Here is a 55,842-nt window from a genome sequence, read left to right on the forward strand (position 1 = left end):
CAATCGGGGGCAAGCCCCCTCCCACAGTAAGGCTGTTCGATGTTGTTGCTGACAGCGGTGATCGAGCCCATGAAACAGCGATGAGCCCTGGTCATGTGAAATCAAAAGCTGGGAGGGGGATCGATGCTGGTGCTGGCAGCGGTGATCGAGCCCATGAAACAACGCTGAGCCTTGGTCATGTGAAATCAAAAGGTGGGAGGGGGCTTGCCCCCGATAGCGGTGTGTCAGACCCGGATGTTCAAACTGACCCACAGCCATCGGGCAAAGCCCCCTACATAGATATCCGCACTGTGTTGCCCTCGGGTATTTGCCATAATGGCGCCCGTTTTCGTACTTCCCAATAGGCCCGATATGCAGGAAAACGCCCACACCCCCGTCAAAGACGCCGCCCCCACCGGCACCCAGACCCTGTTGCGTGGCCTGGGGGTGGTGCAGGCGGTGGCGGCGGGTGCGCGGGATCTGAAAGAGATCGCCAAGCGCATCGGCACCACTCGCAGCACCACCCACCGCCTGGCCAGTTGCCTGGTGGACGAGCGTTACCTGCGTGTGGTGCCGCAAGTCGGTTACCTGCTGGGGCCGAAGTTGATCGAGTTGGGGTTCCAGGCGCGCGAAGAGTTGCCGCTGGTCACCCTGGCGGTGCCGTACCTGGACGAACTATCGGCGCTGACCGGCGACACCATCCACTTGGCCATCCGCGAACACGACGATGTGCTTTACCTACACAAGAACCCTGGCCGCTACGGCCCGGAAATGCGCTCGCGGGTCGGCCATCGCATGCCGTTGGCGCGTACCGGGGTGGGCAAGGCGATGTTGCTGGATGATTCGGTACAGGAATGGCAACGCTTGTACGACGCCAGCCTGCCAGCAGGCGGGAAGAATCTGCAGTGGCCCCACCATCCTGAGCAATCCTGGGCGCAGTTCGAGCAACGCATGCACGAGTACGTGGCGGGCGGTTATGCGTTCGATCTGGAAGACAACGAACCGTCGATCCGTTGCGTGGCCGCACCGGTGCGCGATGCCAGCCGGCGGATCGTCGCCGGCATCAGCATCGCCAGTACCGTGCCCTACATGCCGCTGGAAAAAATGGCCGAGCTGATCCCTGTGATCAAACAGGTTGCAGCACGGCTGTCGGCGGAGTTGGGCGCGAAGGCCTGATCAGACCTTGAGGGTCGCCATGTCGATGACAAAGCGGTACTTCACATCGCCGGCGATCATGCGGGTGTAAGCCTCGTTGATTTGGCGGATGTCGAGCATTTCGATATCGCAGGTGATGCCATGCTCGGCACAGAAATCCAGGACTTCCTGGGTTTCAGCAATACCGCCGATCAACGAACCGGCCAGCACTTTGCGCCCCAGCACCAGTTTGGCGGCATTGACGGGCGGGTCCACCGGCTCGATCAGGCCCACCAGAATATGCACGCCGTCAAAACGCAGGGTATCGAGGTAGGGGTTCAGGTCGTGCTGCACCGGGATGGTGTCCAGCAGGAAGTCGAAGTGCCCGGCGGCGGCTTTCATTTGCTCGGCATCGGTGGACACGATCACATGATCGGCGCCCTGGCGGCGACCTTCTTCGGCCTTGCTCGCGGAACGGGTAAACAGCGTCACTTCCGCGCCCATGGCCTTGGCGAACTTGATGCCCATGTGGCCCAGGCCACCCATGCCGAGAATCCCGACTTTGTCGCCAGCCTTGACCCCGTAGTGTTTGAGCGGTGAGTAGGTGGTGATGCCCGCGCACAGGATCGGCGCAGCGCTGGCCAGGTCGAGCTTGGCCGGGATCTTCACCACAAAATGTTCGCTGACCACGATGCTGTCGGAGTAGCCGCCCATGGTGTTGCTACCGTCCACGCGGTCGGGGGTGGCGTAGGTCATGGTCGGGCCTTCAAGGCAGTATTGCTCCAGGTCCGACTGGCAAGCCTGGCACTGGCGGCACGAATCGACCATGCAGCCCACGCCCACCAGGTCGCCGACTTTGTGCGCGGTGACGCTGGCGCCCACGGCGGTGACTTTGCCGACGATCTCGTGGCCGGGCATCAGCGGGTAGACGGCGATGCCCCACTCGTTGCGCGCCTGGTGAATGTCAGAGTGGCACACGCCGCAGTACAGAATCTCGATGGCCACGTCGTCGGCCCGTGGGCTGCGACGTTGGAAACTCATGGGGGCGAGGGGAGTGGTGGCCGACTGGGCGGCGTAACCGATGGCGGTGTACATGCAGAGAACCTCGCAAAAACAATGACAAGTGAGGCGGGCCATTGTCCCCATCGACTTGGTTGGCGGCCATGGCGATTGCTCCGAGTCTTATGCCTAAAGCTCCGGGGGAGCAGCTAAAAGCAGCAAGCTACAAGCCGCAAGCTATAAACTGCGCGCTCTCTTGCAGCTTGAGGCTTGAAGCTTGCTGATGCTCAGATCTGAAAACTCCCGAGAACTGCTTTTATGCTATTGACCCGCCATCTCGACGCCAACGCCACGTTGGTTTCCTTGATCGAGGGCCTCACGACCCGTGACGGTTTCTCCCCGACCCACTTGCCTGGCGTACAGGTTTTGCGTGCCAGTTGTGATGTGGCACGCGGCCCGCAGATCTACGAGCCGAGCCTGATGTTCGTGGCCCAGGGCAGCAAAGTCGCGTACCTGGGCCCGCGTACGCTGGAGTACGGCGCCGGGCATTACTTGATCCAGGCGATGCCGGTGCCGTTCGAGTGCGAGACCTTTGCCATGGCGCCCGGCGCGCCGTTGCTGGGGGTGACGGTGGGGATCGACCGCGTGGTGCTTGGCGAGCTGGTCATGGCCATGGGTATTCAGGCCGGACCACCGCCCACTGCGCAGACATTGGCGTCGATGAGTTCGGTGGTGCTCGACGACGCGATGCGAGGTTGCGTCGAGCGACTGTTGCAGTGCCTGCACGATCCGCTGGAAAGCCGGATCATCGGCCCGTCGCGGGTGCGCGAATTGCTGTTCACCGCCTTGCGCGGGCCTCAGGCCGATGTGCTGCGCGCATTGGTGGAGCAACAGGGGCAATTCTCGCGCATCGCCACTTCGTTAAATCATCTGCATGCCCATTACGCCGAGCCGCTGAATATCGAGACGTTGGCCGGCTTTGCGCACATGAGCGCGTCGACCTTTCACGAGCACTTCAAGCGCTGCACGTTGTTGTCGCCCGTGCAGTACCTCAAGCGTTTGCGGTTGTTGAAGGCGCAGCAGTTGCTGCTGGTGGACGGCATGGGCGTGGCGCAGGCGGCGCACAGCGTGGGGTATCAGAGTACGTCGCAGTTCAGCCGGGAATATAAGCGCTACTTTTTGCGCAATCCGGGTGAAGAGCGTGCGGCGTAGTGAGTTCAGGCGAAGACACAATCCAAAGGTGGTAGGCGGGCTTGCTCCCTTCCACACAGGACTGATGTTGACTATAAAAAAGGCTCCCATGTGGGAGCCTTCGCTGGCTTACATATTCGGGTAAGTCGGCCCGCCAGCGCCTTCCGGCGTGACCCAGGTGATGTTCTGCGAAGGGTCCTTGATGTCGCAGGTCTTGCAGTGCACGCAGTTCTGGGCGTTGATCTGGAAGCGCTTCTCGCCGTCTTCCTGGGTGATCACTTCATACACGCCGGCCGGGCAGTAGCGTTGCGCCGGTTCATCGTAGAGCGGCAGGTTGGTGCCGATCGGGATGCTTGGGTCTTTGAGCTTCAAGTGGCACGGCTGTTCTTCTTCGTGGTTGGTACCGGAGATGAACACCGAGCTGAGTTTATCGAAGCTCAGTTTGCCGTCGAGCTTGGGGTAGTCGATCTTCTGGCAGTCCTTGGCCAGCTTAAGGCAGGCGTAGTCCGGCTTGGTGTCGTGCAGGGTGAACGGCATTTTGCCGCCCAGGATGTTCTGGTCGAACCAGTTGAAGCCGGCACCGATGATCGGGCCGAACTTGTGCATCGCCGGGCCGAAGTTGCGGCTGGCGAACAGTTCTTCGTACAGCCAGCTGGCTTTGAAACTGTCGACGTAGTTGGTCAACTCGTCACCGCCTTCGGACTCGGCGAACAGACGCTCGGCCACGGCGTCAGCGGCGAGCATGCCGGACTTCATGGCGGTGTGGCTGCCTTTGATCTTGGCCACGTTCATGGTGCCCAGGTCGCAGCCGATCAGCGCGCCACCCTTGAAGACCATTTTCGGCAGCGAATTAATGCCGCCCTTGGCCAGTGCACGAGCACCGTAGCTGATGCGCTTGCCGCCTTCCAGGTACTGGGCCAGCACCGGGTGATGCTTGAGGCGCTGGAACTCATCGAACGGCGACAGGAAGGTGTTGCTGTAGGACAGGTCAACGATCAGGCCGACGACCACCTGGTTGTTTTCCAAGTGATAAAGGAACGAGCCACCGGTGTTCTCGTTGCTCATGATATCCAGCGGCCAACCGGCGGTGTGCACCACAAGGCCTGGCTGATGCTTGGCCGGGTCGATTTCCCAGATTTCCTTGAGACCGATACCGTAGTGCTGGGCGTCGGCATCGCTGTCCAGCTTGAAACGCTGGATCAGTTGCTTGCCGATGTGGCCACGGCAGCCCTCGGCGAACAGCGTGTACTTGCCGCGCAGTTCCATGCCGGGGGTATAGACGCCGTCTTTCGGCTTGCCTTCGCGGTCGACGCCGAGGTCGCCGGTGATGATCCCGCGCACCACGCCGTTTTCGTCGAACAGCGCTTCCTGGGCGGCGAAGCCTGGGTAGACTTCCACGCCGAGGTTCTCGGCCTGCTGGGCCAGCCAGCGGCATAGATTGCCCAGGGAAATAATGTAGTTGCCTTCGTTGTGCATGGTCTTGGGCACAAAGAAGTCAGGCACCTTGGTCGAGGTATCGCTGCTGCGCAGTACATAGATGTCGTCGCGCACCACGGGGGTGTTGAGTGGGGCGCCGAGTTCTTTCCAGTCCGGGAACAGTTCGTTCAGGGCGCGTGGTTCGAACACGGCACCGGAGAGGATATGGGCGCCGACTTCAGAGCCTTTCTCGACCACGCAGACGCTGATTTCCTTACCGGCTTCGGCGGCCTTCTGCTTCAGTCGGCAGGCGGCGGACAGGCCAGCCGGGCCAGCGCCGACGATGACCACGTCGAATTCCATGTATTCGCGTTCCACAGGCTATCTCCTACTCAAGGCTCAACAGGCTTTTTTTCTAATGGATGGAGGTTCGGCATCGTCTTACAGCAACGGTAAGACCCACCGTTCTCTCTAGGTGGCGCATTATATATAGACCACTGTCAGCGTCCAATACAAACGTTTGTTTGAATTGCCCGCAGGCTAGGTAAATCAAAGCAACGCGGCTTATGACTGACCATTTTGCCGTATTGACCAGAATAGGCGTTCCGGTCAAGATACGGTCGGTTTTGCGCTTACCGTAGGCAGACAGCGGGTTTCAAGAGCACGTCCAAAAGCAACGCAACGGTAGAAACGGCAGGTACGCGTGCAAAGAATGGCACGCAGTCTACACGCCGCGATTAAGAATGACCTCCCAGTCACCCCTGACGAACGGTCGTCACTTGCGTCGGTTTGCCGCTGCTGAGGTTTTTGGAGGTGCCCTTGTGTGCCGATGAGCATCAACCGCCAGGTTCGCCTAGGCGACTTTCTTTTCACCGGAGAGTAACGAGGAATCCATGAAGGTTCTTGTAGCTGTCAAACGCGTTGTCGATTACAACGTGAAAGTTCGCGTCAAGGCGGACAATTCCGGCGTCGATCTTGCTAACGTCAAAATGTCGATGAACCCTTTCTGCGAGATCGCTGTTGAAGAAGCAGTGCGTCTGAAAGAGAAAGGCGTTGCGACTGAAATCGTCGTGGTGTCCATCGGCCCAACCACCGCTCAAGAGCAGTTGCGCACTGCCCTGGCCCTGGGCGCGGACCGCGCCATCCTGGTCGAGTCTGCCGAGGACCTTACCTCCCTGGCCGTGGCCAAGTTGCTCAAAGCCGTTGTCGATAAGGAACAGCCTCAGCTGGTGATCCTCGGCAAACAAGCTATCGACAGCGACAACAACCAGACCGGCCAGATGCTGGCTGCACTGACCGGTTACGGCCAGGGCACCTTCGCTTCCAAGGTCGAAGTAAGCGGCGACAGCGTTGCTGTGACCCGCGAAATCGACGGCGGCGCCCAGACGGTTTCCCTGAAACTGCCGGCCATCGTCACCACCGACCTGCGTTTGAACGAGCCGCGCTACGCGTCCCTGCCAAACATTATGAAAGCCAAGAAAAAGCCGCTTGAGTCGCTGACTCCGGATGCCTTGGGCGTTTCCACCGCCTCCACCAACAAGACCGTTAAAGTCGAAGCGCCGGCTGCACGCAGCGCGGGCATCAAGGTCAAGTCGGTGGCCGAACTGGTCGAGAAACTGAAAAACGAAGCGAAGGTAATCTGAACATGACTATCTTGGTAATCGCCGAACACGACAACAAGGTGCTGGCTCCGGCCACCCTGAACACCGTGGCTGCCGCCGCTAAGATCGGTGGCGACATTCACGTACTGGTCGCCGGCCAGGGCGCGGGCGCCGTGGCTGAAGCCGCTGCAAAAATCGCCGGTGTGAGCAAGGTTCTGAACGCTGACAACGCCGCCTACGCGCACCAGCTGCCAGAAAACGTTGCGCCGCTGGTCGCCGAGTTGGGCAAGGGCTACAGCCACATCCTGGCCGCCGCCACCTCCAACGGCAAAAACATCCTGCCACGGGTTGCCGCGCAGCTGGACGTTGACCAGATTTCCGAGATCATCTCGGTCGAAAGCGCTGACACCTTCAAGCGCCCAATCTATGCCGGTAACGCCATTGCCACCGTGCAATCGAGCGCTGCGATCAAAGTGATCACCGTGCGTGCCACCGGTTTCGACCCGGTCGCCGCCGAAGGTGGTTCGGCCGCTGTTGAAGCGGTTGCGGCTGCCCACGACGCCGGCACGTCCAGCTTCGTCAACGAAGAACTGGCCAAGTCCGACCGTCCTGAACTGACCGCTGCCAAGATCGTCGTTTCTGGCGGGCGTGGCATGCAGAATGGGGACAACTTCAAGCACCTGTACGCCCTGGCCGACAAGCTGGGTGCTGCGGTTGGCGCTTCCCGCGCGGCCGTCGACGCAGGTTTCGTACCCAACGATATGCAGGTCGGCCAGACCGGCAAGATCGTTGCGCCACAGCTGTACATCGCCGTCGGTATCTCCGGCGCGATCCAGCATTTGGCCGGTATGAAGGACTCCAAAGTGATCGTCGCGATCAACAAGGACGAAGAAGCACCGATCTTCCAGGTAGCCGATTACGGTCTGGTAGCGGACTTGTTCGAAGCCGTACCTGAGTTGGAGAAGCTGGTCTAATCCAGTCGCTTCACTTATAAAGGGCCCGGTCGTATGACCGGGCTTTTTTATGCCCGGCTTTTTTGAAAATTGGAGAACCGTGCCATGGACCTGCGCCCTTGGACCGCACTGCTGGGTATCACACTGTTGCTGCCGACCCTGTCGCTGGCTGCCGGTAAATGTGATCGTCTGGTGATTACCGGCAGCCCGGATGCACCGCCGCTCTTATGGCGCGACCCGCAGGACCCCACGCACCTGATCGGTGCCACTGCCGATGTGTTGCAGCAAGTCGCCAGTGACCTGGGGCTGAAAATCGACCTGCTCTACGGCGGCAAGCGCACCCTGGCTTCGGATGAAGCACGCAGCGGACGCATGGATATGCTGGCCGATGCACCGCTTAATCTGGCGGAGCTGGACCACTTCGACTATATCCATCCGGCCCTGATGCAGACCGATTATCTGGTCTGGACGCGCAAGGATTCGGCGCTGGCCTATGCCACGGCCGCCGATCTTCACGGTCATAAAGGCGCCATTTCCGAGCGTGCGCGCCTAAGCCGTGAATTTGAAACCTTCGCCAATCAGCAACTGACCCTGCAACGCTTTCCCACGTTGACGCCTGCGTTTCAAAAGTTGTTGCTGGGGGAGGTGGAATATGTGCTGGCCGGTCGCTATTCCGGCACCGCCATGGCGCAGTCGCTGGGTATGAGCAGCGACCTGGTCGCCCGTGATGTGCCCGTCGATCAACCTGGCCTGTACCTGGCGATTTCCCACAACTCGGCCTGCAATGATCCATGGCTGCGCGGACAGCTGGCCAAAAAGATGACAGAATTGGCCGGGTCCGATGGGGTACAAGCCGCTCTGCAGCGCAATATCGAGCGCTGGAAGGCGCAACTGCAACAATCTGTCGGCACCCCAACAAAGTAGGGATTTTCAGTGACTCTTCGACCTCTTTTCGCGGCCCTCGCCGTTGTCGCTCTGGCGGGATGTGCAGCCGATCCTGCGCCGAATGAACAAATACGCCTCACCCAGCAAGCCCTGGAACAGGCCAGTGCCGTCGGCGCCAATGCCGATGAATCCCCCGAGTTGAAGCTGGCCGAGGACAAATTCGCCCAGGCCAAGGCCGATATGGCCGAGCAATCCTTCAAGGATGCGCGCATGCAAGCCGAACAGGCCGAGCTGGATGCGCGGCTGGCCGAAGCCAAAGTGCTGACTCGCAAGAGCCAGGAACAACTGAACGTGCTCAATACCCGTATCACGCGCCTGCGCAAGCAATTGCAATTGGGAGACGCCCAATGAGCCCGATGATCCGAGGTGTGAGCTGCGCAGTGCTGCTAGGCAGCGCGTTGCTGGGCGGATGTGCCAGCCACCCGAGTGGCGAGCAGGCCTTGCAACAGGCGGGGAGCGACTTTCAGAAGGTCAAGGAAGACGCCAATGTGTTGCGCATCGCGCCCAAGGACGTGATTCGCGCGGGTGAATCCCTGGCCCGCGCCGATCGCTTGTCCAGCTACTGGGGCAGCGGCGCCGACGTCGTGCACTACGCCTACTTGAGCCAGCGCTACAGCGCCATCGCCCGCGAACACACCGAACAGGCACTCAATGAAGAACGCGGCGCCAAGCTCGAACTGGAACGTCAGCGCCTGCAACTAGCCCTACGCGAAAGCAAACTGAGCAGCGTGCAGCAACAGGGCAAATGGCTCGAAGAGCAGATCGCCAGCCTGGCTACCACCCAGACCGATCGGGGCCTGGTGATGACCCTGGGCGATGTGCTGTTCGACACCGGCGAGGCGGAACTGAAAAACTCGGCCAACCGCACCGTGCTCAAGATCGTGCAATTTCTGCAACTGAACCCCAAGCGCGTGGTGCGCATCGAGGGTTACACCGACAGTACCGGTGGCGAGCAGGAAAACCTCAAACTGTCCCGTGACCGCGCGCAATCGGTAGCTGATGTGCTGGTAGACCTGGGCATCGACGAAAAGCGCATTCAGGTCGAAGGCTATGGCGACCAGTACCCGGTGGAAGCTAACGCTTCCGAGCGCGGCCGCGCGCAGAACCGTCGCGTAGAAATCGTGTTTTCCGATGCCAAGGGCCAACTGGGCGCCGCCCGCTAAAGCCTTACGCTGGTTAAAAATGTGGGATGGGGGCAAACCCCTACCCACATTTTTTTTGCACGAGCCTGAATATCCTCAGCGCCACCCTTACAGTTTTTGCTATCACTGCCCGTCGTGCTCGACTATTGTGGCAACTGTCCCCGTACACTTCTAAACTGTGCCGGTATGTTTCACACAAAAATAAAATGCCCGTGAAATCGAGTGCTGCGACATGACCAATCTCTTGCTGTACCAACGTATCGCTCAGCAACTGGCTGAGGATATCCGGCGTGGTGTCTATCAACCGGGCGAACGCGTGCCTTCGGTACGTAAGATGAGTTCCCAGCTCAATGTGAGCCACGCCACGGTATTGCAAGCCTATGCCAACCTGGAGGACCAGGGGCTGATCAGGGCGCGACCGCAGTCCGGTTACTACGTGCATCAAACCCCCGCGCTCACCGCGCCCACGCCGGATATCGCACGGGTGGAGCGCCCGGGGCTGGTCACGCGCAGCAGCATTATCCAGCAGGTTTTGGGCGAGTCGCGCCGCGAAGGTGTGTTCCCGTTGGGCGCTGCGGTGCCGAGCGTCGACTACCTGCCGGTGCGCGCCCTGCATCAGCAATTGGCCAAGGTCACGCGTTTCCAGAGCCCGCGGGCATTCAGCTATATGTTCAGCCCCGGCTTCGAGCCGTTGCGCCGCCAGGTGGCGATCCGCATGCGCGATGCCGGCGTGGTGGTAGACCCTTCCGAAGTGGTGATCACCCACGGGTGCGTCGATGCGTTGCAGATGTCACTGCGTGTGCTGACCCGCCCCGGCGACCTGATCGCGGCGGAATCCCCCACTTATTACGGCCTGCTGCAACTGGCGGACCTGCTGGGCCTGAAGGTCATTGAGATCCCCAGCGACCCGGCCACCGGCATGAGCCTGGAAGCCCTGCAACTGGCGGCCAACCAATGGTCGATCAAGGCGCTGGTGCTCACCACGCGGCTGAGTAATCCCTTGGGTGGCACCATGCCTGAGGAGCGGCAGAAACACCTGCTGCGGTTGGCTTCGGATTTCGATATCCAGATCGTCGAGGACGATATCTACGGCGAGCTGATGTTCGAGCTGGGCCGCACCAAGGCCCTCAAAGCCTATGACCGCCTGGACCGGGTGATCTATTGCTCCAGCTTCTCCAAAACCTTATCCCCCGGCGTGCGTATCGGTTGGATGATTGCCGGCAAGTACCAGCAGGAAATCCAACGTTTGCAGATGTTCAGCACCCACTCGGCCTGTAGCGTGACCCAAATGGGCGTGGCGGCATACCTGGAGAACGGCGGTTATGACAGGCATTTGCGCTACATCCGCCAGGAATACCGCAAGAACCTCAGTGCCTTCCAACTGGCGGTGCAGCAGTATTTTCCGGAAGGCACACAGATGACCCGTCCCACTGGCGGTTTTATCCTGTGGGTCAGTTTGCCCGGACGGGTCAATACCCAGGAACTGCATGTGCGTGCCTTGCAGCAGGGCATCAGCATCGCGCCCGGGTTGATCTTCAGTAACACCGAGCAGTTCAACCACTGCATCCGGCTTAACTGCGGTACGCCGTGGAACCGCGAGGCAGAGCGGGCGTTGATGACCTTGGGGATGCTGGCCAGTCAGTTGTGCCAGGAGACCGCCGCCGGATTTTAAGGCACGGCCGACATACACAATGGGCACATTGCCGATAGCTGGCTAATCACCGAGCTTGTCATGTTGCCCTCAACAGGCGAGCATGTGGCCTTCTGCCGTTAATGCTGTAGGCGATATGACCTCGATGTTCCGAGCTGTTTTGGTGATTGGCCTGTTAAGCCTGTGTAACGTCCCCACGCTGCTGGCGGCGACTCCCGTGAGCGAAAGCAAGCCCGCGGCGAGCGCACAGAACACTAAGCCGGCGCCGGCTAAGACGGCCGCTTCTGTGAAGAAAAACGCCGCCAAGAAACGCGCGGCGGCCAAAAAGGCCAAGTCTGCCCACGAAGTGGCCGAGACCAAACTGCCGCCGGCCCAGTTGGACCTGTCATTGCCTTCGGACATGGTCAGGCACTTGCAGCCGCTGGGCACCATGCCCCAGCCCAAGAGCGTGCCGTTGCTGCCGCCGATGTTCGCTGAGAAGCCCACCGACAATAGCGCTTTCCAGATTAACGGTCGCCTGCTCAGCAACGAAATGCGCCTGCAATTGCGCAACGAAGAGCGGCGTGATGTTGAGGGCGCGGCGCTGGATTTCGAATTCAAGCAGTAAACTTTTCCTACCAAGTGACTCGACGTTTCGACCATCTGTCGCAGACTGGTCAGTCACTTTCTTTTTGTGTGAAAAACCGCTGTTGGACCATTTTAAAACGGCTGTTTAAGGGCGTACTCTAGCCCGGCCATCCTATTGAGTCGTCGAGGACCTGCTGGTCATGAAATGCCGTGAAGGCTGTGGCGCTTGCTGCATCGCCCCCTCCATCAGTTCGCCGTTGCCCGGCATGCCCAATGGCAAGCCGGCGGGTGAACGCTGTATGCACCTGTCTGTCGAATTGCTGTGTCAACTGTTCGGCCAGCCGGAACGGCCGGCGGTGTGCAGTGATTTCAAGGCTGATATCGAGGTGTGCGGCACCGACCAGGCCGATGCGATCCGTTTGATCGGCTGGTGGGAACAGATGACGGCGGCTTGATGGGCTTTACTCTCGGAACTTGAACAATAAGGAATACAACAATGGGTTCGCTGAAACGAATGGCTGTGGTGTGCGGCTTTACCGTGTTATTTGCGGCCACCGCCCAGGCTGAAGAATGGGTGACCGCCAAAGACGACGACGGCATCAAGGTATCCCTGAGCGAAGTTGCCGGCTCCAAATACAAGGCGTATCGCGGTGTAACGGTGATCAAGGCGCCCGTGGCCAAGATCGTCGCTATCCAAGAGGACGTGGTTGGCGCATGTGCCTGGATTCATGAGTGCAAGTCGCAAAAGCTGATCGACAGCAAAGGCGACGAGGCCTGGACCTACACCCAGTTCAACACGCCATGGCCTGTGACGCCGCGTGACTCTTATACCCACGTCACCTCCACCAAAGCGGCTGACGGTAGCGTGACCCGCAAGCTGGAAGGCGTGCCGACTTACAAGCCTGAGGAAAAAGGCTTCGTACGTGTGGCCCAGGTCGAAGGTTTCTGGAAACTGGTGCCAAAGGGCGCTAACGAAACCGAAGTGACCTACCAGGTGCACACCGAGCCAGGCGGCAGCGTGCCTTCGTGGCTGGCCAACAAGTTCGTGGTCGACGCGCCGTTCAACACCCTCAAGGCGCTCAAAGCCCGCGCGGAAAAATAAGCGCGATTGATCGGGTGCTTCCTGCCTTGGGTGGAACGTTTGGCGAACCCCCAAGGTCCAGATAAAGGTGAGCCCACACACGGGTTTTATCGAGGAGGCACCGATGCAAACGTGGCAAATTACCTTCGTTGATGATCACGGCGAAAAATCCGTAGAGCAGTTCACCTGCGAACAAAAGCCCAGCCTCGAAGACGCTGCGCATATGATTCGCAGCAAACTGGTGCCGGTCGCCGCCGAACTCGACCTCAATGACCTTGAGGGGCGCAAGCCAGAGCCGACGGTCAAGATCCTCAAAGACCAGAACAGTATCCAGATTCTCGACATTTCTCCCGCCGCCTGAATATTCCCTGTCCTCCACCCAAGCGCCTCTGGTGGAGGCGATTGCTTCGCGCTACTCTGCAAACGAGATCAGCGAATGAATCGCTAAGGTCTGGTCTTGTCAGCTACATGCTTGTTTTCCAGCGGTGAAACCATTGCCGTAGTTCCCGTGCCAGTAAGGCGCGGGCTTCGGGAAGCACGGAAAGTCTATCCATCGTATTGAGGAGCACTTTTCATGAGCACAGCCTATCAAGAAGACATCAGCACCCACGTTCTGCGCCGCATGAAAGAAGGCGGTTTCGATTTTTCACGGTTTCATCCCATTGAGTTCTACGCGATTTTCCCGGACGAAGAACGGGCGCGCAGAGCAGCGGGCGAATTTCGTGGCGAATCCCTGAACGCTCAGGTCAGCGCGCGCGATGATGGCGCCTGGTACTTGGAACTGAGCAAGATCATGTCTGCAACCTACGACGGCATAGGAGACTTCGAGCAAGACTTTGAAGCAGTGGTCGAGCCCTTGGGCGGCATTATCGAGGGCTGGGGCGTCAAGCAGGAGGTGCGGGGCCGGCCGATGTAATTGTGCGTCTTCCACATCGTTAGCAACGCAGCGTATCGGCTGACCTTCGGGTCGGCCGATTTTGTTTGCGCCGGCGCGAACCCCGGCGGAACTTGCGGGCTCTTTTCATGCACCAAAAAAAAGCCACCCAAGTAGGGTGGCCGAAGGGAAGAGCGGAGCGCTGAAGGTCTGTTCAGCAGATGGTGGCGATTATCCGCAGCTATGGCGGGCCAGTGAAATCAACTCTGACTATGCTCTTGATAGTCAAAGCCCGCATTACGATGAAGCGCGCCACGACACACCAGGCATTCGACGCACCAGGAAGGTGCGATTAACTGCCTGGGTCTATTCAACTCACTGATTTTTAAGTGTTTATGCCGATGGCACGGGCCTTGCGATGGTTCTTGCGTCCGGGTGACAAGGAGTACGGCATGATCCGCACTTATTACGACGAAATGTACGACGGGGCAGGGCAGGTCCGCCCCCATTACCGCGAGTTCGCCCGCTGGTTGGCCCAAACCCCTGATGAACTGCTGGCCCAGCGCCGGCGCGAAGCCGATTTGCTGTTTCACCGCGCCGGGATCACCTTCACCCTGTACGGGGACGAACAGGGCACCGAGCGCCTGATCCCTTTCGACACCATCCCCCGCAGCATACCGGCCAGTGAATGGCGGACTATCGAGCGTGGCTGTATTCAGCGGGTCAAGGCGTTGAATATGTTTCTCGCTGACCTTTACCACGAGCAACGCATCATCAAAGCGGGGATCATTCCCGCCGAACAGGTGCTGGCCAACGAGCAATACCAATTGGCAATGCAGGGCCTGAACTTGCACGGCAATCTGTATGCCCACATCGCCGGGGTCGATCTCGTACGCGATGGCGACGGCACTTACTACGTGCTGGAAGACAACCTGCGTACACCCAGCGGTGTCAGCTACATGCTTGAAGACCGCAAGATGATGATGCGCCTGTTCCCCGAACTGTTCGCCGCCCAGCGCATTGCGCCGATCGATCATTACCCCAACCTGCTGCTCGATACCCTAAAAAGCGCCAGCCCCCTGGATAACCCCAGCGTGGTGGTGCTGACCCCGGGCCGATTCAACAGCGCGTTTTTCGAACATGCGTTTCTCGCCCGGGAAATGGGCGTGGAACTGGTTGAAGGCGCCGACCTGTTCGTGCGCGATGACCGTGTATTTATGCGCACCACCGACGGCCCCAAAGCGGTGGATGTGATTTATCGCCGTCTCGACGACGCGTTCCTCGACCCCTTGGCCTTCAACCCGGAGTCCATGCTCGGAGTGCCCGGCCTGTTGGCTGCCTATCGTTCGGGCAATGTGGTGCTGGCCAATGCCATCGGTACAGGCGTCGCGGATGACAAGTCGGTGTACCCCTTCGTCACCGAGATGATCCGCTTTTACCTGGATGAAGAGCCGATCCTGCAGAACGTTCCGACCTTTCAATGCCGTAAGCCTGACGAGTTATCCCACGTACTGGCTAACCTGCCGCAGTTGGTGGTCAAGGAGACCCAAGGCTCCGGCGGCTACGGCATGCTGGTCGGCCCGGCCTCCACGGCGGCGCAGATCGAGGCCTTTCGCGCGCGCATCATGGCCAAGCCCCATGCCTATATCGCCCAGCCCACGCTGTGTCTATCCACGTGCCCGACCTTTGTGGAAAACGGTATTGCCCCGCGCCATATCGACCTGCGCCCGTTTGTGCTGTCCGGCAAGGAGACGCGTGTGGTCCCCGGCGGCCTGACTCGTGTGGCCCTGCGCGAAGGCTCGCTGGTGGTCAACTCGTCCCAGGGCGGCGGCACCAAAGACACCTGGGTGGTGGAGGACTGATGCCATGTTGAGTCGAACTGCTTCGGATCTGTATTGGATGTCGCGCTACCTGGAGCGTGCGGAAAACCTCGCGCGCATGCTCGACGTGAGTTATTCGCTGTCGCTGATGCCCCAGGACGGACGCGGCGATGGCCTGCATGAACTGGCGATGCCGTTGTTGATCACCGGCACCCTGGAGGATTACCACGAGCGCCACGGCCAGTTGCACGCCGAGCGCCTGCTGCACTTCTTTGCCCTGGACGCAGCAAACCCCGCCAGTATCTACAGTTGCCTGGGCGCAGCGCGGGCCAGCGCCCATGCGGTGCGTGGGCGAATCACCGCAGACATGTGGGAAAACATCAATGCCACTTGGCTGGACATTCGCGATATCGCCCAGCAAGGCCTGAGCCGTTATGGCATGAGCCGTTTCTGCGAGTGGGTCAAGGAGCGCTCCCACCTGTTCCGTGGCGCGACCTACGGCACCATCATGCGTAATGACGCATTTCGTTTCATTCGCTTGGGGACCTTTATCGAGCGCGCCGACAACACGCTTCGTCTATTGGATGCGCGCTATGAAATGGCCGGCGACCACGCCGACGCGGTCACCGATGGTACGGCTCACGCCTACTACCAGTGGAGCGCGTTGCTGCGTGCTTTGTCCTCGTTCGAGGCTTACACCGAAATCTATCGCGACGCCCCCGGTGCCCGGCAAGTGGCGCAGTTGCTGCTGTTGCGCGCCGATGTACCGCGCTCGCTGCGTGCGTGCAGCGAAGAGATCGACCAGATCCTCGCCAGCCTACCGGGCCTCAATGGCCGCCCGGCGCAGCGCCTGGCCGCCGAGATGGATGCGCGCCTGCGCTTCACCGCCATCGATGAAATCCTTGAAGAAGGCCTGCATGCCTGGCTGACCGACTTTATCCCCCTGGTCCGCCAATTGGGCGATGCCATCTACCATTCCTACTTGGAGGCGGCATGAGACTTTCCATCAGCCACGAAACCACCTACCACTATGAAGACCAAGTGCGCGCCAGCATCCAGTACCTGCGCCTCACGCCCCACGACAGCGAGCGCCAGCATGTGCTCAGCTGGCAACTGGATCTGCCGCGCCCGGTGCGCGCGCAGGTCGACCCGTTCGGCAATATCCTGCATGTGCTGACCCTGGATGAGCCCCACGACGCCATCATCATCGGCGCCCGTGGTCAGGTGGATATCGATGAGTTGCGCGAGGCCGAGCACGAGCAACAGTCGGCCTATCCATTCCTGCGCGGCACTCGCCTGACCGAGGCCGATGAAGCCCTGCGCGGGTTCGCCCAGCAGCAGTGCGGCCAACGGCGCGACCGCAGCGCCCTGATTGATTTGATGCACGCACTCAACGAAACCATGGTCTACACGCCTGGCGCCACTGAAGTCGACACCTGCGCCGCTCATGCTTTCGCTGGCCGTGCGGGGGTATGCCAGGACCATGCCCATGTGTTCCTGGCTTGCGCGCGCAGCCTGGGGATTCCTGCGCGATATGTGTCGGGGTATTTGTACAGCGAAGACAGCAGTCACTTGGCCAGCCACGCCTGGGCCGAAGCCTGGCTTGACGACGCCTGGTACAGCTTCGACGTGACCAACCGTCTGGCACGTCCGGAACGCCACTTGAAACTGGCCGTGGGCCTGGATTATCTCGATGCCTGCCCGGTACGCGGCATGCGCCGGGGTGGCGGGCATGAACAGATGCACGCCAAAGTATCCGTGGCGCCGATGCCGGTCATTTCAGTCCAGCAGCAATAACCAGCCTCCACCGTGAAGCTCACCCGCCAAACGAAGGTGAGCGCTGAGCTTTACGGCTGCTTACGCCCCGCCATGTGCTTCAGATAGCCCACCAGCAGGTCCAGTTCATGGTCCGGCAACACGCTGGCGGTGAACGCGGGCATTTTTGCCTGTGGCCAATGCCGTAGGCTTTGCGGATCACGGATGTAGCGCTTGAGGAAATCGGCGGCGAAATATTCCGTAGGGTTGAAGGGAATATTCAGGTCCGGTCCCACCTGCGCATCCCCCGCGCCATTGAGGCGATGGCACGCCAGGCAGTTTTTCTGGAACAGTGCAAAACCCTGATTGATCGGGTCATCGGCTGCGAGTTTCGGGTCGGGTAGGAGGGCGGGAAAGCGCTCCGCCACGGTTTTCAACTGTTTGATGCTGGAAATTTGGAATGGCCACTGTTCGGGGCTGATAGGCCCGGCCTGTGGGTCGGTCCACACCAGATAGAACGGACCTGCGCTAGGCTTGCCGTCGGCCAGTGCCGGCCATGGCTGCGCGGGGTCTTCCACGGCCAGCCAGGCGCGGGCACCGTGGGTTTGCAGCAGTGGGCCAGCGCTCAGCTCGGCGGCGAAGCCATCCAGTGCAACGGCTTGCACATGGTGTTCCGGCTTAAGACCCGGCAGGAGTAGCGCCAGCGGCACTGCGCGATACGTCATGGTGCGCTTGTAGGAAACGTCATCAACGATATGCACAGTTTGCGCAGCCGGATGCTTGAGCAGGTCGGCGCTCTGCCAGGTCTTGCTGGCGTGGTCGAGTTCGATGGTCAGGGACGCCGCCGTGACCGGCAGGGCAAACAGCACGAGGAGAAGGGCGAAGATCGGTTTCAAGAGGAAGGCCCGGTAATAAGAAATGGCGAAAGCGCTCACGATACCGGAAAACCGCGCGTAAAAAGACAGCCCCTGCCATAGGATCGCGCACGGCGAAGTCCCGGCAGGTGCTGCCAAAAGCTGCAATCCTGATGCGATAAATGCCCAGAATTCGGGGGCTGAAGGGTCACCCAATCACCTTGGTGAGGTTGGGTAGGATCAGTATCAATGTGGTGGCGAAGAGAATAAGTCCCGCCTGACGTACTTTCGAATGCTTGAACATGGCTGACTGCCTTTTGTTGTTATTCCTGAGCGTCAAATGCGTGCCGTGGTCGTCCAGTATGGCGCTATGACGTGTCGCTTTTCTTACAGCCGCTCCGGCAAAACCCGGCAGCAACGTCTTACTGATTGAACCTTAGAGCCCTCGTTCTTCGTGGCTTAGATCCATTTCGTATCAGCTAATACGAATTCGCGCTTAAAACGACATGAGGCATAACGCCATCTTGGCGCCAATGCCTTGGCTAGACAGCTAAAACGATTAATCCGGCAATTAGCTTAGGCACCTACCGTTCGTCCGAGCATGAGGGTCAAAGGCAATGAGCGCATCCGTCATTGAAACCGTGTCAATCGGGCTTAAGGTAAGGGCACACACGCACGCGGTTCGAGGACGTCATGACCCAAGCTTTGATCTTTGATGCCATACGCACACCCAGGGGCAAGGGCAAGGCCGACGGCGCCTTGCACAGTGTCAAACCGGTCAACCTGGCCGCCGGGTTGCTTACGGCGCTGGCGCAACGCAACGACCTCGACACCCAGCAGGTGGATGACATCGTGCTCGGCTGCGTCACCCCGATCGGTGACCAAGGCGCGGATATCGCCAAGACTGCCGCACTGGTCGCCGACTGGGCCATCAGCGTCGCCGGCGTGCAGATCAACCGCTTCTGCGCCTCAGGCCTGGAGGCGGTCAACCTGGGCGCGATGAAAGTGCGCTCCGGCTTCGAAGACTTGGTGGTGGTGGGCGGCGTCGAGTCCATGTCCCGCGTGCCCATGGGCAGCGACGGCGGCGCCTGGGTTCTGGACCCGCAGACCAATCTGCACAGCCATTTCACCCCCCAGGGTGTTGGCGCGGACTTGATCGCAACGTTGGAAGGTTTCACCCGCGAGGACGTCGATACCTTTGCCTTACACTCCCAACAGAAAGCAGCCAGGGCCCGCGCGGACGGTTCCTTCAATAAGTCGTTGATCGCAGTGCAGGACCAAAATGGCATTGTGCTGCTGGATCACGACGAATTTATCCGCGCCGAGTCCACCCTCCAAGGGCTCGGCCAGCTCAAGCCCAGTTTCGAGATGATCGGGCAGATGGGCTTCGACGCCACCGCGTTGCGGGTCTACAGCCATGTGGAGCGGATCCAGCATGTGCACACACCGGGCAACAGTTCCGGCATCGTCGACGGTGCCGCGTTGATGCTGATCGGCTCAGAGGCCAAGGGCCGTGAGCTGGGCTTGCACCCACGGGCGCGGATTGTTGCCACTGCGGTGACCAGCACCGACCCCACCATTATGCTCACCGGTCCCGCGCCGGCCACCCGCAAAGCCTTGGTCAAGGCCGGTTTGCGCGTGGAAGACATCGACTTGTTCGAAGTCAACGAAGCCTTCGCCTCGGTGGTGCTCAAGTTCATCAAGGACATGGGTATCGACCCCGCGCGGGTCAACGTCAATGGCGGTTCGATCGCCATGGGCCACCCGTTGGGCGCCACCGGCTGTGCGATTCTCGGTACTTTGCTCGACGAATTAGAGGCACGCCAGCTGCGCTATGGCCTGGCCACCCTGTGTGTCGGCGGTGGCATGGGCATCGCCACTGTGATCGAACGTCTCTGAGCCCAAGGAATTAGTTATGACCGATGCCATTCGTTACGAAAAAGGCCAGGACCAGATCGTGGTGCTGACCCTTGACCTGCCTGGCCAGAGTGCCAACACCATGAATGCCGTATACCGCGAGGCCATGGCCGCCACCGTCGCACGTCTTGAAGAGGAAAAGGACCACATCGCCGGTGTGGTTATCACGTCGGCCAAGAAGACTTTTTTCGCCGGTGGAGACCTCAACGAGTTGATCGCCGTCGACAAGGCCGATGCCAAGGCGTTCTACGACGGCGTGCGAGTGCTCAAGGCGCAGTTGCGTCGCCTGGAGGCCCTTGGCAGGCCGGTGGTGGCCGCCATCAATGGTGCGGCGCTGGGCGGTGGCTGGGAGATTTGCCTGGCCTGCCATTACCGTATCGCGCTGGACGAGCCATCGGTGCAACTGGGGTTGCCGGAAGTCACCTTGGGTCTGCTGCCCGGAGGAGGGGGCGTGGTGCGTATGGTGCGTTTATTGGGCTTGGAAAAAGCCCTGCCGTATTTGCTGGAAGGTAAAAAAGTACGCCCGCAACAAGCATTGCAAGCCGGTTTGATCCATGCGCTGGCCACGGACCGCGACGCGATGCTGGCCCAGGCCCGCGCCTGGATTCTTGCCAACCCCGAGGCCAGACAACCCTGGGACAACAAGGGTTATCAGATCCCCGGCGGCACGCCGTCGCACCCCAAGGTCGCGCAGATGCTGGCGATTGCGCCGTCGATCCTGCGCAGCAAAACCCAGGGCTGTTTCCCGGCGCCGGAGAAAATCCTCTGTGCCGCTGTGGAAGGCGCTCAGGTGGATGTCGACATGGCTCACCTGATCGAAACCCGCTATTTCACTGAATTGGTCACCGGACAAGTGGCCAAGAACATGATCGGCACCTTTTGGTTCCAGCTCAATGACATCAATGCCGGGCGTTCGCGCCCCGCAGGTATTGCACCTTATGTGACACGCAAGCTCGGTGTACTCGGCGCGGGCATGATGGGGGCGGGTATCGCTTATGTCAGCGCCTGCGCGGGGATCGACGTGGTGCTCAAAGACATCAACCTGGCGGCGGCCGAGAGGGGTAAAGCGCACGCGGCGGCGCTGCTGGACAAAAAGCTTGGCCGTGGGCAAGTGAGCGCCGAACAGCGCGAAAGCATCCTCGCGCGAATTTTTCCCACCCAGGACGACAGCGACCTGGCCGGCTGTGACCTGATCATCGAAGCAGTGTTCGAAGACCGTGAACTCAAGGCCAAGGTGTCGGCCGCCGCCCAGCGCGTGGTGGGTGCCGATGCGGTGATCGCGTCCAATACTTCCACCTTGCCCATCACCGGCCTGGCCACGGCGGTGCCGGACCCCGCCAAATTTATCGGTCTGCATTTCTTCAGCCCGGTGGACAAGATGGCGTTGGTGGAAATCATCAAGGGCGCACATACCTCGGACGAAACCCTGGCCCGTGGTTTTGATTTCGTACTGCAGATCAAGAAAACCCCCATCGTGGTCAACGACAGCCGTGGATTCTTCACCTCACGGGTGTTCGCCACCTTCACCAATGAAGGTATCGCCATGCTTGGCGAGGGCGTGGCCGCGCCGTTGATCGAGACTGAGGCGCGTAAGGCCGGGATGCCGGTGGGGCCGCTGGCTGTGTCCGATGAAGTCTCACTCAGCCTGATGAGCCATATCCGACAGCAAACCGCCAAGGATCTGCTGGCCGAAGGTCAGGCGGTGCTGGCTCATCCAGCCACGGCGGTGATCGAGCGGCTCGTCAATGAATTCAAACGGCTGGGCAAAGCCGCTGGCGGCGGTTTTTATGAGTACCCCAGTGGCGGGCAGAAATATCTGTGGCCAGAGCTGAAACAGCGCTTCGAGCGGCCCGAACAACGGATCTCGGCGCAGGACGTGCGCGACCGGTTGCTGTTTATCCAAGCCATCGAAACCGTGCGCTGTGTGGAGGAGGGGGTGTTGATGTCCACGGCGGACGCCAACGTGGGCTCGATCTTCGGCATCGGTTTTGCGGCATGGAGTGGCGGCGCATTGCAATTTATCAATCAATACGGCCTGAACGACTTTATCGCTCGCGCCCGCTATTTGGCCGAACAGTACGGCGAGCGGTTCACGCCGCCGGCACTGTTGTTGCAAAAAGCCGCGCGAGGGGAGAGTTTCGTATAGGTGTGGCGGGGGCTTGCTTTGCAGGTAGGTTTGCAGGCAGGCTTGAGGTGTTCGATATTCCCATCGCCGTGTCAGGTATTTTTTATGTCGCTACGCGTCTGCATCCTGGAAACCGATATCCTGCGTCCAGGCTTGATCGATCAGTACCAAGGTTACGGGCAGATGTTCAAGCGCCTGTTCGCCAAGCAGCCGATCCCTGCCGAGTTTGTGGTGTACAACGTGGTGAACGGGGAGTACCCGCCGGACGATGAGCAGTTTGACGCCTATCTGGTCACCGGCAGCAAGGCAGACTCCTTCGGCACCGACCCGTGGATCCAGACGCTCAAAACCTACTTGCTCGAACGTTACCAACGCGGCGATAAACTGCTGGGCATCTGCTTTGGCCATCAGTTGCTGGCGCTATTGCTGGGTGGTAAAGCCGAGCGCGCTACTCAAGGTTGGGGCATGGGCATTCATGATTACACACTGGATGCCCAGGCGCCGTGGATGAGCCCCGAGGTGCCTGAACTGACGCTGCTGATCAGTCATCAGGACCAGGTGACCACCTTGCCGGAGGGCGCCAAAGTCATTGCCTCCAGCGAGTTTTGCCCGTTCGCCGCGTACCACATCGGTGATCAGGTACTGTGCTTCCAGGGCCACCCGGAATTTGTTCAGGATTATTCGCGCGAGTTGCTGGAGATTCTTCAGACAACCTTGGGCGAAAAAGTCTACTCAAACGGTGTAGCCAGCCTGGCACGCGAACACCATGGCGTCACCGTAGCGGAATGGATGATGCGCTTTGTGGCGCACAAGCCCGAAGCCGAGGTTAAAGCCATCCCGACCGCTTGAAGCTGGCCCACAGGCTGGTGCACCCCACCGCGATCAGCCCGAGCACCGCAAAATAGCCGTAGTGCCATTGCAGCTCGGGCATGTTCTGGAAGTTCATCCCATAAATCCCCGCCACTGCGGTGGGGAACGCCAGGATCGCTGCCCAGGCGGCGAATTTGCGCTGCACTACACTCTGGCGCGACGCCTCCAGCAACACCCCGATTTCAATGGTCTGGCTGGCAATGTCGCGCAGGGTGGTGAGGTCTTCCATCTGCCGTGTGACGTGGATCTGCACATCGCGGAAATACGGACGCATGTTCTTGTCGATAAACGGAAAGCTCAGTTTCTGCAGCTCCTGGCTGATCTCTACCATTGGCGCCACATGACGCTTGAGCCGCAGCACGTCGCGGCGCAGGCTGTGGAGGTTCTGGATATCGCGTTCGCTCAACGAACTGCACAGCACATTGCGCTCCAGCTCATCGATCTCGGCATGGATTGCCTCACTGACCGGCTGGTAGTTTTCCGTGACGAAATCCAGCAGCGCATAGAGTACGAAATCTTCCCCATGCTCCAATAACAATGGTCGCGCCTCACAGCGCTGACGTACAAAACCGTAGGACGCCGAGTGACCGTTGCGTGCGGTAATCACGTAGCCGTTGCCGGCGAAGATATGGGTTTCGATAAACACCAGTTTGCCGTTCTCGCGCACCGGCGAATACGTGACGATAAACAGCGCGTCGCCAAAGGTTTCCAGCTTGGGGCGGCTGTGTTTTTCCAGGGCGTCTTCGATGGCCAGTTCATGCAGGTTGAACTGGCGTTGCAGGTTGGCCAATTCCAGGGCGTTGGGCTCTTCCAGGCCGATCCACACAAAATGCCCGGGTTTGGCGGCCCAGGCCGCGCCTTCGTCGAGGGTGATATCGGTGACTTTCTTTCCGGCGCTATACACGGCGGCCGCAACAACTCTACCCATGATGCTGATCACTTCTTATAAGAGGAGACAGATGTTGGGCAGCTTAGCGTGAATGGCGTTCCGTAGTAGGAGCGAGCACCCTCGCTCCTATAAGGAAAAGGGAATCAGGCCCTGTTGAGCTGCGCATCCATGCCCTCGATGCAGGCATCCATTTGTGCCTGACATGCCTGCATCAAGGTGGGGATATCATCCGACGTCATGCCGCAGGTAGGAATCGGCGGCAGAGAGCGTATAAGCACATCACCGCTGTTCCAGCGATTGAGCTGCATATGGGTGACGTAATTGCTGACGCACACCTGCACGATGGGCACCCCGGCGGCGATGGCCATATGAAAGGCGCCTTTCTTGAATGGCAGCAGACCCTTGCCCAGGTTGCGCGTGCCTTCGGGGAACACCCAGATCGAGGTGTCTTTATGTTGCAACGTATCGGTGGTGGTGAGCATGGCGCGGCGCGCTTTGTGGGCATTGCCGCGGTCGATCAACACATTGCCCGCCAGCCAGAACAACTGGCCGAACAGCGGCACCCACTTGAGGCTCTTCTTGGCGATGCACACGGTGCGGTGGGGCACCACGGTACCGAACACGAACAAGTCATAGTTGGACTGATGGTTGGCGATAATCACGCAAGTGCCCGGCTTATGCCGCAGCGAGTCGACATCGGCTTTCACATTCAGCCCCAACAACCACATGGCGGGCACCGCGTAGAGGCGGGCGCACAAGCGACTGTTATCCGGGTTGAACGGGCGGCAAACGCCGATCAGCACACCCAACACACCAGCCACTATAAAGTGCAGGCCCATCAACACCATACGTAACAGAAAAAGCATCCACCTGGCCCATCGAAACAAAAGGTGGCGCAGTGTACGGTTGTGCACTGTATTCGGCAATTGGCGCTATAGAAGTAGGAGATGGGCGATGTTTGAGCGCATATTTCGATATTTGCCAGGGGCCCCAGCCTAGAGCGACTGAGGCTTCTTCAGATATGGCTGTAAGAAAAAGCCCGACGCAAGGTCGGGCTTTGGCATAAGCACAGTTAGGCTTAACTCAGAATATGGCCCTGATCCTGGATGATTGCCTCGTCCAGGGCTTCCAGCAGCGCTTTGCGCACTTTCAATTTGGTGTGCTTGTGGGCGTTCATATTGATCTTCTTCAATTGCCGCGCCGCCTCCAGCGCTGCTGCGTGCAGTTCTTCCGGGGCGACCACTTTATCGAGGAAGCCGGCCTGCAATGCACCCTGAGGGTCGAACATCTCGGCATTGATCACCGAGCGATGGAACGCCGACTTGCGCAGACGATCCCGTGCCAGCTCGATTCCGGCGTGGTGCATGGTCATGCCGATCATCACTTCGTTCAGGCCGATGCTGAACGGGCCTTCTACCCCGATCCGATAATCCGCCGACAACAACAGAAACGCGCCCTTAGCCACCGCATGCCCAGGGCACGCCACAATCACGGGGAACGGGTGCGACAACAGCCGCCGCGCCAATGTCGAGCCCGATGTCACCAGACCGATTGCTTCTTTGGGGCCGGCGGTCATCACCTTCAAATCGTAACCCCCGGACAGAATCCCCGGCGTGCCGGTAATCACTACTACCGCCCGATCCTTCTCGGCCTGGTCCAGCGCTTCGTTAAACGCACTGACCACCGCCGGGGAAATGGCGTTGACCTTGCCGTTGCTCAAGGTCAGGGTGGCGATACCGTCTTCGAGGTGGTAGGCAATCAACTCACTCATGACGCGGTTCCTTGTAGGGCTTGTTATAGAAGAATGCAGCAGACGTTACCCACCACGCCCGGCTCGGTAAAGCGCTATGACTGACTACCCAGTCAGCCTTTACCCCCATGCCCAAGCCTAGACGGCCTGCGGCGTGGCGCGACAAAGCCTTGAGACAGGCGCCAGCGGTGCCTGAGAATGGCACAATCACCACCCCTCGCCGGACATGCTCAGGCATAACCGGCTAACCGCATGAATATTCTGAAAAAAACCTTTGCCATCAGAAAGGCTTTCGACTACATTAGCGCGCCTCGACAGACTGAACTGGTTTGACGAGATACGGTGAAGTGTCCGAGTGGCTTAAGGAGCACGCCTGGAAAGTGTGTATACAAGAAATTGTATCGAGAGTTCGAATCTCTCCTTCACCGCCACATTCTACAAACACAAACCCCCGGTTTCTTAACAAGATCCGGGGGTTTGTGGTTTCTGGCGTTCTTAAATACAGGGCTTGGCAGGCTGCGCCGTGCCCTCGCATGCAGTCACTCAAACCCCGCAAGCCCTTGATGCCTCAAGTGCCTGATGGGCGCCAAGCTCGGCTTGAGATGCCCGCATTCTTGCCGGTATTCACTTCGAATCGGTCTGGCTACCTGTGCGGGGCGACTCATACGTTATCTTGTTCGTTATACAACCTCTGCCTTGCCCGGATTGTGTAGATGACCACTCGACCGAAGCCCACGCTCAACCTTCGTAGTTTGATTCTTATTTTTGTACTGCTTTCTGCTGTCGCGACCCTGGTCAACAGTTTCTGGGTCATGTTCAAGATCCAGAAGCAGGAACTGATTGAAGGGGCGCTGGACGTCAATAAAAACTATGCCGCCCGTATCGCCCGCAGCGTTGAGCAGGTATTGGACGCCGATCTCGATAAATTGAAATATGGTGCAGCGGGTATTGGCAAAGCGTTTGGCGACAAAAGTGCTTTGACCCGTGAGGCCAAGCGCTTATTTGAGCAGGACGCCAGTTTCAACTCCGTTCTGGTCGCCAGCGCGGACGGTACCATCATTGCTTCCGCGCCTGAAAACCTTCAACTCAATGGCCGCACGTTGCAGCACAAAGAACCTTTGACGCTGCGCACGCCGAAAATCAGCAACGCCTTCAGGTCGATCTCCGGCAATTTGGTGGTGTTTATCTCTCAACCCATATTCGACACGGGCGGAGAGTATCTGGGCTTGATCGGCGGCACTATCCGGTTGGAGCAGAGCAACACCCTTCAAGCCCTCATGGACACGAATGTGCGCAAGGATGGCGCGCATTTCTACTTGGTCGACGCTGCGCGCCAGGTGCTCTATCACAGCGATCCTGCGCAGATAGGCAGTGTCAGGGGCACGGACCTGATCGCCAGCGCATCGCTCCGCGAGGCCTCAGGCACCTTACAGGCTAAGGATGAGCACGATGTGCAAATGCTCGCCGGTTTCGCTCGGGTGCCCAGCAGCGGTTGGGGGGTGATCTCGCAGCAGCCCTTGGAGAATATCCAGGCAGTTCTGCGCCGGACGATGACCAAAGTTGCTCAAGGTATAGCACCGTTGGCGCTGTTCGGGATCGTTCTGATCTGGTGGTTGGGCGCAAGGATCTCGGCCCCATTATCGCGGCTGGCCGACTGTGCCAAACGGCTGGACATGCCTGACAGCTACGCGCGCATCAGCGCAGTGCCTGCGCGTTATTTCGAAAGTTGGCAGATCCGCCGAGCGCTGTTGCTGGGCGCGACCCTGTTGCAGGAAAAGATCGGCAAGCTCAATCATCAGGCCCATACGGATGCGCTGACGGGGCTGGCCAACCGCCGGGCCATGCAGGACGTTCTGGCGTTGTGGCAGGAGACAGGCAAAGCGTTTGCCGTGGTTTCGGTCGACATCGATCATTTCAAGCACGTCAACGATACGTTCGGCCACGGTGTGGGGGATGAAACGCTGCGCGCCATTGCCGAACTCATGCAGCAGAACTCACGCGCCAACGACATGCCTTGCAGGGTGGGGGGAGAGGAATTCGTCTTGTTATTGCCGGGCAGTTCGCTGCAAATAGCGGCCGATGTCGCTGAGCGGCTGCGCGCCTCAATCGAGGCGGCCAGCATCGAGACGGTCGGGCGTATCACCGTCTCAATGGGGGTGGCGCTGTGGCGTCCTGAGGTCGAGTCGATATCGGCCGTCCTTGAGAGAGCTGATCAACTGCTATACCAAGCCAAGCAAAGCGGCCGCAATCGCGTGGTGGTTGAGCAGGTGCCGGACTGAACTGCGACCAGCCGTCACGCCATTGGGCCCTCAATGCCTGTGGCGATGATGCACATCCGGAAAATGCGCGTGGCTATGCTTGATCGGGCTGTGCACGTGCACATGGCTGTGTGGCTGATTGGGGTCCCAATCAAACGCATGTTCATGCTGATGATGTTCGTCATGCACATGCCGGTGCCCGTGTTGCGTGGCTTCGTGCTGATGTTCATGGGCGTGGCGTTCGGTCAGGTGCAGCCACACGCCTACCGCCATTAACGCCGAGGCCACCCAGAACGCGATCGACACCGACTCGCCCATCGCCAGTACCGCCAGGGCGGCGCCGAGAAAAGGGGCGGTGGAGAAATACGCCCCGGTGCGTGCGCTGCCCAGGCCGCGCAGGGCCAGTACAAACAGGACGAGGCTGATGCCGTAGCCGAGGAAGCCCACCAGCAGGATTGGCATCAGTTGAGCGGTGGCCGGCCATTGCGCGCCGAGGTAAACGGCCAGGCCGGTATTCACCAGCCCGGCGATCAAACCTTTGATGCCGGCGATAAATACTGCGTCCGAAGCGGAAACCTTGCGCGTCAGGTTGTTATCGATGCCCCAGCACAGGCAGGCCAGCGCAACTGCCAGCGGCCCGGTCCAGTCGCGACTGGCGCCGGCGCCGTCCGACCAGGACAACACCACACCGCCCAGCACAATCGCGATCATCCCCAGGACGATACGGCGGTCGGCGTTTTCTCGGAACACCAGCCAGGCGATCACGGCGGTGAGCACCGATTCCAGGTTGAGCATCAACGAGGCCGTTGCGCCGGCGGTGCGGGTCAGGCCGTACATAAGGGCGACGGGGCCGAGGATGCCGCCGAAGAGAATGGCGCCGAGCAACCAGGGCCATTCATGGGGTGTCAGCCCGCTGTGCTGCCAGCCGCGATCGCGGATCAGGCGCACCACGCCGAGGCCGAGGCCACTGCCGAGGTATAGCAGGCCGGCCAGCAGAATGGGCGAGAGGCCCAGGCCGAAGTGTTTTGCGAGCGGGGTGCTGGCGCCGAACAGAGCGGCGGCGCAGAGGGCATAAACGATGCTGAGGTTCATGGGCCATCCTCGGAGGGTCAGCCCATGATACGTCGCGGGCGCAGGGGAACGCCCGAGGGATTTACTGCGCGGTTTTCAGCTTGACCACATCACCGGAGATCTTGGTGGTGTAACCGCTGAGCACCCAGGCCCAGAACCATTTTTCCTGCACTTGGGTGTTGATCAGAGCGTCGCCGCCTTTTGCCTTGATGGCCGCTTCTTGTGCGCGGACGAAACGGCTGTTCTGACCGATCGGGATCACGCCGAACAGCATGATGCCGGTGGCGCTGGCTTCACTGTGACCCAGCACGGTGTATTGGTTGCTGTCGTACTGTGGGGATTTGATGGCGGTGCCGGTGCAGCCGGCCAGGGCGAAACCGAGTACTGCGGCTGCAACTACTTTGCTGACGTACTTCACTGTGTAACTCCATGGTCTAAAGCCCAAGATTCAATTCCTGGGCGCGCGTACTGTAATCGCTGCATAGACGAATTGAAACGAATCTGAACGATTAGGCTCGTTCACGCCGCGCGGCTAAACATGCAGCCACGCCAGCCCGCCCAGCACCATCGCCACGCCTGCGGCCGTATACGAAAGTCGCTTCAACCACTCCTTCCTCGTCAACAAGGTAATTGCCGCCAACGAAATCGCGATCTGAATCGCAGTCATCGCCTGGGCCCAGCGGTGGTGCCGATGCAGCGCCTGTTCGGATTTTTCATCCCACTCCCGTGAGGTGGCTTCAAGTTTTTCTGCCTGTTGGCGCACGGCCTCCTTCTGGCTTTTGTAGCGTTCGATCTCTTCCCGATAATGCGCAGCATCCACGCCGGGGATATGGGTGGCCAGCTCCGCCAGGTTTTGTCGGCTGGACTTGGCCTGGTAGTAATTCCACTGGTTGGCGGCTTCGGTCTTGATGATCGCGGCGTTGTTCTTGTCCATCGCCGCTTCACTCTCGGTGGAACCGGCCTGGTAGCTGAGCATGGCGCCGAAGGTGGCCATCAACGCGGTCATCACGGCGATGCGGCTGGCGAAACTATCCCCTCGGGCGTGGGCATGTTCGGTGGTGTGTTCGATATGTTTTTCGTGGGGGCTGGGGACTTCGAAGGCTTCGGACATGGCGGCCTCTGTGAACGGCGTGAGGGATACTGATTCTTCACCAGCCAAGCTGTCGCGATCCTGTCCGCGACGCAGGATCAACCTCGCCCAAAGGGTTGCCCGCAGGTCAATGTGACCGCTATTGTGCTGAAACCTTTTAGTCCTTCCCCCAAGGATCCGTTGTGATGAATGCACCGCGTACCGCTGTCCCGATCAAGGCTGTGATTTTCGATATGGACGGATTGTTGCTGGACACCGAAGGCATCTACACCGAAGTCACGCAGATCATTGCCGAGCGCTACGGCCGTTCTTATGACTGGGGGATCAAGCAGCACATTATCGGGCGGGGTGCCCAGGACCTGGCCGAGTATGTGGTCAAGGCGCTGGAATTGCCGATCACCCCGGCCGAATTTCTGCGCATCCGCGAACCGTTGATGAGCGAGCGTTTTCCCAAGGCATTGGGCATGCCCGGCGCCGAAGCGCTGGTTCGGCATTTGAAGGCGCACAACATCCCGATTGCCGTGGGCACCAGTTCCTCGCGCAATTCGTTCGGCCACAAGACCACCTTGCACCGCGAGTGGTTTGCGTTGTTCGACACCATCGTTACCGCCGATGACCCGGAAGTCGGTGCCGCTAAGCCCGCGCCGGACATCTTCCTCACCGCCGCACGCCGTCTGGGGGTCGAACCCAAGGATTGCCTGGTGTTCGAAGATTCGCCGTTCGGCGTGACCGCGGCAAAGGCAGCGCAAATGACCGCCATCGCTGTGCCCGATGAAGCCATGGCCGACAGCAAGTACCACCACGCCGACCAGATCATCCGCAAACTCGCGGACTTTGATCTGGCGGCGTATGGCTTACCGCCGATGTCCTGATCACGCACGGCCAAAACAGGGAAGGGGGCTTGCCCCTTCCCTGTTGGCTCAGGCGCTGAAACCACCGTCGATAGTCAGGCTGGCACCGGTGATATATCCGGCCTCTGGCCCCGCCAGATACGCCACAAAACTGGCAATCTCCTCCACCTGCCCGTACCGCCCAATGGCCATCAAGCCGACCAAGCTCTCGGCAAAATCGCTGTCGGCTGGGTTCATGTCGGTGTCCACCGGGCCGGGTTGCACGTTGTTGATGGTGATACCGCGTGGCCCCAGGTCCCGTGCCAAACCTTTGGTCAACCCCACCAGCGCGGCCTTGCTCATGGCATACGGTCCGCCGCCGCCGAAGGGCATGCGCTCGGCGTTGGTGCTGCCGATGTTGATCACACGGCCGCCTTCGCCCATGTGCTTGGCGGCTTCCTGAGTGGCAATAAATACGCTGCGCACGTTGATCGCCAGGGTCTGGTCGAAGTCCTCCAGCTTGAAGTCTTCCAGCGGCGCAATGGCCAGCACGCCGGCGTTGTTCACCAGGATATCCAGGCGACCGAACGCCTTGACGGTGGCGCTGACGGCGTTGCGGATCGCGGTGGCGTCGGCGCTGTCGGCGTGGATGGCCAAAGCTTGGCCGCCTGCGCTGATCACGCTGTTTTGCAACGCCTCAGCCTTGGTCGCCGAGCTGACGTATGTAAAGGCAACGGCGGCCCCTTGGGCGGCCAGACACTGGACGATGGCGGCGCCGATGCCGCGGGAACCGCCTTGAATCAAGGCGACTTTGCCGGTCAGGTTTTGTGCAGTCATGTCGATCTCCTGTCTGTTCAAGGCGGTATGCCCTGTTGTTGCAGCCGAGTATCGACCTGCCTCACCCAGGCCGGTAGACCGTGATTGCTATAGTCTGTGTAAACCAAAAGTTTAGGGTGAGTCGGTATGGAAAGCTTTGGCAGTATCGAATGCTTTGTGCGCAGCGCCGAAGGCGGCAGCTTTGCCGAGGCTGCGCGGCACTTGAGCCTGACCCCGGCGGCGGTGGGCAAAAGCGTGGCCAAGCTTGAAGCGCGCCTCGGCGTGCGCCTGTTTCAGCGCAGCACGCGGCGCCTTACCCTCACCGAAGCCGGCAAGCTGTTCCTCGATGAAGTCAGCGCAAGTCTTATCACCATCCAGAACGCCGTGGCCAACCTGGCCAGCGCCGAAGGGCGGCCGGCTGGCACACTCAAGGTGAGCATGGGCACGGTGTTCGGTAATCGTTATGTGATGCCGCTGCTGGGGCGATTCACTGAGCGCTACCCGGATATCAGCCCGGACTGGCACTTCGATAATCGCCAGGTGGACCTGATCGGCCAAGGCTTCGATGCGGCCATCGGTGGTGGCTTCGAACTGCCCCAGGGCGTGGTGGCGCGCAAACTGGCGCCGGCTCATCGGGTGTTGGTGGCGTCGCCGGACTACCTGGCCAAACGCCCGCCGGTGCAGGGGCCCGAAGACCTGGGGCGTTGCTTGGGTATCCTGATCCGCTCGCCGCAAACCGGCCGCGTGCGCACCTGGCAATTGACCGGTCCCGACCGCGAGCAACGCCCCTTGACGCTCAAACCGCGCATGACCTTGAGCGACTCTGAAGCCGCCTGCTGCGCCAGCGCCCAGGGCCTGGGCATTGCGCTGGTGAGCATGCCCATGGCCGTGCCGTTTCTGGACAGTGGCGCGGTGGTACGGGTGCTGCCTGAGTGGTATGTGGACGACGGCAATATTTCCATCTACTACGCCGAGCACAAGCTGCTGCCCGGCAAGACCCGGGCATTTGTGGATTTCATCATCGAGCAGTTTGCCGAGCAGCGCCTGGGGCAGCGCTTTAGCGCGGTTTAATCGAAGCGCGGCCCTAGCGCCCGGACATCCCCGGCCAACCGATCACTTTCTTCGGCCTTGGCGTGGCATAGGTCCTGATCTTCGAGGTCGACAACCCAAGGCGTACCAGCGATTCGGCAATGGTCACGGCCGCCGTTACGCCGTCCACCACCGGCACGCCGGTACGCTGGCGAATCTGCTCATCCAGCCCGGCCATGCCGCCGCAACCGAGGCAGATCACTTCGGCCTTGTCCTCGTGGATGGCCAGTTCGGCCTGGCGCACGATGGCTTCCATAGCGGCCAACGGGTTTTCTTCCAGTTCCAGCACGGCCATGCCACTGGCGCGTACCGAGGCGCAGCGCGCATAGAGGCCGGCGAGCTTCAGGCGGTCTTCGATCAACGGCACGGTGCGATCCAGAGTGGTGACCACCGAGTAGGCATGGCCAAGGAACATTGCGGTGCTGGCGGCCGCTTCGGTGATATCCACCACCGGCACGTCGAGCAACTCCTGCAGGCCTTCGCGCCCATGTTCGCCGTAGCCGGCCTGGATGACCGCATCGAACGGCTGGTCGTATGCCATCACGCGGTCCATCACGGCGATGGCGGCCAGGTAGCTTTCGAAATTGCCTTCCACCGATTCGGCGCCGAAATACGGGGTGAGCCCGACAATCTCAGTGCCCGGTGCGGCCACGGCCCGCGCCTGCTCGGCAATGGTGTCGGTGATGGAAGCGGTGGTGTTGACGTTGACCACGAGGATGCGCATGGGGTGTCCTTGATTAATGACTGACGTTATCGACTGCAATGCTTTCGCCGCTGACATCGGCATAGAAAGGCTGGCGCTTGGCGATCAGCCGGTACAGCAGCCCTGCAATACCGGCGCCAAACAACCAGGAAAAGGGCGAGACGCTGGCGAACCCTGGCAGCAGGGCCAGCAGAATGGCGATCACCGCCGCCGGAATAAACGCCGCCACCGCACGCAAATTGACCCCGCGGCTGTAGTAATAAGCGCCTTGCGGGTCTTCGCTGTAGAGCTGCGGTACGTTCACCTGGCTTTTTCGGATCAGCCAGTAATCGACCATGATCACGCCGTACAACGGCCCCAGCAGTGCGCCCAGGCCCGAGAGGAAGTACACGATCACCAGCGGGCTGTTGTAGAGGTTCCACGGCAGGATCAGCACCGCCACGGTGGCGCTGATCAGCCCGGCGCGGCGGAAGTTCAGGTACTTGGGCGCCAGGTTGCTCAGCACAAAGGCCGGCGCCACAAAGTTGGCCATGATATTCACCGCCACGGTCACGATCAGGAACGCCAGGCAACCGAGCACCAGGAACACGGTGTTGGGGATCGCTGCGATGATCTCGGTGGGGCTCTCGATCACGCGCCCATTGAGTTGAAACTGCCCGCCGCACAGCAGCACGGTGATGGCGGCGAACACTAGGATATTTACCGGCAGGCCCCAGAAGTTGCCGACCACGATGGTTTTGCGGCACGGCGAGGAACGGGCGAAGTCGCAGAAGTTGAGGATCAGCGTGCCGTAGATCGCCAGCCACAGCGCGCCGCCGGCAAAGATATTGCGCCACATCTCACCGCCGCTCAGCGGCTCCCGCACCGACCAGGCAATATGGCCGTCCACTTGGAAGTACATCCAACCGGCCAGCGCGGCCATGGTCAGCAAGATCACGGGGCCTGCGAACCCTTCATAGCGCCGCACCATTTCCATGCCGTAGGCCAGGATCACCAGCTGCACGAACCAGATCGCCACGAAACACACCCAGCCCAGGGTCGACAGGCCGAGGATCGAGTTGTGGTCGTAGTCGGCAAAGCCTGGGTGAATCGCCGTAAGCAATACGCGGAAAACCACCGAGGCCAGGTAGGTCTGGATACCGAACCAGGCAATCGCGATCACCGCACGGATCAGCGCTGGGATCTGCGCCCCGTGGATGCCGAAGCTGATGCGGCTGATCACCGGAAACGGCACGCCGGTTTTTTGCCCCATATACCCCGACAGGTTCATAAAGAAGTACACCAGCGCCGCGCCGATCCCCAGGGACAGCAGAATCTGCCAACCGCCCAGGCCCAAGGCGTATAGGCCGATCGCGAATGAATAGTTGGCGATGTTATGCACGTCATTGGTCCACAGCGCAAAGATGCTGTAGCGCCCCCAACGGCGACCTTGCGCCTTGGTCGGCGCCAGGTCCTTGTTGTGCAGGCGTGGGCTTAGTACGAGCGGGCCAGGATCTGGGGCCTGGTTATTCAGGGCGGAGGAGGGCAGATCCAGTGCGATGTTATTCGAGAGGCTTGTACGCATTCCGGCAGGCTCCAAGGCATCTGCAGCAACGCCGCGGATGGCAAAGTGTATGTAGGTTTTGTATTTATTGTATACAAAGCACTTTTCAGCTTAAGCCACATGCGTGCCAGTTTTTGGCATATCAAAACTGTAGGTAATTTCGTTTTTAGAGGTGAGGTAAATAACTGGCTGAATTCAAAGCAATATAAATTGACCGTTTGAACAGCTATTTATTTTTCTGTTGAAGAGGGGCTATTCGCCAGTACGCAGGATGATGCGGAGGAGGTGTTACGTTATGGTGCGAATTTATGAAGATTGCACACATAAATGGCACCTATGGTTACAGGTGTGTGTACATCTAGAGGTAAAACTCAAAACAAATGTGGGAGGGGGCTTGCCCCCGATAGCCCAGTGTCAGTCACCACTGAGCTGGCTGATCCACCGTTATCGGGGGCAAGCCCCCTCCCACCTATTTAACTGCGTCAGCCCTTAGGCTTTGCTGATGATATTCCCGGCGTGCAGCCCGCATTCTTTTTGCGTGGCTTCTTCCCACCACCAACGCCCTTCGCGTTCGTGCTGGTTCGGTAGCACCGGGCGGGTGCACGGCTCGCAGCCGATGCTGATAAAACCTCGCTCGTGCAAGCTGTTGTACGGCAGCTCCAGCATGCGGATGTAGCCCCAGATTTCTTCGCTGCTCATCTGCGCCAGCGGGTTGAACTTGTACAAGGTGCGCTCTGGCGTGGAGAACGCTGTGTCGATCTCCATCACCGCTACCTGGCTGCGTGTGCCGGGGCTCTGGTCGCGACGCTGGCCGGTGGCCCAAGCGCTGACACCGGCGAGCTTGCGCCGCAGCGGTTCGATCTTGCGGATGCCGCAGCATTCGCCGTGGCCGTCCTTATAAAAACTGAACAGGCCCTTTTCCTTGACGAAGGGTTCCAGCTTGCTCTGATCCGGCGAGATCAGTTCGATGTCGATCTTGTAGAACTCACGTACCTGCTCGATAAACCGGTAGGTCTCCGGGTGCAGGCGGCCGGTATCGAGGCTGAACACTTTGACGTTCTTGTTCAGCTTCCAGGCCATGTCCACCAGCACCACATCCTCGGCGCCGCTGAAAGAGATCCACAGGTCGTCGCCGAACTGGCTGAATGCCAGTTTGAGGATGTCCTGGGCGGATTTGTTGGCATAGGTCGCGGCGAGTTCAGCGACATCGAAGGCTTGGTTCATCAGCACGGTTCCTGCAGGTCAGTGGCGCTGAGCGCTCTATAGGTGGGCGATGGTATCAAAATCCGCCCTGCGTTGCGGCTTCGGGCTTGAATCGCTAGAGTTCGGCAGGCCTTTTGCTCGCTCAACCAATAACATCCAAATGGAGTGTCTTGTGGAAATTGCCTGTCTTGACCTGGAAGGTGTGCTGGTGCCGGAAATCTGGATCGCCTTCGCCGAAAAAACCGGTATCGAAGCCTTGCGGGCCACCACGCGGGACATTCCCGACTACGACGTGCTGATGAAACAGCGCCTGCGCATCCTTGACGAACACGGCCTGAAGCTTGCCGACATCCAGGCCGTGATCGCCACCCTCAAGCCGCTGGACGGCGCCGTCGAGTTCGTCAACTGGCTGCGCGAGCGCTTCCAGGTGGTGATTCTGTCCGACACCTTCTACGAATTCTCCCAACCGCTGATGCGCCAGCTGGGCTTCCCGACGTTGCTGTGCCACCGCCTCATCACCGACGAGACAGACCGCGTGGTGAGTTACCAATTGCGCCAGAAAGACCCCAAGCGTCAGTCGGTCCTGGCCTTCAAGAGCCTGTACTACCGCGTGATCGCCGCCGGCGATTCCTACAACGACACCAGCATGCTGGGCGAGGCTGACCAGGGGATCTTGTTCCATGCGCCGGACAATGTGATCCGCGAATTCCCGCAGTTTCCGGCGGTGCATACGTTCGAGGCGTTGAAGCAGGAATTTATCAAGGCGTCGAATCGGTCGTTGAGTCTTTAAAGCTTTTACCGCGACTGAGGGCCCCATCGGTGCAAGCCCCGATGGGGCGCAGGTTAAGCCTGAGCCTTAATTGCCTGCCAGCAAGCTTTCATAAGGAATGCGCAGGCCTTCATGTAGGCGTTTGATCATCGACAAGCTCAACTTGCGCTTGTGATTCAGCACTTCGGAAACACGCCCGCTCGTACCAATGAAAGGCTCAAGATCGCGGGCTGTCATGCCCAACTGCTCCATGCGGAATTTAATCGCTTCCACTGGATCCGACCCAGGCATCGGGAAGTGTTCGGCCTCGTATTTCTCGATCAAGATGGCCAGGATCTCCAGTTCATCACCTTCGGGCGAGCCGGCTTCTGCGCCCCATAGCTGCTCGACGCGTGCGAGCGCGGCGGTCAGATCTTCCTGACTATGAATGGGTTTGATGTTCATCAGATGGTCTCCGCATTGATCTGATCGTAGTGCGCATGGGTTCCCACGAAACGTATGAAGCCAAGTTGTCGCTGATAATCGATAGCCATGATCACTCGATACTTATTGCAGCCCACGTTAAATACAACTCTGCCACTCTTCAGAATGCTTGCTGTCCTGAGCTGTGCTTTCAGCGCTTGCGGTGTCGGCTAAATGGCCTGTTCCATGTGGCGATACCATTCGGTGAGGGGGGGCTTTTGCATCGGTATGAGCGGGATGGCTTTCCCAAAATGTTCGCAGGGTGGACCGCGCAATTATTCTCATCGCCGCATCCTCCCAATTTGGGAGATGATAGATGCGGTCAAATTGATATGCAAACGAGGAAATGATTTCTGACAAGCAGACAGTCGCTTCATGTGGTCCTTCACAAACGGCGGTGGATAGTCGGATTTGGAACCTATCCTTGCGCTCAAACCCAGTCCAGCGCGGTTCTGATTCAGGCTTTTTCCGGTGGGAGAGGGCTTGCCCCCAGTCGACTCCCCAGCCTCTAAAACCCTTCCAACGTCCGCAACAACACCCGCACCTTGGTCAACGATTCCTGATACTCCGCTTCCCACTGCGAGTCCGCGACGATCCCGCCGCCGCCCCAGCAGCACACTTGCCCGTCCTTGACCAACAGGCTGCGGATGGCAATCGAGCTGTCCATCTCGCCGCGTACGTCCAGGTACATCAGCGAGCCGCAGTACAGGCCGCGCCGGGTCGGTTCCAGTTCGTCGATGATTTGCATCGCGCGGATTTTCGGTGCGCCGGTGATGGAGCCGCCGGGGAAGCTGCCGGCGATCAGGTCCAGGGCGTCCTTGTCGTCGGCGAGGGTGCCGATGACGCTGCTGACCAAGTGATGCACGTTGGGGTAGCTTTCCAGGCTGAACAACTCCGGCACGCTGACCGAGCCGGTGCGGCAGGTACGGCCCAGGTCGTTGCGCAGCAGGTCGACGATCATCAGGTTTTCCGCGCGGTCCTTGGGGCTGCTCAGCAGTTCGGCGGCGTGGGCGGCATCTTCTTCGGGTGTCAGGCCGCGTGGGCGGGTGCCTTTGATCGGGCGGGTTTCGACCCGGCGCGCGCTGATGTGTACGAAACGCTCCGGCGACAGGCTCAGCACCGCGCCGTGGTCGGGCAGGCTCTGGAACCCGGAAAACGGCGTCGGGCAGGCTTCGCGCAGCGCGCAGTAAGCTGCCCAGGGATCGCCGCTGCACGGCGCGCGAAAGCGCTGGGCGAAGTTGACCTGGTAGCAGTCACCGGCCTGGATATAGTCATGGATACGCACGATGGCCTGGCGATAGGCCTCGGCGCTGATGTCCGGTGTCATCGGCCCCTGCAAGGCAAAGGTGGCCGCAGCAGCCTTGGGTAATGAGTTGAACAGCGCGATCAGGCGCTGTCGCTCGCTGTCGGCCAGCGTGGGGTGGAACACCAGTTGGCTGGTCTGCGCCTGGTGATCACTGACCAGCGCCCAGGCGTACAGGCCGAAACGCGCGTCCGGCAGATGCAGATCGTCCACCGCCAGGTGCGGCATTTGCTCCAAATGCCGGCCGAAGTCGTAACTCAGGTAACCGATCAAACCGCCGGCGAACGGCAGCTCATAGTCGACCGGAAGCTCTGCCTTACCCAACAGCGCGAGGTTTTCCCGCAAGCGTTGCAGGAAATCGCTGCCGCTTTCATCAGGCGAAACCGTCAACGTGGCTTGCGGCCAAGCGCTGAGCAGGTCATAGCGGCCGCGGTCCGCAGCCGGGCGGCCGCTGTCGAGCAGTACCGCGCCGGGCGCGTGGCGAATCGCCGCGAAATACTCGGCGGGGTTGGCCCGGTAGGGCAGCGGGTAAACGGTGCAGGTCGACATGCGGGGTGGATCAGCCAGGGCGCGGGGGAGGGGATTGTAGTCCCCCGTAGGATTTGCTCCTAGGGGGGATGTCGGGGATAGACAGATGGAGCGTTCGGATCAGCCTTCCACCGGGGGAATATGCCCGAACATTGCCTGCACGAACTTCACCCGCTCTTCCACGGTTTCTGTCACGCCGGCAGCCTTGAGTTCTTCCAGGCGCGCTTCTACCGCATGGGTGCGCAAGGTCAGGCCACAGTCGTTGGCGATCTGGATGTTCAGCCCCGGCCGCGCGTTCAGCTCCAGGATCAGCGGGCCTTTCTCCTGGTCGAGCACCATGTCGACACCGATATAGCCCAGCCCACACAGTTCGTAGCAGCCCGCTGCGAGCTTCATGAAGCCGTCCCAGTTGGGCAGTTGCACGCCATCCACCGCGTTGGTGGTGTCCGGGTGTTTGGTGATGATGTTGTTCAGCCAGGTGCCACGCAGGGTCAGGCCGGTGGCGAGATCGACGCCCACGCCGATTGCGCCCTGGTGCAGGTTGGCCTTGCCGCCGGACTGCCGGGTCGGCAGCCGTAGCATGGCCATTACCGGGTAACCCATCAGCACGATGATGCGGATATCCGGCACGCCTTCATAGCTGATGCTTTTGAAGATCTGGTCGGGCACCACGCGGTATTCGATCAGCGCGCGGTCGCGGTGGCCGCCCAGGGAGTACAGGCCGGTAAGAATGCTGGAAATCTGATGTTCGATTTCCTCGTGGCTGATGATCTTGCCGGACACCGTGCGGTAGCGCCCTTCAAAGCGGTCGGCCACCACCAGGATGCCGTCACCACCGGCGCCCTGGGCCGGCTTGATTACAAAATCGCTGCGCCCGCCGATGATCTCGTCGAGCTTGTCGATTTCCTTCTCGGTGGAGATCACCCCGTACATTTCAGGCACATGAATGCCGGCCGCCAGCGCCCGTTCCTTGGTGATGATCTTGTCATCCACGATGGGGTACAGGCTGCGCTTGTTGTACTTGAGCACGTAGTCGGCGTTACGCCGGTTGATGCCCATGATCCCCCGCGCCTCCAGGGCCTTCCAGGTCTTCCAGAAGCCGAACATTACGAGTCAGCCTTGAGGAAGGCCTTGAACCGCACCAGTTCGGTCAGGCGGTAGCCGCGATAACGACCCATGGCCAGCATGAAGCCCACCAGGATCAGCAGGATCGCCGGGAAGGTAAATACGAAGTAGATCAGCTCCGGCACGCTCATGATGATGTGCGCCAGGGATGCGGCGAACAGCGTACCGATCGCCACTTTCATTGCATGGCTGGCGCCGCGTTCTTCCCAGGTGATCGACAGACGCTCAATGGTCATGGTCAGGATCACCATCGGGAACAGCGCTACCGACAAGCCGCGCTCCAGGCCCAGCTTGTGGCTGAACAGACTGATAGCGGCGATCAGTACCACCACGAACGTCAGCACCACCGACAAGCGCGGCAACATCTGCAGTTTCAAGTGTTCCAGGTACGAACGCAGGGACAGCCCCAGCGCCGTGATGATGGTGAACAGCACAATCCCGAAGCCCAGCTGTGTTTCGCGGAACGCCAGGGCGATCAGCACCGGGGTGAAGGTGCCCAGGGTCTGCAGGCCGATCAGGTTGCGCAGGATCAGGATCACCAGCACGCCGATCGGGATCATCACCATGATCATAAAGGTCTGCTGGGTCTGCAGCGGCAGGCCGTACAGCGAGTATTCGAGGAAATTGGCGTCGGTGTTCTCGTCGGTCAGCTTGGCCAGGCGAATGGCGTTCATTTCGCTGTTGTTGAGGCTGAAGGTGACCATGGCTTTCTTGCCGCCATCGACGGTGATCAGGTTTTCATCGCCGGTCCACCACAGCAGGCGGTCGGCGGGCAGGCCCTGTTCGCCGGTTTCCGGGTTGAAGTACAGCCAGTCGTTGCCGTTGAAGCTGCGCAGCCACAGTTCCGGGGTTTGCGGCTGGTCGGCGACCAGGCGGATGGTATGGACCTTTTCCACCGGCACATGGGCGATGGACAGCAGCAGTTCGACGATCTTGGCCTTGTGCGGCGTGGACGGGTCGCCTGCCAGCAGCAGTTTCACATTGTCGTCGTTGAGGTTGTTGGTGCGCTTGATGGCTTCGGTGATAAAGGTCTCGACGTCGGCCGAGTGCTGGCGGATCGGCGCCAGCAGGGCTTCGGCGGCGATTTTCTCCGGGCCTTCCACGGCGATGCTGTCACGGAAGGTCGGGCCTTTGATCTTGGTTTTTTCGCCGCTGTAACGCTTGGTCAGCACCAAACGGTAGTAGAGGGTCTGGTTGCCCTTGGCCCGGCGCGCCGACCAGGTGACCTTGCGGTTGCCGTCGATGCGGTTGACGCTGACCCCGTAGTTATTGGAGATGAAACTCTCGTTGAGGCTGACGAAGTCGCGGCTCAGGGGCGGCACGAACATCTGGATCTTGACCGGGTCCTTGGGGCTGGCCACGAACTCTACCTTGGCGTCGATGTTCCACAGGTCGTCCGTGGCGTCTTCGGTCACGGGGATGCCCAGCACGAAGATTTGGTAGGCGGTGACCGAAATGCCCAGCACCACCAAAAGGGTGATGAGGATTTTCAGGTGCAGGGTCAGAGAGCGCATTCGGGTTACTCGGCGGTATGAGCGTCGGCGGCGCAGGCGGGTTTGCCTGCTGCATATTTAAGACTGGGATCGACCAGCGCATCAAAGCGTTTGAGTGCTTCGGAGCCGATCAGCAGCGGGTATTGGAAAGCGCTGCGGTCAGTCAAGTTCACTTCGATGCTGCGTAAAGCGGTGCCCATGCAGATATCCAGGGCAATCACCGGGCGGGCGGTGTAGTTCTTGTCCTCATCGGGGTCGTAGTCACCGGCGCGGCGCTTGATTTTGCTGACCCGGGCCAGGGGGCGTTCGATGGGGTGGGAGTGGGCGGTGTCGATCGCCAGGTAGAAGCGCACCCAAGACTCACCGTTGCGCTTGAAGCGTTTGATATCGCGGGCGCTGAGGGAGGCGGTCTTGGCGCCGGTGTCCAGTTTGGCGGCGACTTCCAGGTCGATGCCGGCCAGTTGGGCGTATTCGTTGAGGCCATACACAGTCTTCTCGGCGGCAGCGCCAAGGCTTGGGATGGCCAGCAGGCAAAACAATAGGGGGAGGGGCTTGAGTGTCATAGATCCTGAGGCAGTGCAGTGCGATGTTCATTCATGGCGACTGGCATGACTGCGCAATCTCTGGTACGCCCTTTCATCAAAAGACGTCAGTCAAAGGCGGCGGGCATTCTAGCATGATGCTTTTCTGACGCCAGCGCTGGCAGCCGGCCATGTTGTGCGCAATCGCAGGGAGGTTATTAGACGATTGTCGACAATGTGCATTTATTCTTTGACTAGCTGCGGTCTATTGGCTAGTTTTTGCCGCATTGGTTTTAAAGGTGTCGACAATATGCGGGTTCAAGCAGAGCTTCCGACGGTGGCGTCGGACGACTCCCAAACAATGTCGGAGAACGTCTTTCGGCGTATCCAGGCCGCCATCGTCAAAGGTGAGATCGCCCCCGGCAGCAAGATCTCCGAGCCGGAACTGGCGCGCACCTATGGCATCAGCCGCGGCCCGCTACGTGAAGCGATCCATCGCCTGGAAGGCCAGCGCCTGCTGGTGCGGGTGCCCCATGTAGGCGCGCGAGTGGTTTCGCTCAGCCATGCCGAGCTGATCGAGCTGTACGAAATCCGCGAATCCCTGGAAGGCATGGCCTGTCGCCTGGCGGCCGAGCGCATGACCGACGCCGAGATCGAAGAGTTGCGCCAGGTGCTGCATACCCATGAGCGGGATGCGGCGTTCCAGGCCGGTGTCGGCTATTACCAGCAGGAAGGCGACTTCGATTTCCATTACCGCATCATTCAAGGCGCGGGCAACCGTACCCTGACCCAGATGCTCTGCGGCGAGCTGTACCAATTGGTGCGCATGTACCGCATCCAGTTTTCCGCCACGCCTAACCGTCCACGCCAGGCGTTTGCCGAGCACCATCGCATTCTGGATGCGATTGCCGACCGCGACGGCGAACTGGCCGAATTATTGATGCGCCGGCATATCGGCGCCTCCAAGCGCAATATCGCCCGTCATTTCCCCGACGGCGCCACCCAGACAGCCACTCAGCGAGGTGAGTCATGAGTTCCAACAATAACAGCACGCCAGGCCAGCGTTTCCGTGATGCGGTGGCCAGTGAGCACCCCTTGCAGGTGGTCGGCACGATCAACGCCAACCATGCGCTGCTGGCCAAGCGCGCGGGGTTCAAGGCCATCTACCTGTCGGGCGGCGGGGTGGCCGCCGGCTCCCTGGGCGTGCCGGACCTGGGCATCACCGGCCTGGATGACGTGCTGACCGACGTGCGCCGCATCACCGACGTGTGCGACCTGCCGCTGCTGGTGGACGTGGACACCGGTTTCGGCTCCTCGGCGTTCAACGTGGCGCGCACCGTCAAGTCGATGATCAAGTTCGGCGCGGCCGCCATCCATATCGAGGACCAGGTCGGCGCCAAGCGCTGCGGCCATCGTCCGAACAAAGAAATCGTGTCCCAACAGGAAATGGTCGACCGCATCAAGGCTGCCGTGGATGCGCGCACCGATGACAGCTTCGTGATCATGGCGCGCACCGATGCCCTGGCCGTCGAGGGCCTGGAGTCCGCTCTGGAGCGTGCCGCAGCGTGCATCGAAGCCGGCGCTGATATGGTGTTCCCGGAAGCAATCACCGAGCTTGAGATGTACAAACTGTTCGCCGCGCGGGTGAAAGCGCCGATCCTGGCCAATATCACCGAATTCGGCGCGACCCCGCTGTACACCACCGAACAGTTGAAATCTGCGGATGTTTCCCTGGTGCTGTACCCGCTCTCGGCCTTCCGTGCCATGAACAAGGCCGCCGAAAACGTGTACACCGCGATCCGTCGCGACGGCACTCAACAGAATGTGATCGACACCATGCAAACCCGCATGGAGCTTTACGATCGCATCGACTACCACACCTTCGAGCAGAAGCTCGACGCGCTGTTCGCCGCCAAGAAATAAGCGCAGCGCCTCCCAGATAACTACAAAATTGGAGAAGAACCATGGCTGAAGCAAAAGTATTGAGTGGCGCCGGCCTGCGTGGTCAGGTGGCCGGGCAGACTGCACTGTCCACCGTGGGCCAGGCCGGTGCCGGCTTGACCTATCGCGGCTACGACGTGCGTGAACTGGCCGCCGACGCGCAATTCGAAGAGGTCGCCTACCTGCTGCTGTACGGCGAGCTGCCGAGCAAAACCGAATTGGCGGCCTACAGTGCCAAGCTGAGCAAATTGCGCGACCTGCCTCAGGCGCTCAAAGAAGTGCTCGAACGCATACCCGCCGACGCCCATCCGATGGATGTGATGCGCACCGGTTGCTCGTTCCTGGGCAATATCGAGCCGGAAAAAGACTTCAGCGCCCAGCGCGATGTCACCGACCGCCTGCTCGCTGCCTTCCCGGCGATCATGTGCTACTGGTACCGCTTCAGCCACGACGGCCAGCGCATCGACTGCGTGAGCGACGAGCCGAGTATCGGCGGCCACTTCCTGCACCTGCTGCACGGCAAGACGCCGAGCGAGTTGCACGTCAAAGTGATGAACGTGTCGTTGATCCTCTACGCCGAGCATGAATTCAACGCCTCGACCTTCACCGCGCGGGTCTGTGCCTCGACCCTGTCCGACCTGTATTCCTGCGTCACCGCCGCCATCGGTTCCCTGCGCGGCCCGCTGCACGGCGGCGCCAACGAAGCGGCGATGGAAATGATCGAGCGCTTCGCCTCGGCCGAAGAAGCGGTGGAAGGCACCCTTGGCATGCTGGCGCGCAAAGACAAGATCATGGGGTTCGGCCACGCGATCTACAAAGACAGCGACCCGCGTAACGAAGTGATCAAGGGCTGGGCGAAGAAACTCGCCGATGAAGTGGGCGACACCGTGCTGTTCCCGGTGTCCGAAGCCATCGACAAGACTATGTGGGAGCAGAAGAAACTGTTCCCCAACGCCGACTTCTACCATGCCTCGGCATACCACTTCATGGGCATCCCGACCAAGCTGTTCACGCCGATCTTCGTGTGCTCGCGCCTGACCGGCTGGGCCGCCCATGTGTTCGAACAACGTGCCAACAACCGCATCATCCGTCCGAGCGCCGAGTACATCGGCGTCGAGCAGCGCAAGTTCGTGCCAATCGAACGTCGCTGAATGGGAACACCGACGATCTCGAAGTAGAAACCGGACCCAGTGTGGGAGGGGCAAGCCCCTTCCACATTGAAGTCGCATTTCAATTTTGGATCGGCGCAGGTCTTCCTTTTGCAATCACCGTGACCGAGTCCTGACCGATGAACACTGAATTTCGCAAACCGCTCCCTGGCAGTCGCCTGGATTACTTCGATGCCCGTGCGGCGGTCGATGCCATTCGTCCCGGTGCCTATGCCACGCTGCCTTATACCTCTCGTGTGCTTGCCGAGAACCTGGTGCGTCGCTGCGACCCCGCCACCCTCAACGCCTCCCTGAGCCAACTGATCGAGCGCAAGCGCGACCTGGACTTTCCGTGGTTCCCGGCACGTGTTGTGTGCCATGACATCCTCGGTCAGACCGCCCTGGTGGACCTCGCCGGCCTGCGCGATGCCATCGCCCAACAAGGCGGCGACCCGGCGCAGGTCAATCCGGTGGTGCCGACGCAGTTGATCGTCGACCACTCCCTGGCCGTCGAAGCGGGCGGTGCCGATCCGCAGGCTTTTGAGAAAAACCGCGCCATCGAAGACCGTCGCAACGAAGACCGTTTCCACTTTATCGAGTGGACCAAGAAGGCGTTCAAGAACGTCGACGTGATCCCACCGGGCAACGGCATCATGCACCAGATCAACCTGGAGAAAATGTCTCCGGTGATCCAGGTGCGCGACGGGGTGGCGTTCCCCGATACCTGCGTCGGCACCGACAGCCATACCCCCCATGTGGATGCCCTGGGCGTGATCGCCATCGGCGTCGGCGGCCTGGAAGCCGAGAGCGTGATGCTCGGCCGCGCCTCATGGATGCGCCTGCCGGAAAGCGTGGGCGTGGAGCTGACTGGCAAGCTGCAACCGGGCATCACCGCCACCGATATGGTGCTGGCATTGACCGAGTTCCTGCGCCAACAGAAAGTGGTTGGCGCCTGGCTGGAATTTTTCGGTGAGGGCGCGTCCAAACTGACCCTCGGCGACCGCGCGACCATCTCCAACATGGCTCCGGAGTACGGCGCCACCGCGGCGATGTTCTACATCGATCAACAGACCATCGCTTACCTCAAACTCACCGGGCGTGAAGACCAACAGGTCGCGCTGGTCGAGCAGTACGCGCGTCACACCGGGTTGTGGGCCGACGATCTCAAGGGCGCGCAATACGAGCGCGGCCTGACCTTCGACCTCTCCAGCGTGGTGCGCAATATGGCCGGCCCGAGCAACCCCCACGCTCGCGTCGCCACCCGCGACCTAGCCTCCAAAGGCATCAGCGGCCAATGGGACGAAGTGCCCGGTCAAATGCCCGACGGCGCCGTGATCATTGCCGCCATCACCAGTTGCACCAACACCAGCAACCCGCGCAACGTGATCGCCGCCGGCTTGTTGGCGCGCAATGCCAACAAACTGGGGCTGACACGCAAGCCGTGGGTCAAATCGTCCCTGGCACCGGGTTCGAAAACCGTGGCCATGTACTTGGAAGAAGCCGGCCTGGGCCATGAACTGGAAAAACTCGGTTTTGGCGTGGTGGCGTTTGCCTGCACTACCTGCAATGGCATGTCCGGCGCGCTGGACCCGGTGATCCAGCAGGAAATCATCGACCGCGACCTGTACGCCACCGCCGTGCTGTCGGGCAACCGCAACTTCGATGGGCGTATTCACCCGTACGCCAAGCAGGCGTTTCTCGCGTCGCCGCCGTTGGTAGTGGCCTACGCGATTGCTGGCACCATCCGTTTCGATATCGAAAAGGACGTGCTCGGCCACGACGCCCATGGCAAGGAAATCCGCCTGCAGGACATCTGGCCAAGCGATGAGGAAATCGACGCGGTGGTTCAGGCGTCGGTCAAGCCGGAGCAGTTCCGCGCCGTGTATATCCCGATGTTCGCGGTGCACGAGGACACCGGCCCGAAAGTCGCGCCGCTGTACGACTGGCGCCCGCAAAGTACCTATATCCGCCGTCCGCCGTACTGGGAGGGCGCGCTGGCCGGGGCGCGGCCGCTCAAGGGCATGCGCCCGCTGGCGGTGCTGCCGGACAACATCACCACTGATCACCTTTCGCCTTCCAACGCGATCATGCTCGACAGCGCCGCCGGTGAGTACCTGGCGAAAATGGGCTTGCCGGAAGTGGACTTCAACTCCTACGCCACGCACCGTGGCGACCACCTGACCGCGCAGCGCGCCACTTTCGCCAACCCGAAACTGTTCAACGAAATGGTCGTCGAGAACGGCAAGGTCAAGCAGGGCTCCCTGGCGCGCATCGAACCGGAAGGCAAGGTCACGCGGATGTGGGAAGCCATCGAAACCTACATGGAGCGCAAGCAGCCGTTGATCATCATCGCCGGCGCCGATTACGGTCAGGGCTCGTCCCGTGACTGGGCGGCCAAGGGCGTGCGTCTGGCCGGTGTGGAAGCGATTGCCGCCGAAGGCTTCGAGCGTATTCACCGCACCAACCTGGTGGGCATGGGCGTGTTGCCGCTGGAGTTCCTGCCGGGCACCAACCGCCATACCTTGCAGATCGACGGCAGCGAAACCTATGACGTGGTCGGCGCCCGCACCCCGCGCGCGCAATTGACCCTGGTGATCAATCGCAAGAATGGCGAACGTGTCGAAGTGCCGGTGACCTGCCGCCTGGACACCGCCGAAGAAGTGTCGATCTACGAGGCGGGCGGCGTGTTGCAGCGTTTTGCCCAGGACTTCCTGGAATCGGCGGCGACCGCCTGAAGAGGATGAACATGGCACACGCACCGCAAATCAAAATCCCCGCCACCTATATGCGTGGCGGCACCAGCAAGGGCGTTTTTTTCAGCCTCCAGGACCTGCCCGCGTCGGCGCAGGTGCCGGGGGCCGCGCGCGACGCCTTGTTGCTGCGGGTGATCGGCAGCCCCGACCCCTATGACAAACAGATCGACGGCATGGGCGGCGCCACGTCGAGCACCAGCAAAACCGTGATCCTGGCCAAAAGCACTCGCCCCGAGCACGACGTGGACTATCTGTTCGGTCAGGTCTCCATCGACAAGCCATTCGTGGACTGGAGCGGTAACTGCGGCAATCTGTCGGCGGCGGTGGGCTCGTTCGCCATCAGCGCCGGCCTGGTGGACCCGGCCCGCGTGCCGCGAGATGGCGTGGCCGTGGTGCGCATCTGGCAGGCCAATATCGGCAAAACCATCATTGCCCATGTGCCGATCACCGACGGCGCGGTCCAGGAAACCGGCGACTTCGAGTTGGACGGCGTGACCTTCCCGGCCGCCGAAGTGCAGTTGGAATTCATGGACCCGGCGGCGGAAGAAGAGGGCGGCGGCGGCTCGATGTTCCCCACCGGCAACCTGGTGGACGAGCTGGAGGTGCCGGGTGTGGGCACGTTCAAGGCCACGCTGATCAACGCCGGTATCCCGACGATTTTTATCAACGCCGAAGACCTCGGCTACACCGGCACCGAACTGCAAGGCGCGATCAACAGCGACCCCAAGGCCCTGGCGATGTTCGAGACCGTGCGCGCCCATGGCGCTTTGCGTATGGGCTTGATCAAGCATCTGGACGAAGCCGCCCAGCGTCAGCACACGCCGAAGGTCGCGTTTGTGGCCAAACCCGCCGATTACGTGGCGTCCAGCGGCAAGGCGATCAAGGCCGGCGATGTGGATTTGCTGGTGCGCGCCCTGTCCATGGGCAAGTTGCACCACGCCATGATGGGCACCGCGGCGGTAGCGATCGGCACTGCGGCGGCAATCTCCGGGACGCTGGTCAACCTGGCGGCCGGGGGTGTCGAGCGCAGCGCCGTGCGTTTCGGGCATCCGTCCGGCACCTTGCGCGTCGGCGCCGAGGCCACCCAAGTGAACGGTGAATGGGTGGTGAAGAAAGCCATCATGAGCCGCAGTGCGCGGGTGTTGATGGAAGGTTTCGTACGCATCCCTGGCGACGCTTTCTAAGCGCGACACCCATCCTCTGTGGGAGGCGGCAAGCCCCTTCCACAGCCATAAGCAGGCACTCAGACCTGCGAAGCGATCAACCCTGACCCTGAGGACGGAGCAACCCCTAACCCACTGTGGAGAACTGCCATGAGCGCCAATGTCGACCAGAATAATCGTCCTGACTATGACCAGGTCTTGCAGGACATCGCCGATTACGTCCTCACCTACCGCATCGAGTCGCAAACCGCGCTGGACACCGCACGCTACTGCCTGATGGACACCCTCGGCTGCGGCCTGCTGGCCTTGCGTTTTCCGGAATGCACCAAGCATCTGGGGCCGATGGTGGAAGGTACGGTGGTGCCGTTCGGCGCGCGAGTGCCGGGTACTTCCTATCGACTGGACCCGGTCAAGGCGGCCTGGGACATCGGCTGCAGCGTGCGTTGGCTCGACTACAACGACACCTGGCTGGCCGCCGAATGGGGCCACCCCTCGGATAACCTGGGCGCCATCCTCGCCGTGGCCGATCACCTGTCGCAAAAACGCGTGGCCAATGGCGATGCGCCGCTGACGGTACGTGCGGTGCTGGAAGCGATGATCATGGCCCATGAAATCCAGGGCGTAATTGCCCTGGAAAATTCGTTCAACCGTGTCGGCCTCGACCATGTGCTGCTGGTGAAAGTCGCCTCCACCGCCGTCAGCGCCAAACTGATGGGGGCCAATCGCGAGCAGTTGCTGTCGGCGCTGTCCCACGGGTTTGTCGATGGGCAGGCACTGCGCACTTATCGCCATGCGCCGAATGCCGGTTCGCGCAAATCCTGGGCGGCGGGGGATGCTTCCAGCCGCGGCGTGCGCCTGGCGGACATCGCGCTGCGCGGCGAAATGGGCATCCCCGGGGTGTTGAGCGCGCCGCAATGGGGCTTCTATGACGTGCTGTTCAGCCACACCAACCAGGACTTGGCCCTCAAGTCTGAAGACAAGCGGGCGTTCAGCCTGAGTCAGCCTTATGGCACTTACGTGATGGAAAACGTGCTGTTCAAGATCAGCTTCCCCGCCGAGTTTCACGCGCAGACCGCTTGCGAAGCGGCGGTGACGTTACATCCGCAGGTCAAGAACCGCCTGCACGATATCGAACGCATCGTGATCACCACCCACGAGTCGGCGATTCGCATCATTTCCAAGGTCGGCCCACTGGCCAACGCCGCCGACCGCGATCACTGCTTGCAATACATGACCGCCGTGCCCTTGGCGTTTGGCAACCTGGTGGCCGAGCACTACGAAGATGCGTTCCACGCTGCGCACCCGATCATCGACGAGCTGCGCGACAAGATGGTCATCGTCGAAGACCCGCGCTATAGCCGCGAATACCTGGAGGCCGACAAGCGTTCGATTGCCAATGCGGTGCAGGTGTTCTTCACCGATGGCAGCTGCACCGAAGAGGTAGTGGTGGAGTATCCGATTGGTCATCGTCGCCGTCGGGTACAGGGCATTCCGTTGCTGGAAGACAAGTTCAAGGCCAACCTAGCCACGCGGTTCAGCGCGCAGCGCAGTGCCGAAATTTTTGCGTTGTGTAACGACCAGGCACGGCTTGAGGCGACGCCGGTGAACCGGTTTGTGGACGCATGGGTGATCTGACGGTGACTTTCGAGGCATAGCGAAGACGCTCTTTGAGAGTCATGTTTCCTACTTATGAGGAACCGTTTTCAGGTAGCTGCCAATCAGGTAGTCAGACGGCCCGCCACCGGGCCATCTTGGATAACTTCTTGAACCTGAGAGATGCCTCATGACCAGTGTAAACACTCAACAGTACGCGCCTTATCACGCAAACTACGAAATGCCTCCTAAGCCATCGTCCGATCGGAATGAGGGCAATGCCGAAGTGCAGGAATCGCCAAGCAGCCATTCCCCTTCAGCGTCACCCCGGCATTCGATGTCGACGCAACAACGCGGGCAGTTTTCTGCACATCGTGGCATCGTCAACTCGACTGCAGCGGCCACACAAGCTGATCCCGCCGCACTGGCGCAGCTGTCTAAAGAAAACCAAGAACTGCGTGCAAAGCTAGAACAAATGAGGACTGAGTTCTCGCCGCAAATTATCAAACTTAGCCAGCAACTGAATAATCTCCAGGAACAATTCGGCAAAAGCGGGGCGCCTGTACAAGAAGGTTCGCCATCGACGCCAGATGCTAGTAGCGGTTCCGGGAGCAGCGCACCGTCTGAAGTAGCAGCCCGGTCAGAAAACCCACCGGTGTCAGAGCAACAGACGCCGCAGAGTTTTCAGCAGCTGACGCTCGAAAATAAGCAACTGAAGGAAGCGGTTGTGCGCATGCAAACTCAATTCGAAGCGATCGTCACGAAGTTTCAAGAGCAAATACAAGCGTTGGCTGAGAGGCTGCACGAGGGCGGGGCTCCATCCAATCAGGTTGCTCCCCAAGGCTCGGACGCTCGGGGCACGACCCCCTCGGATCCTTCCGCGGTCGATGATACGCCAGACACGAATAACGCAGATCCGTCCACTCAGGCAGCCAACGACACACCGTCCGAGAATCCCGGCGTCAATGATTACCTGCGTGAAAACCAGCAACTTCGTGCCCGTATAGAACAGATGTCCGTTCAGTACGGCAAGGTGCTCGAACATCTGCAGCGGCAAGTAGAGGAGCTCACTAATCTCCTAAAAGCCAAAGCAGCAAAATCTTAAGGCAACAATCAGGTCGATAGAGAGGAGGTCTATCCACCCCTCTATTGACCGCCACCTATGGGTCGTTTCATTCGAACCGCAAAATCACCCGGCGGTTGTGCTTGCTCTTCTTCTCGATCTTCTCGCAGAACACCCGCCCAATTTCCTCGGTGTTGAGCACATGGGTGCCGCCGCAAGGCTGGATATCGATACCGGCAATTTCAATAACCCGCACCGAGCCCTGCATCACCGGCGGTGCGACGGCCTGGGTACGGGTGATCTGCAATAAAGTGCTGTATTCCGACGCGGGCATCGACAGGGTGTTGACCGGGTGCGCCTGTTCGATCAGGGCATTGAGGTCGCGGGTGAGGGTGTCTTTGTCGAGGGTCATTTCCGGCAGGTCGAAATCCAGGCGGCCTTTGTCGGCGCTGATGCTGCATCCGGTCACTGGCGCATCGATAAGCGAGCACAGCAGGTGCAAGCAAGTGTGCATCTTCATGTGCTGGTAGCGCCGCTCCCAGTCCAGGCCGGCATCCACCTGCACGCCGGCGGTCAACTGTTCGGGCCGCTGCTCGACCTGGTGCCAGATAATCGAACGCAAGGCCGGGTCGCGCACGGTGCCGATCACTTCCACCCGGGTGCCGTCCGGCAAGGTGAAGTGCCCGGTGTCGCCTGGTTGGCCGCCACCGGTGGGGTAGAACAAGGTGTGCTCCAGCGCGATTCCGTGTTCGCTGACCGCAATCACCCGGGCGCTGAAGGCGTTCTGATAGGGCGCGCTGTCGAACAGCGCCAGGGTTTCCATGGTATGCACGGACATGTTCATCCTCCGACGATCAGTGGGCTGGCTTGCAATAGATGACGCACCATTGCACTCAAGCCAGGGGGAGAGAGCAGGGTGATCTCGAATTCCGGCCCGCAGACCTTGAGGTTCAGCGGCAGGCGCGGCAGGTGGCTGGCGGGTTCCACGCGGTGCAGACGAAACTGCAGGTGATGGCGCTCCTTGACGGTGGGCTCCAGCATCAATCCCGGCAGCGGGTGGAAATCGGCATCGAGCACGGTGACCTTGTGGCTCGTATTGATCTCGCCGACCACATGCAGGCGCTCGTCCAAGGCGAACGCACCGAGGTACTTGCTGTTGTCCGACTCATCGTGCTTTTGCAGCTGGATCTGGTTGACCACCTTGACCTTGGTGCCGGCCGGCACGTCCTGGGTAATCACACAGGACGGGCTGATAAACACGTTGTCACCGATCAGTACATAGCCGAGCACGCGGGCCCCGGAGCCGACCTCGACGTTGTTGCCTAGGCGCGGATGGCGCTTGCCGTCGGGGTTGTTGGCAATGCCCCGGGCACCCAGGGTCACGCCGCAGAGGATGTAGCAGTCGTTGCCGATCTCGCAGGTTTCGCCAATCACCGTGCCGTAGCCGTGGTCCAGCACAAAACGCCGGCCGATACGGGCCGCCGGGTGAATTTCGGCACCTGAGAGCACCTTGCCCTGGTTGCTCAGTTTGAGGGCGATGCGCGAGAACATGCCGTTGGGGGTGTCGGGAAAATTCCACACCAGATGGGCCAGGCGGTAGTACAGCACCGCTTTGAACGACGCATAGGACTCCAGAATCAGCTCGCCCCGCCCACGGGATGCCGGGTCGCGATAGGCATAGGCGATCAAATCCTCGGCAATCGCTTGGGCGGCGTTCTGGATCAGCGGCGCCAGATGCGGCTCCAATTGCTTCATCTGCGCGGGCGTCAGGGTCTTGATGAGATGGGTGAGCAACTCATCGTGCAGGTGTTGCATGTCGATAAAGCCGCCCATGGAGGCATCCCCGCATTCTGGAGGGTTGGAAAACCGGTTAGTCGAAACTAGGCAGGTAGCTGTCGGCATTGTCGTAGACCATGGTCAGCACCACCGTTTCGGGCGGTAATTCGGGAGCGAGCCTGGCGATGGCCACCATATTGGCGGCAGATGACAGGCCCAGGCTGATGGCATCGGTGCGCATGATGCGTTTCATCATGTCCTTGCAGTCCTGGTGCGACACCTTGAGCATGCCGTCGATCACATCCACGTTGAGGATGCTGGGGATCAGCCCGATCGACAGACCCTGGATATGGTGCGGTGCGTGTTGGTTTTTCAGCAGGTCGCATTCTTCCGGCTCCACGCCCATCACACGGATGGCGGGCCAGGCGGTCTTCAGGGTTTCGCCGATACCGGTGATATGCCCGCCGGTGCCGATGCCGCTGACGAAGTAGTCCACATGGCGGTCGCCGAAGGCGCGGATGATTTCCCGTGCGGTGGTGTCGCGGTGGGTTTGCGGGTTGGCGCCGTTGCGCTGCTGGTTGAGCATCACGTAGCTGGGGTTCTCCAGCTGTAATTCCATGCACTTTTCGCCATGGGAATTGTTCCCGAGGCGGCTGTCCGACAGCACCACCTTGGCTCCGTACAGGCGCAGCAATTTTTGTTTTTCCGGGCTGTAATTGTCGGGAATCACCAGCACCACTTTATAGCCGAGCACGTTGCCGGCCATGACCAGGCCGATGCCGGTGTTGCCGCCGCTGGGCTCGATGATGGTTTGCCCGGAGTCCCGGATCAGCACGCCTCGGCGCTCGGCATCGAGGATCATGCCCAGGGCGATGCGCGCCTTGTGACTGCCGCCGGGGTTGAGGGATTCCAGCTTGGCGTAGACCTCGATGCCGAGGTCTTCGGAAAATTGCGCCAGACGCACGATGGGCGTCTGGCCGATGGCGTCGAGAATAGAGTTATGCAGCATGAGGTAGGAACCCATGGCCGGTGGTCAGTACAAAGGCATGTCGGGTTCGACGTCGCGAACCCAGTGCTTCATGCCGCCTTGCAGGACTTTGGTGTTGGCAAAGCCCGCCGCCAGCAACGTGCTGGCGGCCTGCTCGGCGCGGGTGCCGGCATAGCAGATCAGGTAATGGGTATTGTCGCGGTTGAGGCGGTCCAGATGCCCGTCCAGCTCCGACAGAGGGATATGCACCACCCCCGGCAACTTGCATACCTCCAGTTCACTGGCGTCGCGTACATCCAACAGTACGTCGGCGCTGCTGGGGTGTTCGATGACCTGTTTGAGCCCTTGGGGCTTGATGTAGCGTTCCTCGGCCAGTGAAGGTGCGCGCGGCATGGCATCGGCGCACACGGCCGGCGCTATTGCTTGGCTGTGACGCAGGTCCGAACAGCACGGGCAGTCGGCGCGGCGCTTGAAGCGGATCTCGCTGAATTTCATCGCCAGGGCGTCGAAGCGCATCAACCGGCCGGACAATGGTTCACCAATGCCGATCAACAGTTTGATGGCCTCGGTGGCCTGGATCATTCCGACCACTCCCGGCAGCACACCGATGACACCGCCGGCGCTGCAATTGGGCGCCAGTTCGGCGGGCGGTGGGCTGGGGAACAGGCAGCGGTAGCACGGCCCGCCCTGGTAGTTGAGCACGCTGATCTGCCCGTCGAAACGGTAGATCGCGCCGTATACCAAGGGCTTGCCCAACTGTACGCACGCGTCGTTGACCAGGTAGCGGGTGTCGAAGTTATCGGTGCCGTCGATCACCAGGTCATAGGCGCCCACCAGGTCCAGGGCGTTGTCGGCATTCAGGGCGGTGTCGTGGGCATTGATCCGGATATGCCGGTTGAGGTCCAGCAAGCGCTGTTTGGCTGATTCGACCTTCGGCAGGCCGAGAGTGCTGTTGCCGTGGACGATCTGGCGTTGCAGGTTGCTGCTTTCCACCACGTCGAAGTCCACCAGCCCCAGGGTGCCGACGCCGGCCGCCGCGAGGTACAGGCTGATGGGCGAGCCGAGGCCGCCGGTGCCGATGATCAGCACCTTGGCTTTCT

Annotated in this window: 53 protein-coding genes, 1 tRNA gene and 1 pseudogene (1 of these 55 only partly in view); 32 read left to right on the plus strand and 23 right to left on the minus strand. The window is 60.4% G+C overall.

What is annotated here, in order from left to right; all coding sequences use genetic code 11:
- A partial coding sequence (locus ACFZPT_RS12940; protein WP_379555455.1) for a hypothetical protein occupies window positions 1-344 on the plus strand: 344 nt, incomplete at its 5' end.
- Window positions 345-351: 7 nt separating this feature from the next.
- Complete coding sequence (locus ACFZPT_RS12945) at window positions 352-1,155, plus strand: IclR family transcriptional regulator (RefSeq protein ID WP_034099772.1); 804 nt, start codon at window positions 352-354, stop codon at window positions 1,153-1,155.
- Here the strand turns inward: ACFZPT_RS12945 and ACFZPT_RS12950 are convergent, their stop codons facing one another.
- The gene (locus ACFZPT_RS12950) at window positions 1,156-2,208 is read right to left on the minus strand and encodes an NAD(P)-dependent alcohol dehydrogenase (protein ID WP_034099771.1); all 1,053 of its coding nucleotides are present in this window, start codon (window positions 2,206-2,208) and stop codon (window positions 1,156-1,158) included.
- Between the two features lie 222 nt (window positions 2,209-2,430).
- Here ACFZPT_RS12950 and ACFZPT_RS12955 point away from each other — a divergent pair, with 222 nt between their 5' ends.
- Window positions 2,431-3,324 (plus strand): AraC family transcriptional regulator, encoded by an 894-nt coding sequence (locus ACFZPT_RS12955; RefSeq protein WP_034099770.1) that lies wholly within the window; start codon window positions 2,431-2,433, stop codon window positions 3,322-3,324.
- 108 nt (window positions 3,325-3,432) lie between these two features.
- Here the strand turns inward: ACFZPT_RS12955 and ACFZPT_RS12960 are convergent, their stop codons facing one another.
- Window positions 3,433-5,097 (minus strand): electron transfer flavoprotein-ubiquinone oxidoreductase, encoded by a 1,665-nt coding sequence (locus ACFZPT_RS12960; protein ID WP_379555454.1) that lies wholly within the window; start codon window positions 5,095-5,097, stop codon window positions 3,433-3,435.
- A 515-nt stretch (window positions 5,098-5,612) separates the two neighbouring features.
- On the opposite strand from ACFZPT_RS12960, the gene ACFZPT_RS12965 reads away from it, so the two are divergent.
- The 14 genes from ACFZPT_RS12965 to ACFZPT_RS13030 all read left to right on the plus strand — a co-directional run bounded on the left by ACFZPT_RS12965 (window position 5,613) and on the right by ACFZPT_RS13030 (window position 17,150).
- On the plus strand, window positions 5,613-6,362 hold the full coding sequence (locus ACFZPT_RS12965; RefSeq protein ID WP_034099768.1) for an electron transfer flavoprotein subunit beta/FixA family protein: 750 nt from the start codon (window positions 5,613-5,615) through the stop codon (window positions 6,360-6,362).
- A gap of 2 nt (window positions 6,363-6,364) precedes the next feature.
- Complete coding sequence (locus ACFZPT_RS12970; protein WP_034099767.1) at window positions 6,365-7,294, plus strand: electron transfer flavoprotein subunit alpha/FixB family protein; 930 nt, start codon at window positions 6,365-6,367, stop codon at window positions 7,292-7,294.
- 84 nt (window positions 7,295-7,378) lie between these two features.
- Entirely contained in the window at window positions 7,379-8,197 is an 819-nt protein-coding gene (locus ACFZPT_RS12975; protein WP_034114853.1) for an ABC transporter substrate-binding protein, read from the plus strand.
- Window positions 8,198-8,206: 9 nt separating this feature from the next.
- Window positions 8,207-8,569 (plus strand): DUF4398 domain-containing protein, encoded by a 363-nt coding sequence (locus ACFZPT_RS12980; protein WP_034099765.1) that lies wholly within the window; start codon window positions 8,207-8,209, stop codon window positions 8,567-8,569.
- Window positions 8,566-9,381: an OmpA family protein gene (locus tag ACFZPT_RS12985; protein ID WP_034099764.1), complete on the plus strand. Its 816-nt coding sequence runs from the start codon at window positions 8,566-8,568 to the stop codon at window positions 9,379-9,381. The genes ACFZPT_RS12980 and ACFZPT_RS12985 overlap by 4 nt, the downstream gene beginning before the upstream one ends.
- A 211-nt stretch (window positions 9,382-9,592) precedes the next feature.
- On the plus strand, window positions 9,593-11,032 hold the full coding sequence (locus tag ACFZPT_RS12990) for a PLP-dependent aminotransferase family protein (protein WP_034099763.1): 1,440 nt from the start codon (window positions 9,593-9,595) through the stop codon (window positions 11,030-11,032).
- A 115-nt stretch (window positions 11,033-11,147) separates the two neighbouring features.
- Window positions 11,148-11,618 (plus strand): hypothetical protein, encoded by a 471-nt coding sequence (locus ACFZPT_RS12995; RefSeq protein ID WP_034099762.1) that lies wholly within the window; start codon window positions 11,148-11,150, stop codon window positions 11,616-11,618.
- 160 nt (window positions 11,619-11,778) lie between these two features.
- Window positions 11,779-12,033: a YkgJ family cysteine cluster protein gene (locus ACFZPT_RS13000; protein WP_099312162.1), complete on the plus strand. Its 255-nt coding sequence runs from the start codon at window positions 11,779-11,781 to the stop codon at window positions 12,031-12,033.
- 41 nt (window positions 12,034-12,074) lie between these two features.
- Window positions 12,075-12,680 carry an START domain-containing protein gene (locus ACFZPT_RS13005; RefSeq protein WP_034114851.1) on the plus strand — a complete coding sequence of 202 codons (606 nt, stop codon included), beginning with the start codon at window positions 12,075-12,077 and terminating at the stop codon, window positions 12,678-12,680.
- A gap of 103 nt (window positions 12,681-12,783) precedes the next feature.
- The gene (locus ACFZPT_RS13010; RefSeq protein ID WP_034099759.1) at window positions 12,784-13,020 is read left to right on the plus strand and encodes a hypothetical protein; all 237 of its coding nucleotides are present in this window, start codon (window positions 12,784-12,786) and stop codon (window positions 13,018-13,020) included.
- A 213-nt stretch (window positions 13,021-13,233) separates the two neighbouring features.
- The gene (locus ACFZPT_RS13015) at window positions 13,234-13,575 is read left to right on the plus strand and encodes a ribonuclease E inhibitor RraB (RefSeq protein WP_034099758.1); all 342 of its coding nucleotides are present in this window, start codon (window positions 13,234-13,236) and stop codon (window positions 13,573-13,575) included.
- 410 nt (window positions 13,576-13,985) lie between these two features.
- The gene (locus ACFZPT_RS13020; RefSeq protein ID WP_034114850.1) at window positions 13,986-15,395 is read left to right on the plus strand and encodes a circularly permuted type 2 ATP-grasp protein; all 1,410 of its coding nucleotides are present in this window, start codon (window positions 13,986-13,988) and stop codon (window positions 15,393-15,395) included.
- Between the two features lie 4 nt (window positions 15,396-15,399).
- Window positions 15,400-16,350 (plus strand): alpha-E domain-containing protein, encoded by a 951-nt coding sequence (locus ACFZPT_RS13025; RefSeq protein WP_034099756.1) that lies wholly within the window; start codon window positions 15,400-15,402, stop codon window positions 16,348-16,350.
- A complete protein-coding gene (locus ACFZPT_RS13030) occupies window positions 16,347-17,150 on the plus strand; it encodes a transglutaminase family protein (RefSeq protein ID WP_034114849.1) in 804 nt (267 codons plus the stop codon). The genes ACFZPT_RS13025 and ACFZPT_RS13030 overlap by 4 nt, the downstream gene beginning before the upstream one ends.
- 50 nt (window positions 17,151-17,200) lie before the next feature.
- Here ACFZPT_RS13030 and ACFZPT_RS13035 read toward each other — a convergent pair whose 3' ends face one another.
- Entirely contained in the window at window positions 17,201-18,004 is an 804-nt protein-coding gene (locus ACFZPT_RS13035; protein WP_034114886.1) for a cytochrome c, read from the minus strand.
- A 651-nt stretch (window positions 18,005-18,655) separates the two neighbouring features.
- Between ACFZPT_RS13035 and ACFZPT_RS13040 the strand changes: the two genes are divergently transcribed.
- From ACFZPT_RS13040 to ACFZPT_RS13050, 3 genes are all read left to right on the plus strand, one after another.
- On the plus strand, window positions 18,656-19,861 hold the full coding sequence (locus tag ACFZPT_RS13040; RefSeq protein ID WP_034114848.1) for an acetyl-CoA C-acetyltransferase: 1,206 nt from the start codon (window positions 18,656-18,658) through the stop codon (window positions 19,859-19,861).
- A gap of 16 nt (window positions 19,862-19,877) precedes the next feature.
- On the plus strand, window positions 19,878-22,025 hold the full coding sequence (locus ACFZPT_RS13045; protein ID WP_099312164.1) for a 3-hydroxyacyl-CoA dehydrogenase NAD-binding domain-containing protein: 2,148 nt from the start codon (window positions 19,878-19,880) through the stop codon (window positions 22,023-22,025).
- 84 nt (window positions 22,026-22,109) lie between these two features.
- The gene (locus ACFZPT_RS13050) at window positions 22,110-22,853 is read left to right on the plus strand and encodes an amidotransferase (RefSeq protein WP_034099752.1); all 744 of its coding nucleotides are present in this window, start codon (window positions 22,110-22,112) and stop codon (window positions 22,851-22,853) included.
- Here ACFZPT_RS13050 and ACFZPT_RS13055 read toward each other — a convergent pair.
- The 3 genes from ACFZPT_RS13055 to ACFZPT_RS13065 form a co-directional block, all read right to left on the minus strand.
- Complete coding sequence (locus ACFZPT_RS13055; RefSeq protein WP_034099751.1) at window positions 22,831-23,802, minus strand: magnesium and cobalt transport protein CorA; 972 nt, start codon at window positions 23,800-23,802, stop codon at window positions 22,831-22,833. The genes ACFZPT_RS13050 and ACFZPT_RS13055 overlap by 23 nt on opposite strands.
- Before the next feature lie 104 nt (window positions 23,803-23,906).
- A complete protein-coding gene (locus ACFZPT_RS13060) occupies window positions 23,907-24,629 on the minus strand; it encodes a 1-acylglycerol-3-phosphate O-acyltransferase (protein ID WP_184336147.1) in 723 nt (240 codons plus the stop codon).
- Between the two features lie 212 nt (window positions 24,630-24,841).
- The gene (locus ACFZPT_RS13065; RefSeq protein WP_034099749.1) at window positions 24,842-25,534 is read right to left on the minus strand and encodes a crotonase/enoyl-CoA hydratase family protein; all 693 of its coding nucleotides are present in this window, start codon (window positions 25,532-25,534) and stop codon (window positions 24,842-24,844) included.
- A gap of 320 nt (window positions 25,535-25,854) precedes the next feature.
- Here ACFZPT_RS13065 and ACFZPT_RS13070 point away from each other — a divergent pair.
- Window positions 25,855-25,944 (plus strand) — tRNA-Ser (locus ACFZPT_RS13070).
- Window positions 25,945-26,226: 282 nt separating this feature from the next.
- Entirely contained in the window at window positions 26,227-27,792 is a 1,566-nt protein-coding gene (locus ACFZPT_RS13075; RefSeq protein WP_099312243.1) for a sensor domain-containing diguanylate cyclase, read from the plus strand.
- A gap of 30 nt (window positions 27,793-27,822) precedes the next feature.
- Here the strand turns inward: ACFZPT_RS13075 and ACFZPT_RS13080 are convergent, their stop codons facing one another.
- The 3 genes from ACFZPT_RS13080 to ACFZPT_RS13090 form a co-directional block, all read right to left on the minus strand.
- Window positions 27,823-28,863: a DMT family transporter gene (locus ACFZPT_RS13080; protein ID WP_169902496.1), complete on the minus strand. Its 1,041-nt coding sequence runs from the start codon at window positions 28,861-28,863 to the stop codon at window positions 27,823-27,825.
- Window positions 28,864-28,924: 61 nt separating this feature from the next.
- Window positions 28,925-29,260, minus strand: a complete 336-nt coding sequence (locus tag ACFZPT_RS13085) for a hypothetical protein (protein WP_034099746.1) — start codon at window positions 29,258-29,260, stop codon at window positions 28,925-28,927.
- Between the two features lie 114 nt (window positions 29,261-29,374).
- Window positions 29,375-29,953 carry a DUF4337 domain-containing protein gene (locus tag ACFZPT_RS13090; protein WP_034099745.1) on the minus strand — a complete coding sequence of 193 codons (579 nt, stop codon included), beginning with the start codon at window positions 29,951-29,953 and terminating at the stop codon, window positions 29,375-29,377.
- Window positions 29,954-30,117: 164 nt separating this feature from the next.
- On the opposite strand from ACFZPT_RS13090, the gene ACFZPT_RS13095 reads away from it, so the two are divergent.
- A complete protein-coding gene (locus tag ACFZPT_RS13095) occupies window positions 30,118-30,804 on the plus strand; it encodes an HAD-IA family hydrolase (protein WP_034099744.1) in 687 nt (228 codons plus the stop codon).
- Between the two features lie 48 nt (window positions 30,805-30,852).
- On the opposite strand, the gene ACFZPT_RS13100 is transcribed toward ACFZPT_RS13095, so the two are convergent.
- Window positions 30,853-31,599, minus strand: a complete 747-nt coding sequence (locus ACFZPT_RS13100) for a 3-oxoacyl-ACP reductase family protein (protein ID WP_034099743.1) — start codon at window positions 31,597-31,599, stop codon at window positions 30,853-30,855.
- 126 nt (window positions 31,600-31,725) lie between these two features.
- On the opposite strand from ACFZPT_RS13100, the gene ACFZPT_RS13105 reads away from it, so the two are divergent.
- Window positions 31,726-32,649 (plus strand): LysR family transcriptional regulator, encoded by a 924-nt coding sequence (locus ACFZPT_RS13105; RefSeq protein ID WP_034099742.1) that lies wholly within the window; start codon window positions 31,726-31,728, stop codon window positions 32,647-32,649.
- 13 nt (window positions 32,650-32,662) lie between these two features.
- Here ACFZPT_RS13105 and ACFZPT_RS13110 read toward each other — a convergent pair whose 3' ends face one another.
- From ACFZPT_RS13110 to ACFZPT_RS13120, 3 genes are all read right to left on the minus strand, one after another.
- Window positions 32,663-33,391 carry an aspartate/glutamate racemase family protein gene (locus ACFZPT_RS13110; protein ID WP_099312247.1) on the minus strand — a complete coding sequence of 243 codons (729 nt, stop codon included), beginning with the start codon at window positions 33,389-33,391 and terminating at the stop codon, window positions 32,663-32,665.
- Window positions 33,392-33,404: 13 nt separating this feature from the next.
- A complete protein-coding gene (locus tag ACFZPT_RS13115) occupies window positions 33,405-34,934 on the minus strand; it encodes an NCS1 family nucleobase:cation symporter-1 (RefSeq protein WP_047881270.1) in 1,530 nt (509 codons plus the stop codon).
- A gap of 468 nt (window positions 34,935-35,402) precedes the next feature.
- The gene (locus ACFZPT_RS13120; RefSeq protein WP_034099739.1) at window positions 35,403-36,137 is read right to left on the minus strand and encodes a phosphoadenylyl-sulfate reductase; all 735 of its coding nucleotides are present in this window, start codon (window positions 36,135-36,137) and stop codon (window positions 35,403-35,405) included.
- A gap of 151 nt (window positions 36,138-36,288) precedes the next feature.
- Between ACFZPT_RS13120 and thrH the strand changes: the two genes are divergently transcribed.
- Window positions 36,289-36,906, plus strand: coding sequence for a bifunctional phosphoserine phosphatase/homoserine phosphotransferase ThrH (thrH, locus tag ACFZPT_RS13125; RefSeq protein ID WP_034114837.1), 618 nt, complete (start codon window positions 36,289-36,291; stop codon window positions 36,904-36,906).
- Window positions 36,907-36,972: 66 nt separating this feature from the next.
- Here thrH and ACFZPT_RS13130 read toward each other — a convergent pair whose 3' ends face one another.
- From ACFZPT_RS13130 to ACFZPT_RS13155, 6 genes and pseudogenes are all read right to left on the minus strand, one after another.
- Entirely contained in the window at window positions 36,973-37,329 is a 357-nt protein-coding gene (locus tag ACFZPT_RS13130; RefSeq protein ID WP_040269126.1) for a type II toxin-antitoxin system HigA family antitoxin, read from the minus strand.
- Window positions 37,329-37,632, minus strand: a pseudogene (locus ACFZPT_RS13135) (type II toxin-antitoxin system HigB family toxin). Before ACFZPT_RS13135 ends, ACFZPT_RS13130 begins: the two are co-directional and overlap by 1 nt.
- 223 nt (window positions 37,633-37,855) lie before the next feature.
- On the minus strand, window positions 37,856-39,199 hold the full coding sequence (gene pabB, locus ACFZPT_RS13140) for an aminodeoxychorismate synthase component I (RefSeq protein WP_099312249.1): 1,344 nt from the start codon (window positions 39,197-39,199) through the stop codon (window positions 37,856-37,858).
- Window positions 39,200-39,298: 99 nt separating this feature from the next.
- The gene (locus ACFZPT_RS13145; protein WP_034099736.1) at window positions 39,299-40,285 is read right to left on the minus strand and encodes an alpha-L-glutamate ligase-like protein; all 987 of its coding nucleotides are present in this window, start codon (window positions 40,283-40,285) and stop codon (window positions 39,299-39,301) included.
- Entirely contained in the window at window positions 40,285-41,817 is a 1,533-nt protein-coding gene (locus ACFZPT_RS13150) for an inactive transglutaminase family protein (RefSeq protein ID WP_034099735.1), read from the minus strand. The genes ACFZPT_RS13145 and ACFZPT_RS13150 overlap by 1 nt, the downstream gene beginning before the upstream one ends.
- 5 nt (window positions 41,818-41,822) lie before the next feature.
- On the minus strand, window positions 41,823-42,359 hold the full coding sequence (locus tag ACFZPT_RS13155) for an ATP-dependent zinc protease (protein ID WP_034099734.1): 537 nt from the start codon (window positions 42,357-42,359) through the stop codon (window positions 41,823-41,825).
- Between the two features lie 268 nt (window positions 42,360-42,627).
- On the opposite strand from ACFZPT_RS13155, the gene ACFZPT_RS13160 reads away from it, so the two are divergent.
- The 7 genes from ACFZPT_RS13160 to ACFZPT_RS13190 all read left to right on the plus strand — a co-directional run bounded on the left by ACFZPT_RS13160 (window position 42,628) and on the right by ACFZPT_RS13190 (window position 52,020).
- Window positions 42,628-43,350 (plus strand): GntR family transcriptional regulator, encoded by a 723-nt coding sequence (locus ACFZPT_RS13160; protein WP_034099733.1) that lies wholly within the window; start codon window positions 42,628-42,630, stop codon window positions 43,348-43,350.
- Window positions 43,347-44,240, plus strand: coding sequence for a methylisocitrate lyase (prpB, locus tag ACFZPT_RS13165; RefSeq protein WP_034099732.1), 894 nt, complete (start codon window positions 43,347-43,349; stop codon window positions 44,238-44,240). The genes ACFZPT_RS13160 and prpB overlap by 4 nt, the downstream gene beginning before the upstream one ends.
- 41 nt (window positions 44,241-44,281) lie before the next feature.
- A complete protein-coding gene (gene prpC / locus ACFZPT_RS13170) occupies window positions 44,282-45,409 on the plus strand; it encodes a 2-methylcitrate synthase (RefSeq protein WP_034099731.1) in 1,128 nt (375 codons plus the stop codon).
- 137 nt (window positions 45,410-45,546) lie between these two features.
- Complete coding sequence (gene acnD, locus ACFZPT_RS13175) at window positions 45,547-48,141, plus strand: Fe/S-dependent 2-methylisocitrate dehydratase AcnD (protein ID WP_034099730.1); 2,595 nt, start codon at window positions 45,547-45,549, stop codon at window positions 48,139-48,141.
- An 11-nt stretch (window positions 48,142-48,152) separates the two neighbouring features.
- Window positions 48,153-49,343, plus strand: a complete 1,191-nt coding sequence (prpF, locus tag ACFZPT_RS13180; RefSeq protein ID WP_099312269.1) for a 2-methylaconitate cis-trans isomerase PrpF — start codon at window positions 48,153-48,155, stop codon at window positions 49,341-49,343.
- Between the two features lie 129 nt (window positions 49,344-49,472).
- Entirely contained in the window at window positions 49,473-50,957 is a 1,485-nt protein-coding gene (prpD, locus tag ACFZPT_RS13185; protein ID WP_099312251.1) for a 2-methylcitrate dehydratase, read from the plus strand.
- A gap of 148 nt (window positions 50,958-51,105) precedes the next feature.
- Window positions 51,106-52,020: a hypothetical protein gene (locus tag ACFZPT_RS13190; protein ID WP_143506445.1), complete on the plus strand. Its 915-nt coding sequence runs from the start codon at window positions 51,106-51,108 to the stop codon at window positions 52,018-52,020.
- A 67-nt stretch (window positions 52,021-52,087) separates the two neighbouring features.
- Here the strand turns inward: ACFZPT_RS13190 and ACFZPT_RS13195 are convergent, their stop codons facing one another.
- The 4 genes in view from ACFZPT_RS13195 to moeB are tightly spaced (at most 37 nt apart) and all read right to left on the minus strand, a layout consistent with a single transcriptional unit that may run on beyond the window.
- Entirely contained in the window at window positions 52,088-52,816 is a 729-nt protein-coding gene (locus ACFZPT_RS13195; protein ID WP_034099727.1) for an alanyl-tRNA editing protein, read from the minus strand.
- Between the two features lie 2 nt (window positions 52,817-52,818).
- Entirely contained in the window at window positions 52,819-53,811 is a 993-nt protein-coding gene (locus tag ACFZPT_RS13200) for a serine O-acetyltransferase (protein ID WP_034099726.1), read from the minus strand.
- A gap of 37 nt (window positions 53,812-53,848) precedes the next feature.
- Entirely contained in the window at window positions 53,849-54,763 is a 915-nt protein-coding gene (locus tag ACFZPT_RS13205) for a PLP-dependent cysteine synthase family protein (RefSeq protein WP_034099867.1), read from the minus strand.
- A 24-nt stretch (window positions 54,764-54,787) separates the two neighbouring features.
- A protein-coding gene (gene moeB / locus ACFZPT_RS13210) for a molybdopterin-synthase adenylyltransferase MoeB (protein WP_099312255.1) crosses the window boundary here: on the minus strand, window positions 54,788-55,842 show its 3' portion. 808 nt of this gene lie beyond the right edge of the window; the window shows 1,055 of its 1,863 coding nt (coding positions 809-1,863); its start codon lies off the right edge, out of view — the gene reads right to left on this strand; the stop codon is at window positions 54,788-54,790.

Origin of the sequence: Pseudomonas sp. MD330_10, assembly GCF_042610415.1 — a bacterium.
Lineage (GTDB): Bacteria > Pseudomonadota > Gammaproteobacteria > Pseudomonadales > Pseudomonadaceae > Aquipseudomonas > Aquipseudomonas rhodesiae.

Bases quoted from the DNA above. Each gene is read 5' to 3' on its own strand.
- ACFZPT_RS12945 (WP_034099772.1), top strand. From the start codon at position 352: ATGCAGGAAAACGCCCACACCCCCGTCAAAGACGCCGCCCCCACCGGC.
- ACFZPT_RS12950 (WP_034099771.1), bottom strand. From the start codon at position 2,208: ATGTACACCGCCATCGGTTACGCCGCCCAGTCGGCCACCACTCCCCTC.
- ACFZPT_RS12955 (WP_034099770.1), top strand. From the start codon at position 2,431: ATGCTATTGACCCGCCATCTCGACGCCAACGCCACGTTGGTTTCCTTG.
- ACFZPT_RS12965 (WP_034099768.1), top strand. From the start codon at position 5,613: ATGAAGGTTCTTGTAGCTGTCAAACGCGTTGTCGATTACAACGTGAAA.
- ACFZPT_RS12970 (WP_034099767.1), top strand. From the start codon at position 6,365: ATGACTATCTTGGTAATCGCCGAACACGACAACAAGGTGCTGGCTCCG.
- ACFZPT_RS12975 (WP_034114853.1), top strand. From the start codon at position 7,379: ATGGACCTGCGCCCTTGGACCGCACTGCTGGGTATCACACTGTTGCTG.
- ACFZPT_RS12985 (WP_034099764.1), top strand. From the start codon at position 8,566: ATGAGCCCGATGATCCGAGGTGTGAGCTGCGCAGTGCTGCTAGGCAGC.
- ACFZPT_RS12990 (WP_034099763.1), top strand. From the start codon at position 9,593: ATGACCAATCTCTTGCTGTACCAACGTATCGCTCAGCAACTGGCTGAG.
- ACFZPT_RS12995 (WP_034099762.1), top strand. From the start codon at position 11,148: ATGACCTCGATGTTCCGAGCTGTTTTGGTGATTGGCCTGTTAAGCCTG.
- ACFZPT_RS13000 (WP_099312162.1), top strand. From the start codon at position 11,779: ATGAAATGCCGTGAAGGCTGTGGCGCTTGCTGCATCGCCCCCTCCATC.
- ACFZPT_RS13005 (WP_034114851.1), top strand. From the start codon at position 12,075: ATGGGTTCGCTGAAACGAATGGCTGTGGTGTGCGGCTTTACCGTGTTA.
- ACFZPT_RS13010 (WP_034099759.1), top strand. From the start codon at position 12,784: ATGCAAACGTGGCAAATTACCTTCGTTGATGATCACGGCGAAAAATCC.
- ACFZPT_RS13015 (WP_034099758.1), top strand. From the start codon at position 13,234: ATGAGCACAGCCTATCAAGAAGACATCAGCACCCACGTTCTGCGCCGC.
- ACFZPT_RS13020 (WP_034114850.1), top strand. From the start codon at position 13,986: ATGATCCGCACTTATTACGACGAAATGTACGACGGGGCAGGGCAGGTC.
- ACFZPT_RS13025 (WP_034099756.1), top strand. From the start codon at position 15,400: ATGTTGAGTCGAACTGCTTCGGATCTGTATTGGATGTCGCGCTACCTG.
- ACFZPT_RS13030 (WP_034114849.1), top strand. From the start codon at position 16,347: ATGAGACTTTCCATCAGCCACGAAACCACCTACCACTATGAAGACCAA.
- ACFZPT_RS13040 (WP_034114848.1), top strand. From the start codon at position 18,656: ATGACCCAAGCTTTGATCTTTGATGCCATACGCACACCCAGGGGCAAG.
- ACFZPT_RS13045 (WP_099312164.1), top strand. From the start codon at position 19,878: ATGACCGATGCCATTCGTTACGAAAAAGGCCAGGACCAGATCGTGGTG.
- ACFZPT_RS13050 (WP_034099752.1), top strand. From the start codon at position 22,110: ATGTCGCTACGCGTCTGCATCCTGGAAACCGATATCCTGCGTCCAGGC.
- ACFZPT_RS13055 (WP_034099751.1), bottom strand. From the start codon at position 23,802: ATGGGTAGAGTTGTTGCGGCCGCCGTGTATAGCGCCGGAAAGAAAGTC.
- ACFZPT_RS13060 (WP_184336147.1), bottom strand. From the start codon at position 24,629: ATGCTTTTTCTGTTACGTATGGTGTTGATGGGCCTGCACTTTATAGTG.
- ACFZPT_RS13065 (WP_034099749.1), bottom strand. From the start codon at position 25,534: ATGAGTGAGTTGATTGCCTACCACCTCGAAGACGGTATCGCCACCCTG.
- ACFZPT_RS13075 (WP_099312243.1), top strand. From the start codon at position 26,227: ATGACCACTCGACCGAAGCCCACGCTCAACCTTCGTAGTTTGATTCTT.
- ACFZPT_RS13080 (WP_169902496.1), bottom strand. From the start codon at position 28,863: ATGAACCTCAGCATCGTTTATGCCCTCTGCGCCGCCGCTCTGTTCGGC.
- ACFZPT_RS13090 (WP_034099745.1), bottom strand. From the start codon at position 29,953: ATGTCCGAAGCCTTCGAAGTCCCCAGCCCCCACGAAAAACATATCGAA.
- ACFZPT_RS13095 (WP_034099744.1), top strand. From the start codon at position 30,118: ATGAATGCACCGCGTACCGCTGTCCCGATCAAGGCTGTGATTTTCGAT.
- ACFZPT_RS13100 (WP_034099743.1), bottom strand. From the start codon at position 31,599: ATGACTGCACAAAACCTGACCGGCAAAGTCGCCTTGATTCAAGGCGGT.
- ACFZPT_RS13105 (WP_034099742.1), top strand. From the start codon at position 31,726: ATGGAAAGCTTTGGCAGTATCGAATGCTTTGTGCGCAGCGCCGAAGGC.
- ACFZPT_RS13110 (WP_099312247.1), bottom strand. From the start codon at position 33,391: ATGCGCATCCTCGTGGTCAACGTCAACACCACCGCTTCCATCACCGAC.
- ACFZPT_RS13115 (WP_047881270.1), bottom strand. From the start codon at position 34,934: ATGCGTACAAGCCTCTCGAATAACATCGCACTGGATCTGCCCTCCTCC.
- ACFZPT_RS13120 (WP_034099739.1), bottom strand. From the start codon at position 36,137: ATGAACCAAGCCTTCGATGTCGCTGAACTCGCCGCGACCTATGCCAAC.
- ACFZPT_RS13130 (WP_040269126.1), bottom strand. From the start codon at position 37,329: ATGAACATCAAACCCATTCATAGTCAGGAAGATCTGACCGCCGCGCTC.
- pabB (WP_099312249.1), bottom strand. From the start codon at position 39,199: ATGTCGACCTGCACCGTTTACCCGCTGCCCTACCGGGCCAACCCCGCC.
- ACFZPT_RS13145 (WP_034099736.1), bottom strand. From the start codon at position 40,285: ATGTTCGGCTTCTGGAAGACCTGGAAGGCCCTGGAGGCGCGGGGGATC.
- ACFZPT_RS13150 (WP_034099735.1), bottom strand. From the start codon at position 41,817: ATGCGCTCTCTGACCCTGCACCTGAAAATCCTCATCACCCTTTTGGTG.
- ACFZPT_RS13155 (WP_034099734.1), bottom strand. From the start codon at position 42,359: ATGACACTCAAGCCCCTCCCCCTATTGTTTTGCCTGCTGGCCATCCCA.
- ACFZPT_RS13160 (WP_034099733.1), top strand. From the start codon at position 42,628: ATGCGGGTTCAAGCAGAGCTTCCGACGGTGGCGTCGGACGACTCCCAA.
- prpB (WP_034099732.1), top strand. From the start codon at position 43,347: ATGAGTTCCAACAATAACAGCACGCCAGGCCAGCGTTTCCGTGATGCG.
- prpC (WP_034099731.1), top strand. From the start codon at position 44,282: ATGGCTGAAGCAAAAGTATTGAGTGGCGCCGGCCTGCGTGGTCAGGTG.
- acnD (WP_034099730.1), top strand. From the start codon at position 45,547: ATGAACACTGAATTTCGCAAACCGCTCCCTGGCAGTCGCCTGGATTAC.
- prpF (WP_099312269.1), top strand. From the start codon at position 48,153: ATGGCACACGCACCGCAAATCAAAATCCCCGCCACCTATATGCGTGGC.
- prpD (WP_099312251.1), top strand. From the start codon at position 49,473: ATGAGCGCCAATGTCGACCAGAATAATCGTCCTGACTATGACCAGGTC.
- ACFZPT_RS13190 (WP_143506445.1), top strand. From the start codon at position 51,106: ATGACCAGTGTAAACACTCAACAGTACGCGCCTTATCACGCAAACTAC.
- ACFZPT_RS13195 (WP_034099727.1), bottom strand. From the start codon at position 52,816: ATGTCCGTGCATACCATGGAAACCCTGGCGCTGTTCGACAGCGCGCCC.
- ACFZPT_RS13200 (WP_034099726.1), bottom strand. From the start codon at position 53,811: ATGGGCGGCTTTATCGACATGCAACACCTGCACGATGAGTTGCTCACC.
- ACFZPT_RS13205 (WP_034099867.1), bottom strand. From the start codon at position 54,763: ATGCTGCATAACTCTATTCTCGACGCCATCGGCCAGACGCCCATCGTG.